This window comes from Pigmentiphaga sp. GD03639, assembly GCF_029845405.1.
Lineage (GTDB): Bacteria > Pseudomonadota > Gammaproteobacteria > Burkholderiales > Burkholderiaceae_B > Pigmentiphaga > Pigmentiphaga daeguensis.
Map to the genome: position 1 here is coordinate 335868 of NZ_JAOCLR010000001.1, position 56086 is coordinate 391953.

Here is a 56086-nt window from a genome sequence, read left to right on the forward strand (position 1 = left end):
AGCGAGCTGCAGCGCGTCATCGCCGCGATGGTCATGGCCATGGCGGTCTGCGGCATGCATTACACGGGCGTGGCCGCCGGCACCATCATCTGTTCCACCCCGCGCACCTTCGCCGGCTGGCAGCTGGACGGCAGCGTGCTGCCCTATGCGGTATTCCTGATTTCCGTCGTGACGCTGGTCGTCATGCGCATCGAGCTGCACCGCAGTTCCGAAGAGGTGCGGTCCAATGCCGCGCACCGGGTCGACCACGTCATTTACTCGCGCCAACGCCCGGAAAATCGCAAATAACCGGCCATGGAGATATTCGCTTTTCTGGCATTTTCTCAGGGGAGGTGTCATCGAAAATATAAGAATGCAGTCATGAATGAATCGGCTGTTAATGCCGATGTAAATGTTTCCTTTTTTTTCAGAGATGGAGATTAGAATGAATCAAGTGATGAAGTTCCTGAAGGAAGACGATGGCGCGACCGCCATTGAATATGGCCTGATCGCGGGATTGATTGCCGTGGTGATCATCGGTGTGCTGACCAACCTCGGTACAGGGCTCAAGGAAATGTTTGGAAAGGTGGTCGCGCAACTGCCGACCACCGAGGGCGGGAGTGACGGTCACTGATGTTGTCGAGCTAAAAAATCCCGGACCGATCCGGTCCGGGCCAGTAACCATGATTAATAGCAGCCAAACCCTCGCGTTTTTCTTTTTTTGTGCCTTGGTAATCGGCAGCGACCTGCTTTTCCGCCGGGTTTTCAACTGGCTGGTCCTGGCGGGATTGCTGGCCAAACTGGGGTGGCTGGCCCTGGGCGCAACGGCGCCGGAGGGTTTTACCGCCCAGTGGGCGAATGCCGGCATGGGCGTGCTGCTGGCGCTGGTCTTTCTCGTGCCGCTCTATGTGTTCAAGGCCATGGGCGCCGGGGATGTGAAGTTCTTTGCGGTACTGGGTTTCTGGCTGGAGCCGACGCCTTTGCTCGTTGCCTGGTTGCTGGGCAGCGGAATGGCGGGCATCCATGCCCTGGTTTCGGTGGTTCACCGGAATCATCCGCTGGGCAACTGGGCGGTCCTGCAGTTGGCCGGCGTGCAGGAAAGGATATGCAGTCCTGTCGCGGTGCAGCGGATGGCGTCGTGGGTGTCGGGTGTCCGGGCTGGACGCGTTGGCATTCCCTATGCAGCGTATCTCGCGCTGGGCGCGATATGGGCCGTTCATGCGGCATAGAAACTGGGCGGAAATCGAAGCAATGGTGGAACGCGCTGACATGAGCACGGTGGCGAAGAAGGTTCGACGGCATGGCGCCGCCTCGCAGCGGGGTGCCTATGCGACCGAATTCGCCTTGATCTTCCCCATTTTCTTCCTGGTCTTCTACGGCGTGCTGAGCTTCGGCCTGATCTTCACGACCCAGCAGTCGCTGACGCTGGCGGTCGAGGAGGGCGCGCGCGCCAGCCTGCGGTACTACATGCCTGCCACGGCGGGCGCCGGTTTCATGGCGCAGATGCAGGGGCGTCTGGAGCATGGCTGCGAAGTGGCGAAGCTGCGCGCGGCATGGCTGGGCGAGATTGGGGGCGGGGCGGTCACGCCGACGTGCACCGCCTCGATCAAGGGGCCTTGCCTGAAGGCGGACGGCACCATCGACACGGCATCGTCGTGCTCCGCGACGCTGGGGACGCCCGCCGCCGGATCATCGGTGGCCTGCGGCTACAGGCAGGAAGAAATGTGCTTCGCGACGCTGAACGTGAGCTATGCCTATAGCGCGAACCCCCTCGTGCCGTCGCTGCCGGGCACCTTTCTCGTCATTCCCGAGGTACTGAGCGCAACGGCCAGGGTGGCGCTGGATCCCGGCGCCTTGCAACTGGGTTCGTCCGGAGGTGGTGCATGAAATGCGCCCTGTTCGAATCCGTCCGGACGACCCGGTCGCAGCGAGGCATCGCCGCGCTGGAGTTTTCGCTGGTATGCGTGCTGTTCCTGGTGGTCCTGTTCGGGATCATCAGCTATGGCTGCATCTTCGTCGCCCAGCAATCGCTGTCGCGCGCGGCCGAAGAAGGGGCGCGCGTGGCCCTGCAGTCGAGGCTGGCGGGATTGCCGGAAGGGGCGTCGCTGCAGGCCGAGGCCTGCGGGGCCGTGGCGCAGTCGGTCGATTGGCTGACGCGGCGCCGCGCGGCGATGGGGCTGGCGCCCGTGTCCTGCGAGCTCAAGCCCTCGCAGGCATGTACCTACGCCGCGGGGCTGCGCTGCGCGTCGCTGGTCGTGACCTATGTCGACTACCGGAAATATCCGCTCATACCGGAACTGCTGCCGCTGGGCAATTGGCTGCAGTCGCTGTTCGGCGAGAACACGGCCTGGATCCCGCAGCATCTGTCGGCCGCGGCAACCGTGCAATTGGGAAGGAATACGTCGGGCTCGTGACCGGGGCCGACGCGTGAGGTTTTTTTCGAGTATCGAGGCGACAAGCAGATGAACAACGTAACCAAGATCGTCGCGGCCATGCTGGTGTTGTTGGCCGTGCTGCTGGGGGGCTATGCCTTCGTGTTGGCCACCAAGCCGGCACCGGTAGCCAAGCCGGCTGCTGCCCCCACGCCGCTGTCCGAAAAGCGGATTCCGGTGGTCGTGGCGGACAAGCTGCTGCCGGGCGGGGTGCCCATCGACACGGGCGCGCTCAAGGTCGTGGAGTTGCCTATCGATCCGGCCGGCGCCTACCGCGCGACCAGCGATCTGTCGGGCAAGATTCCCAAGTTCGACATCGGTCCCGGCACGCCCGTGACCGACAGCATCCTGGTCAAGGGCCTGACGCTGCTGCTGAACGACGGCGAACGCGCGGTGGCGGTGCCGGTCGACGAGGTCGTCGGCACGGGCAACCGTGTTTCGCCGGGCGATTTCGTGGACGTGTTCTTCACGCTCCGCCAGGGGCAGGATGTCTCGCGGACCCAGGCCAGGCTGCTGTTGTCGCGCTTGCGGGTGCTGACCTATGGCAGCGCGTCGGCCGCGGGCGATGCGCCATCGGACGACGGCGCGACGATGGTGCGCGCGAACAATCCGCCTCCACCGGCACGCACCGCGGTGCTTGCGGTGCCCACCGCCGATGTGAACCGCCTGCTGCTGGCAACGCAGAACGGCAAGCTGCAACTGGTGCTGCGCAATCCCACCGATGCCACCGCGCCCGACGCGAGCCTGTTTCCCGAGCCGCCTCCGGTGCTGGCCGGCAAGAGCGGCCTGACCAAGGAGCAGCGCGAGGCGCTCGAGCTGGCCGACAACCAGGCGTATGCCGGCCTGGAACTGACGGGCCTGTCGGGTGGGGCGACGAAGCGGCCGGCGCCGGTTGTGCAATACCGCCCGCGGCCACCCGCCCCCGCGCCCAAGGTCGAGAGCAATACGGTGGAAGTGGTGCGCGGCACCAAGCGTGAAGTCGTCGGGTTTTAACGGGTAGAACCTCAATGAAAATCAGCAAACAGGCTTTCGTGCGGCGTCTGGCGCCCCTGGCCATGGCATTGACGCTGTCCTTCGCCGTGCCGGCGCGCGCTGCCGACGAGAGCGGTCCGCGCCAGATCTCGGTGGCGGTGCGCGATCAATATCAACTGAACATTCCCGGCAACCTGGAGCGGGTGTCGGTGGTCGATCCCGACGTGGCCGACGTCGTGATCCAGAAGGGCAGCGGCGGCCGCAAGGGCGGGGTACTGGTCGTGGGCAAGAAGCCCGGCACCACCATGGTGTCGGTCTGGCAGCGCGGCTCGGCGGCGCCCCAGGCCTATCTCGTCCGCGTGACGGGCGATCTCGCCACGCTGCTGGGCGAAGGCGACGGTGCCAAGGCCCAGGTCTACGGAGATGCTGCCGTGCTGAGCGGACAGTCGCCGTCGATGCTGTCGCATCGCCGCACCGTTGCGGCGGCCAACGATGCCGTGGGCGGTGAAAACGTATTCGATGCTTCCACCATCGAGACCGGTGGCGTGGTCCAGGTGGAAGTGAAGGTCGTGGAATTCAGCAAGCAGGTATTGAAAGAGGCCGGCTTCAACTTTTCCGCCTCCAACCGGCGCGGCAGCTTCAGTTTCGGCCTGGCCAGCGACCTGGCGCCCACCGGCAAGGCTTTCGACCTGACCCTGGGGCTGACTCGAGGCAATTTCCTGCTCGACACCAATCTGCGGCTGCTGGAAACCAACGGCCTGGCGCGCGTGCTGGCCGAACCCACGCTGGTCGCGCTGTCCGGCCAGAGCGCCAAGTTCCTGGCGGGAGGCGAACTGCCCGTGCCGCAGGCCGGGGGCCTGGGCACCACCACGGTCATGTACAAGCCGTTCGGTATCGGCCTGACGCTCACCCCCACGGTGCTGGCCAAGGATCGGATCGCGCTGAAGGTGGCGCCCGAGGCCAGCGATCTGGACTGGACCAACGGCATCACCCTGAACAACATCCAGATCCCGGCCATCATCACCCGCCGGGCCGACACCACGGTCGAGCTCGGCGACGGCGAAAGCTTCGTGATCGGCGGACTGGTGTCGCGTTCCACCACCTCGAACCTGGACAAGCTGCCGTTCCTGGGCGACCTGCCCATCATCGGCACTTTCTTCCGGAACATGAAGTATTCGCAGAAGGAAAAGGAACTGCTGATCGTCGTGACGCCGCATCTGGTCAAGCCCCTGGCCAAGGGCGTCAAGCCGCCCATGCCCGGCGCGAACGAGAAGCGTGACTCGGCGGCCAATGCCTGGGGCCATTTTCTGCTGGGTGTCGCGAGCAATGATGAGTTGCCTGGTTTCTCGAAGTAGTCGCTTGGTGCCAGGTATCTGTAGGAGTCGTATATGAACGCCCCGAGCAAGGAGTTGGCGAGCTTGCTGGACACTCGCCGTTTCCTGTTCTTCACCGGCGACAGCTTGTCGGCACAGCGGCTGGCCGCGGTGCTGAGGCACGATGGCGTGGTCGTTCAGGAGGACGTGGTTCCCGATAGGCTGTCGGCGCGCCTGGCCGAACTCGGGCCGCAGATGGTGTTGCTGGATTTCGGCGCCGACGACAGCGAACCGGGCAAGCTGCTGCACGCCAGCGACCTGGCGCGGACGCTGGCGCGCGTGGCGCCCGCGCTGCCGGTCGTTGCGGTCGGCAGCATGATGCGGCCGCAGGGGGCCGTGGCTGCCCTGCGGGCGGGCGTGCGCGATTTCATCGACCCGGCCGACGAGGCCGAGGTGCGCGACGTCGTCCGGCGCGTGCTCCAGTCTCATGCGGGCAGCAGCGTGCCCGGTCGTGGCCAGATGGTCGTGCTGCTGGGTGTGCGCGCCGGGCTGGGCACGACCACGCTGGCGGCGCACCTGACCACGATGGCGCAACTGCACGGCGAAGCCGGGCAGGCCGCGGAAGGGCGGCCGGCCAGCAGCTTGCGTGGGCCCGCGGCACTGCTGGACCTGGGCCTGCCCGTCGCCGACGGCCAGCTCTACCTGAACGTTTCAGGCAGCTTTCATTTCGCCGAGGCGGTACGCAACCTGCGCCGCTTCGACGAAACCCTGGTCAACACCGCACTCACGCGCAGCGCCAGCGGCGTGGCCGTGATCTCGCTGCCGCGCGACCTGGCAGAGATGCGCACCGTGTCGCACGCGGATTCGCTGGGACTCCTGGACCGGCTGCGTCAGCACTTCGGCCTGCTGGTGGCTGACGTGGGCGGATTTTCCAACCCGGATTTCGTGGCCGGCATGGTGCGAGCCGCCGACCAGGCCTGGATCGTGACGGACCAGTCGGTGGGAGCCCTGGTGTCGCTGGCCGACGTCCTGCGCGACCTGGACGGACGCGACGTGGATCGCGCCAGGATGCGGCTGGTGGTGAACCGCTACGACGAGCGCTACGGCATGACCGCCAAGCAGATCGCCCAGCGGTTCGACGTACAGCTGCTGGGCACGCTGCCCGACCGCGCGCTGGCGTTGATGAACAGCACCAACCAGGGCCGGCTGCTGCACGAGGTGGCGGATCGCGATCCCTACGTGCGGGCCGTGCAGGGCCTGGTGGATTCGCTCGGGGCCTATGACCAGGCCTTGCCGCCGGGCACCAAATGGCTGTCGCGGTGGCTGCCCAACCTGCACAAGCACTTGGTGACGCGATGAAGAAAGATTCCGGTTTGAAGCGCGCGTATACGCGGCGGAGAGTGTGATCATGACGGCATCGATCGAGTTTGCCGACGATAGTCCGGCGTTTGCCAACACCCAGCGCTTCCAGGACGTCAAGGCCGCGGCGCACGAGCATCTGCTGTCGCGTATCGAGGAACTGGGCGCGGAGTTCGGCCGCTGGTCCCGGACCGCGATCCAGCAGTTCGTCGACCTGGAGGTCGACAGTTTCGTACGGCTGCGGCGGGTCCCCATCAACGAATCCGAGCTCCGGCAGGTGGCGGCCTCGTTGACGAAAGAACTGGCCGGGCTCGGCCCGCTGGAAGACCTGCTGGCGGATCCGGCGGTCGAGGACATCCTGATCAACGGCTACGACAACGTGTTCGTGTCGCGCCGTGGCGTGTTGCAGCGGGAAGTCCTGCGTTTCAGCGACAACTCGCACCTGCTGCGCATCGTGCGCCGCATCCTCGCGCCGCTGGGCCGGCGGCTGGACGAATCCAGCCCCATGGTGGATGCGCGCCTGCCGGATGGGGGCCGCCTGAACGTGGTCATCGAGCCGCTGGCGGTGGATGGCCCCATGGTGTCCATCCGGAAGTTCCGCCAGGATCCGCTCAAGCCCGCCGACCTGCTGGCGCTGGGTACCTTCAACGAAGAGATCCACCGCCTGCTGAGCCTGGCGGTGCGGGAACGCTGCAACATCCTGGTCTCGGGCGGGACCAGCTCAGGCAAGACCTCGCTGCTCAATGCGCTGGCGTTCTTCGTGCCCGAGACCGAGCGCGTGGTCACGGTCGAGGATACCGCGGAGCTGTCGCTGAACCATCCCCACGTGGTCAGGCTGGAAGCCCGCCAGGGCGGCTTCGACGGCGCGGGCCAGATCACCATCCGCGACCTGATACGCAACAGCCTGCGGATGCGGCCGGACCGCGTGGTCGTCGGCGAAGTCCGGGGGCCCGAGGTCATGGACATGCTGCAGGCCATGAATACCGGCCACGAAGGGTCGATGGCGACCATACACGCGAACTCCCCGCGCGAATGCCTGTACCGGATGGAGATGCTGGCGGGATTCGCGGGTTTCCAGGGCAGCGAGGACAGCCTGCGCCGGCAGATCGCCAGCGCGCTGGACTTCATCGTGCAGATCGCCCGCCTGTCCAACGGACGACGGCGCATCGTGTCGATCTCGGAAGTCACGGGCATGGGCGATAACGTGATTTCCACGCAGGAACTCTACCGCCACGAGAGTTTCGTCGGTCCCGACGGCGAAGAGAAGGATCGCTGGGTGTCGCTCGGCATCCATCCGCACACGCCCAAGCTGGCCAAGTACCGCGACCAGTTGCGGGTGACCATGGCGCCCGAACCGCCCCAGGGGGGCGGGGGCGGTTTCTGGTCCAGGGGACGATGATGTCCGCCCAGCTTCTTTCGGTGTTGTGCATCGCGCTGCTGCTGGTGGCGGCAGGGTTGTGGCTGTGGCAGAGCGCGAGCGAGCGGGGTCGCCGGCAGGCGACCAGCGCCTTCGTCGAGGAACAGCTCAATCGCTCCTTCGACCCTACGCGCGCGGTCGTCGCCACGGCCCAGCAACTGTATCCGCCGGTGCGCCCCCGGGGCGTGCGCGGGCGGTTCCAGAACATGTTGCTGCGCGCCGGCATCGAGCCCGGTCCGGCTTTCTACGGCCCGTGGCTCGTGGCGCTGGTGGCATTGCCCATCGTGGCGCTGTTGTTCGGCGGCGGTCTTGCCGCCGTGGTGACGTTGGCCCTGGTGGTGCTGGCCGTCCTGTTCCAGCTGTGGTGGCAGGCCGACAAGCGCCGGCGGAAGATGGTGCGTCAATTGCCGGGATTCATCGACGCGCTGGTGCGGCTCATCACCATCGGCAACAGCCTGGGATCGGCTTTCCAGACGGCGGTTTCGTCGGTCGATGCGCCATTGTTCGAAGTGCTGGAACGCGCCAACCAATTGAACCGGGCAGGCATGGAGCTGGATGCTTCGCTGGTGCATGCCGCGCGGCTCTATCGCTTCTATGAACTGGAGCTGGTCGCGGCGGTCATCGGCGTCGCATTGCGTTTCGGCGGTCGCAGCGACGTGGTGCTCGAACGCATGGCGGCCTTCATGCGCGACCTGCAGCAGGCGCGCGAGGAACTGCATGCGCTGTCGGCCGAAGTCAGGCTGTCGGCATGGATCCTGGCGCTGCTGCCGGTATTCGTCGCGGGGTTCATCGTCATCTTCAACAACGCCATGTTCGTGGGCATGTGGACCGACCCGGTCGGCCAGAAGATGCTGGTGGGCGCCTTCGCTTTGCAACTGGTCGGCTCTTTCTGGCTGTACCGCATGGCCAAATCGGTTTGAAGCTATGTCTACACAATTGTTGACCGCCGTCTCCCTGGTCCTGTTCGCCGCCGCCGCGCTGCTAGTGGGTGTGGCGATCCTGGTCCGCGGCTCGCGGCAGACCCGAAGCCGGCAGGTGGTGGACAGCGCCATCACTGCGCGGACCAATCCCGTGCTGGACGACGCCCTTGCCAGCGTGGCGTCGCCAGTCCGGCGCGGACGCGTGAGCGCGATGTTCGATGGCGCCGCGCAACTGGGCGAGAAGTGGGAACGAGGCAAGCTGGGCAACTATCTGCTCGAGGCCGAGGATCGGCAACTGATCGACCGATGCGGCTTTGGCGATCCGGCGCGCGCGCGTTCCCTGTTCATCTTCGCGCGGGTCGTGCTGGCTGTCGTCGTGCCGCTCCTGGCCTGGATGTTCGGCGGTGGCGGCGCGCTCGGAACGATGCTGTCCCTGTTCCTGGGGTTCGCCCTGGGCTACATGGTGCCGAAGTGGGCGCTGCGCCAGGTGGCGGCCTCGCGTACCCGCAAGGCCAAGGAAGAACTGCCGCTGTTGATCGACCTGCTGCGCCTGCTGCAAGGCGTGGGCCTGTCCATCGACCAGAGCTTGCATGTGATCGTGACCGAGTTCCGCACGGTGCTGCCCGTGCTGGCCGCGGAACTGGAGATCGCCGTCAACCAGCATGCCCGCGGGCTGTCGCGCGAACAGTCGCTGCAACGGCTGGCCACCGGTTTCGGCAACGAAGACCTGGCGGCGGTGGCGCGCCTGATCGTGCAGGTCGACCGGCATGGCGGAGCGGTCCAGGAACCCCTCAAGCAGTTTTCCGAACGCGTGCGCGAACAGCGGCGGATGGAGTTGAAGGAGCGCGTCGGCAAGCTGACGGTCAAGATGACGGGCGTCATGGTGCTGACCTTGTTGCCCGCGCTCATCATCGTCACGGGCGGTGCGGGATTCCTGGCTGTCTTCCGCGGCCTGGCGAGGATGGGAGGCTGAGATGACCGGGTCGATTCATTGCCCGGCGCGCATGGCCGGGTTGTTCGGGGTCTTGCTGCTGGCGGCGGGATGCAGCTCCACCGCGCCCTCGGGCTACGGCGTATCGGCGCCCAAGTTCAACGACGAGGCCATGATGCGCCAGCAGGTCGCGAACGACGAGCCGACGGCGGACAGTCGCGGCATGTATCTCTCGCTGATCCGGGAGATGCAAGGCAAGGGGCTCTATTTCGCGTCGCTGGCCCACATCGATGCGTTCGAGCAGCGTCATGGCGCGGCACCCGACGTGGAACTGCTGCGTGCCCATGCGCTGCGTGAGGCCGGGCAGTCCGAGGAAAGCGCCGTGGTCTATCGCCGCCTGCTCAAGACGGAAGTCGGCGCGGCGGCCGCACAGGGGCTGGGGCTGCTGGCGGGCGCGCGCGGCGATTATCCGGCCGCGGTGGTGTCGCTGCGCGAGGCGGCGCGCCTCGATCCCACCAATGCGCTGATCGTCAGCGACCTTGGCTACGCCTTGCTGCGCAATGGCGAAACGTCCGCTGCCAGACTGCCCCTGGCACAGGCCGCCGAACTCGCGCCGGAAAACTCCAGGATTCTCGCCAACCTGGCCTTGCTGCTGCTGGTATCGGGTGACGCCGGGCGGGCAGGGACCGTCATGGACAAGGCGGGCCTGTCGCCCGATGCGCGCGTGGCGGTGCGCAAGCTGGCCGACGATATCGCGCGCGGCGCTTCCCGGACATCCCGTCCGGCCGCGGTCGTGAAGGCGGATCCCGTCCCGGCCGCGGCGCCGGTGGCCAGTCCGTTCCCGGTCTCGTCCCTGGCACCCGAAATGTCCCGCGTACCCATGGCTCCTCCGCCCGAGCAGGCGCCGGCGGCACGCGGAGCGGCCGTGGTCAGGGCCGCAGCGCAGGAGTCCGCATCCATGGAGCCCGTGCGCGAGCCCCCGGTGCGGCCGGTTTCCGCGCCCATCCTGCAGCCGGTGCGCGCTCCCATGCAGTCCATGCTGGACCGGTTCAACTCGACCACCCCCTGATGCCGGCATGCCGAGGCGACCGGATCTTCTTCAACGATGACGAATACAAGTGGAATCAAGGCGATCATGAAATCTACCAGCCAATGCCCGCACGGACAGTCCGCTTCCCGGCATGTCAGCCGTTATCTGGTGCTGGCCGCGCTGCTGGCGGCCCCCCTGGCGCATGCGCAGAGCAACGCGCCGGTGACCGGTTCCATGCTGCAGGAGACGCCGGAGCAGCGGGCGCGCATGGAGCAGGCAGCGCGCCAGGCCCAGGCGGAAGAGCAGGCCCGGCGCGCGGCGGCCGCGCAACAACAAGCCGCGCAGGCACAACGCGAGGCGCAACTGCGCGCGGCCCCGCAGCAGGGGGCGGCGTCGACGCCGGCCGCGTCCCGGCCCGCTTCCTCGGTCGTGCGGCAGGTGCCGGGGCCGGGCCAGGCGCCGGCCGCCTCCGCCCAACCAGCGACCACGGCGCGCCCCCAGGCCGTGCAGTCTTCCGAGCAGCGCGTAACGACGGTGGTCACTCCGCAAGCGGCGGCGCCCGCCCAGCCTGTGGCAGCTGTCGCCGCGCCCGCTGCTGCTGCGCCCGCTGCCGTACCGCGATCGGAAGCAGCCGTGGCCACGGCATCCGCCGCGCCGCAGGGCAGGAGCCGGCCCAACGGCGATGTGACGAGCGAGGTGGTGCGCATGCAGGCCGAAGGACGCCAGGCAGGCCAGGCGCTGCCCATGCTGGGCGCGACCGCGTCGCCCAGCTGGAAGCGCTACATCGACAGCTTCTCGCATCCCATCCCCCAGTTCTACGAGACGACCTCGCAGCCGAAGCAATAGGCAGGTTTTCATGACACCGCATCGTCGTATCCCCTCGTCCGTTTTCCGGGCACCGCCGGCGCGCCAGCGGGGATCGGTGCTGATCGCGGCTGCGGCGGCGATGCTGGTATCGGTCACGCTGCTGGCTTCGGCGGACCTGGGCTATCTCTTCTACATGAAGCGGGAGCTCCAGAAGACCGCCGACCTGGCGGCTTTGGCCGGTGCCCAGCAACTGGAGCGGGACAGTTGCGTCGCCGCGAGCGCGGCCGCGCGCGGCAATGCCAACCTGAACCTGCAACGATTCGGGCTGTCGATGGGAACCTCGCCCGATCCGGTATGCGGGCGCTGGGATCCGAATCCGGATGCGGCCAAGAACACCGTGCAGGCCATGGAGCCTCCCTCCGAATCCTATAGCGGGACCGGCGGCAAGAAGTATTTCGGCACGCCCAAATCCTCGGTCGGCTTCAATGCGGTGAAGGTGGCCATTTCCCAGCAGGTCCCCCTGGTGTTGCCGTTCCTGGGCAATCGGTCGCTCTACGCCGAGGCCATCGCCGTCCAGGAAGCACCGATCGCATCCTTCTGGGTCGGCTCGAAACTCGCGACCACGAATTCCCAGACCGCCCCCTTGTGCGTGCTGCTCCGGGTCGTGGGCGCGAACCTTTGCGAAGACCTCAGCATCGGAACCTATGCCGGCCTGGCCGGCGTGAAGATCACGCCCAGCGGCTTGCTCAAGCAACTGGGCATCCCGGTGGGCGCGGACCTGAGCGTAGGCGAGTTGAACAGCCTGCTGGCCGCCCGCAAGGTCGAACTCGGGCAGTTGCTGAACGCCATCGTCAGCCTGGCGAACCAGAACAGCCTGCTGGGCCTGAACGCTTCGCTGCTGAACGCGTTGACCGCCAAGCTGGGCATCGATACGCTGCTGGTCCAGCTGGGTTCGAACAGCGTCACGAGCGGACTGTTCGCGCTGATCCAGGCGCCCAGCGCCGGTTCGGCGCTGAACGTGGACCTGGACGCGCTGGGGTTGTTGACCGCCGCGGTCGGCGTCGGCGTGTCCAATCATGCGGTAACCGTCAATCTGGGACTGCCGGCCGCCGTGAGTTCCGCCGTCGGACTCAAGACCAACGTGCGCGCCAGCATCATCGAACCGCCCTCGGTCGGCATAGGCGGCCTGGGTACCAAGGCCTACACGGCCCAGGTCCGCACCTTCGTCGACATCGCGACCGACGGCGGGCTGGTCGGCGGCCTGCTGGGGCTGCTCGGCACGCAGGTCAAGCTGCCCATCGTGCTGGACGTGGTCAGTTCGCAAGGCACGCTTACCGGCATGAGCTGCACGGCGCCGGCCAAGGCCACGATCAAGGTCGATTCGTCCATCGCCAAGCTGTGCATGGGCAAGATCAACGAATCCACGCTGTGGTCGACCCACGACGTCTGCGCGACCGGCCTGCAGGACGAGACCTTCGTCAAGCTGCTGGGCATCAACCTGCTGCACGGGCAGGTCAAGCCCGACATCCTGGCGCAGGATCCGGTCTACACCACCCTGGAAGTGGACCAGACCAAGACGGTGGGCCGGAACGAGCTGCCGCTGGGCGACACGGTGCAGGACCTGGTCAACCAGTTGCTGGCGCTGTTGCTGGCGCAGTCGTCCGCGGGCCAGGGCGCCCAGCTCGAAGCCTTCCCCGCCGACACGGCCACGCAGGTGGCGGACAAGTACCTGAACCAATACGGCTACACGCCCAGCGTGATCGAACAGAAGCTGCTCGGGGACGGCATCACCTGGCCCCGTCCGTGCGGCCTCCTGGGCCTGGGGACCTGCGCCATGCCGACGCTCTGGCGCCAGACCGTCACGCCGCTGCTGGGGTCCTGCAACCAGGCCTGCATGCGGACCGAACTGATCAAGGCCTTGCAGACGAGCGCCAGCAACGGCTTGCTGGGCGGGCTGCTCAATGCCGTGGGCGATCTGTTGGGCAGTCTGCTGGGCGGTGGAGGCAGCGGCCAATCGCAGAACCTGCTGCAGGCCATCCTGAGTCCGCTGGTCGGCTTGCTCAAACCCTTGCTGAACGAAGTGGGCAAGCTGCTGGCCAACCTGCTCGACGGGCTGGTCGGCATCAAGATCGGACAGACCGACGTGCATCTCATGTCATTGGAATGCGACAACGTTCGACTCGTCTATTGAGCGCGAACGACAACGATGGAGGGAACGGGCGTACCGCCATGAAGACACGACCTTCACAAGATGATCTCGACGTTTACGTCTGGGAAGGCAAATCGGATATTGCCGACCGTGTCGCACGGGCGCTGGCCAACTTCGACGTGGATGTGATACGGGCGGACAACATCGCCGTATCGCGCGACGTGACGAGTGTGCGCATGTCGGTCGCGATCATTTCGGTCACGGTCATCGACCGTCCGAGTTTCAGCGTCAGCGACTGGCAGGCCGGGCATGGCATGCCGGTGGTGTGGGTGGCGGCCGAGGCCCGGAACTCCGACCCGCGCGTCTATCCGCCCGAGTACTCCAATGTCCTGACGGCGGATTTCACCGCCGCCGAACTGCGCACGCTGGTCTTCAAGGTGGCTGGCGTGGTGCGGGAGCAGGGCGCCCGCGCCAAGGCGGCCGAGCCGCTCATCGCCACCTCCGCCTGCATGCGGGTCTTTCTGTCGGAGGTCGAGGCTTTCGCCGATTGTGATTCGACGGTGCTGATCCGGGGCGAGACCGGCGTGGGCAAGGAGCGCGTGGCGAGGCTGTTGCACGAGGGGCATCGCCGCTACGGGAAGGGCCCGTTCGTGGCGGTCAACTGCGGCGCGATTCCCGACGGCCTGTTCGAATCGCACTTCTTCGGCCACGCCAAGGGGGCTTTCACCGGGGCGACCTTCGCGCACAAGGGATATTTCGAGCAGGCCCATGAAGGCACGTTGTTCCTGGACGAGATCGGCGATCTGCCGCTGTATCAGCAGGTCAAGCTGCTGCGCGTCCTGGAGCAGAGCTGCGTGACCCGCCTGGGTTCGACTGCCGAGATTCCGGTGGATTTCCGTCTTGTGGCCGCGACCAACCGCGACCTGCGCGAACTGGTGCGCCAGGAGCTGTTCCGGGCCGACCTGTACTACCGGCTGGCGGTGATCGAATTGCAGGTGCCGAACCTGGAAGAGCGTGGCGCGGTGGACAAGATCGCCATCTTCAAGGCCCTGCTGGGACAGATCCTGCCCGAGCAGGAGGACGAGGTGCCCGACTGGCTGGCGGCGCTCGTCACGCGCACGCGCTTCCCGGGAAACGTGCGGGAATTGCGCAACGTGGCAGAGCGGGTGGGCGTGATGGTCAGGCAGTTCCGGGCCTGGGACCGGGAACGCATCGGCCGCATCTTCGCGTCGCTGTCCGAAGGCGTCATCCCGGCCAACGAGCGCAGCCCGCAGGAGCTGGCCGAGCGCAACCGGATCATCGGCGCGCTGGATGCCCATGGCTGGCGGCGCCAGGATACCGCCAATTTCCTGGGAATCAGCCGCAAGGTGCTGTGGGAGAAGATGCGCAAGTACCAGATCGTCGGCCAGGATGCGGAAGTGGCGGGCGAACTGGACTGACTGAAGCGGCTTGGCGCCAAAAAAGACTCAATAAAGAGCCCACGGCGCCGTACTTTCATTAAAATCGGACACGCTTTGTTACGGCCAGGCCGACGAACTCGATATGACCAAGGAAGCTGGAATGAAAATGAGGACATGCAGAATGTTCCGACAAGTGGGGATCGTACTGTCGCTTTCCATGGCATCCCTGGGCGTTTCCGCCCAGGTGGTCCAGAACACGACCGCCAAGCCAGGGACGCAGGCCGCGGCCCAGGCCGCGCCGGTCCGGCCCGTCGACGCGGCCCAGTCGGCTTCCAACAACAGCACGATGGCGGAACTGCAGCAGCTCATACAGAACCGTACGCTGAACGAACTGCGCACCACCTACAACGGCAACTACGGGGCCAGCCTGCTATTCAAGGCGGATGACCTGACCTATTACGTGGCGATGTTCCAGCAGAAGAACTTCTGGCGCGTGGTCAAGACCACGTCCGAGGCGCAGGCCGAGCAGACCTACAAGGCCTTTGTCGAGCAGACGGTGCAACTGGCCGACGTGGATATCCGCCGCATCAAGCTCGACGCCGAGCGCGCGGTGACCGAAAAGCTGATCAGTGCCAACGAGACGCGCCTGAACGCGCTGCAGAACGACCTGACCATGCAGCGCCAGCAGGAGCAGCAGGTGGCGGCCCGCCAGGAGCAGGCCCGCCAGGAAGCCGCCGCGCTGGCCAACGAGCGGCAGGCCGCGCGCGAACAGCTCAACACCCTCCAGCGCCAGATCCGCATGCTGGAAGAGCAGCAGACCAAGCTCGACAGCGCCAACAGCGTGACGAGCCAGGACGGCCGGCGCGGCCGCTGAGCCTCGATCGCCGCGCAGTGCCGGAACCGGGGCCCCAGGCCCCGGTTTTCATTTCGGAGCGCCAGGAACCAGCAAGGCTGCCAGCCCCAGCGCCGCGCCGGTCGCGCATATCGCCTGCCACTGGCCCAGGCTCCATGCCAGGCCGGCCAGTGCGGATCCGGCCGCGCCGCCAAGAAAGAACAGGCCGACGAACAGCGCGTTGATGCGGCTGCGCGCCGCGGGGTCGAGCAGGTTGACGGCGCGCCGTCCCAGTGTCTGGTCGCCGGTGACGCCGGCATCCAGGACGATGGCCGCCAGGCCCATCGCGATCCAGGACGCATGGCTGCCGTGCCCGGTGTTTCCGGCCCAGGCCGCCAGGGCAAAGGCGCCGATCATGCCGAGATGGGAGATCGCCGTTACCGGCCGCGTCCAGCCCCGGTCGCCGGCCCGGCCCACCCAGGGCGTGATGAAGGCGGCGGCCGCGCCCACCAGCGCGAACACGGCGATGCCGCGTTGTCCCACCGAGTAGGGCGGCTGCGCGAGGCGCAGCGCGACCGCGGTCCAGAACAGGCTGAAGGCCGCCATGCTGAGGGCAGCGCTGGCCGCGCGCCGGCGCAGGACCGGTTCGCGGCGCAGCAGCGATCCCAGCGACACGATCAGATCGAGGTAGCGCGGACCGGGCGGCGGCAGCCGGTCGGGAATGCCGCGCACCAGCGCCCGGCCGAGCGCCAGCGAGGCCATGGCGCTGGCGGCATAGAACGCGCGCCAGCCCAGCGTGTCGGCCAGCAGGCTGGCCAGCGGACGGGAAAGCAGGATGCCGACCATCAGGCCGCCCATGATGTCGCCGATCACCCGCCCCCTGATTTCGGGGCCCACCATGGCGGCGGCGATGGGCACCAGCACCTGGATGACGGAACTGGCCGCGCCCAGGACGAACAAGGCCGCCAGCAGCAGCGCGGCGAAGGGGCTGCACGCGGCGGTCGCCGCGGCCACTGCGGCGACCGCCAGCATCGCGAGCACCAGGCGGCGGTGCGGCGCCACGTCCGCCAAGGGCACGAGCAGGAATAGTCCGGCCGCATAACCCAGCAGCGTGGTCATGGCCATCAGGCCCGACGCCATCGGTGCCAGGCCCAGCGAGGCGCCCATGACGCCCACCAGTGTCTGCGGCGCGAAGAGATTGGTGACGAGGACGCCGGTGGCGGTGCCGAACAGCAGCACCGGGGGCCGGGTCGATAGAGACGCGCGAGGGGCCAGGGCCCCGGATTTGCCGCAGGTGGTCATGCAACGCTCCGTTTGATAAATTAATTGCATATCGAACGGAAACTTTATTTTTCTATCGCATGATCAAGCAATTCAATCCTTCGCATCATCATTATGCGCAGATGTCATGAATATCCATGACCTGGAAGCTTTCGTGGCGGTGGTGGAGACCGGTTCCATCGTCGGCGCATCGGCCCGCCTGCACCTGACGCAGCCGGGCGTCACCCGCCGCGTGCAGAATCTGGAGGAGCGCCTGGGCGCGACCCTGCTGGACAGGCAGTCCAAGCCCCTGAAGCCGACGGCGGCGGGCCGCGAGGCCTACGAGCACGGACGGCGGGTGCTGCGCTCGCTGGATGATCTGAAGGCCGGGGTGTCGCCCCACGGGGAAGTGCAGGGCGAATTCCGGCTCGGCATCATGCCCTATTTGTCCGAAGCCGCGCTGATGCAGCCCTTCGATCGGCTGCGCACCGATTTCCCGGCGCTGACCCTGCGCGTGACCTCGGGCTGGTCGCCGCGCCTGGTGGAGCAGGTCGCGCGCAGCGAGCTGGATGCCGCCGCGGTGTGCCTGGCCGACGGCGTGCCGCCGCCCGAGACCCTGGTGTGCGACGACCTGGGCGCCCAGCGGGTGCTGCTGGTTGCCGCGCGTTCGCTGAAGGTGCCGCGCCGTCCGGATCTGGAACAGCTGTCCCGCTTCCCCTGGGTCATGAACGAGAACGGTTGCGGCTTCCGGGCCTTCATCCGCCATCGCTTCGAGGCGGAGCGGCTGCCTTTCCAGGTAGCGGTCGAAGCGCTGAGCGTGGACCTGAGGATGTCGCTGGTGGCACGCGGCTTCGGCATCGGCATCGTGACGCCCGCCGCATTCGCGGGCGGCGCGTGGCGCGACGAGGTCCAGGTCATCGCGTCGCCCGATTTCCGTCCCTGCGTGCGCGCCTGGCTGTTGCACCGCGCGCCCGCGGGGCGGCTGGCGCGGCCCATCGCCGCGTTTCGGGAGGCGCTGGTCGATGTGTTGAGGGAGCCGGACTCGTTGCGCGAGCCTTGACCGCTGGTGGGTAGCCGGCCAGCGGTCAGGGCTCAGGTGGTGGACGTGGCACGGGCCGGAGCATGGCCGGCATCCGGGCGCCGGTCCACCCAGGCCAGCACGGCCAGCACCGCCAGCGCGGCCGCCGCTGGCGCGACCGCGGTCAGCACGATGTCCCGGGGGCTCCAGTTCAGCGCCAGCATCAGGCCACCCAGCGCCGGTCCGACGATGGAACCTATGCGGCCCGAGGCCGCGGCCCAGCCCACGCCGGTGGTACGGAGTTCCGGCGGATAGTAGGACACCGCCAGCGCGCTTTGTCCCACGCACCCGGTGATCAGGCCGGCGCCCATGCCGCCGATCACGGCCAGCACCTGCCCAGGCGCCAGCGCGACCTGGTTCACGACCAGTATCGAAGCGATCGCGATCAAGGTCGTGATCGCCAGGAGCCGCTTGACGCCCAGCTTCGCCACCAGCGCCATCATCGCCAGGCTGCCCAGCAGGCCGCCCATGCCGAAGGCGGCCGTCGCGGCCGGCGCCTGCGCGCGACCGAAGCCGAACTCGGCCAGCAGCGTGGGTATCCAGAAGGTCAGGGCATAGGCGTCCAGGAAGATCAGGAAGGCGAACAGCCAGAGCAGCCAGGTGCGCAGCCGCCACCGGCGGTCGAACAGCGCCGCCACGCTGCCGCCCTGGGCCGGCCGGGAGGCACGGGTTGCCGGGCCGCGGCCGGGAAGGACCTTCAGGAATAAGGGCAGCAGCACCAGCGGAAGGATGCCGCCTATCAAGAACACCGAGTGCCAACCGTACTGCCGCATCAAGGGCACGCCGGCCATGCCGCCGATGACGGCTCCCGCCGACAGTCCCGCCGCCACCAGCATCGCCGCCGTTTCCTTGTAGCGGGCCGGCGTCGCGCCGGCGGCAGCCGACACCGCCACGGGCAGCGCGCCGCCCAGACCCACGGCCGCGACGAAGCGCAGGGCTGCCAGCACGGGGACATCCGGCGACCAGGCGGACAGCAGCGTGCCCAGGCCGAATATCGCGACACTCAGGCCGCCCACCGTGCGTTGTCCCCAGCGGCCGGCCAGTGGACCGCATGCCAGATAGCCCACGACGGCGCCCACGCTGGTGGCGACGAAGGCCGGCGTGAACGCCGCGGGCGGCAGGCCCCATTCACGCGCCAATGCCGGCGCGACGAAGGCGATGGATGTGGTGTCCAGGCCGTCCAGCAGCACGACCAGGAAACAGATCGCCACGATACCGATGCGGGCAAGGCGCGAACGCGGAGCGTCGCCGGACGCGGCGGCCGATGCGGAGGAAGTGTCCATGGTGGTCCTTGCGAAGAAGGGATTCAACGCGGCGCGTGCCGGGCCTGGATGAGGCGGTCGATATGCAGAACGGCGCCATCCTGTCCATGGCTGGGCCACGGCGGCAACGTCGCGCGATTGGGATCGCCGGTGCTGGCAAACGCGGCGCAGATGTCCTGGAAACCGTGGCTGAGGTCGGCAAGCTCGGCGGAGTCGGCACCAGCCACCATGGGCGCGTCCCGCCAGGTGGCCAGGTTGCCGAACAGGAAGGGCAGATCGATGCAATGGCACGCGCCGATGCCCGGTGTAGGCGACTGCCAGTCGAACTGATAGACGAAAGGCGCGCGGCCCTTGGCGGCCAACGCGCGGGCATACGCCAGCGTAGGCTCGATGAAATCCAGGCGTGACCGCAGGTCCGTCAGCGCCGCGAGAGGCGTGCCCGGCGCCCGGCTGGCGCGCGCCTGCTCATACCGCTCGCCACCTGTCTGCCCGTAGTGGACGTGATATACCTCGCGCACCGTGTCCGCCGGCAGGCCGCCCATGACGGCGTCGCCCACATAGAACGCGGCATTTTCTTCGCGCGTGTAGCCGATGATGGTGTCGCACCAGGCGCCGGCCCCGGCGGCTGCCAGCGGTGGAGCGGCGATGACATCGCCGTCGACAGTCGGCATGAATGGCGGCGTGACCTCCCCGGTGCTGGCCGGGACGGTCTGCCGCAGTACCTGCAACTGGGCTTTCAGGATGGCGTCCACCGGCAGCCGCGACAGGTTGTCCGGCGTTGCGGTCTCGATTCCCGCGGCGCGGGTGAACATGTGCGCCACTTCGCGCTTCTGCGCCGGCGCCTGCAAGGCCACGCCCAGCGGCGTGCTCATCATGATGGCGCGGTCGAACCACTCGGGGCCGTCCGCGCGGGTCTGCAGCGCAGCGATCGAGTACGCGCCCGCCGACTGTCCCGCCACCGTGACGTTGGCAGGATCGCCGCCGAACGCGCCGATGGCGCGCCGTATCCACGACAGCGCGGCCATCTGGTCGCGCAGCCCCAGGTTGGCGGGTGCGATCCCGGGAATGGGCAAGAAGCCCAGCACGCCCAGGCGATAGGTCACGTTGACCACGATCATGCCGGTGCGCTCGGCCAGCACGGCGCCGTCGTAGCAGGGCAGCGAACCGCCGCCCGTCATGAAGGCGCCGCCGTGCAGGAACACGAACACCGGCGCGCGGGATGGGCGGTCGATAGGTACCCAGATGTCCAGGTGCAGGCAGTCCTCGTCCTGCCGGGCGGGATAGTCGCCCATGACCTTGGCCAGCCTCGACGGCAACTGCGGCGGGATGGCCGCGGGCGCCGTCGCGTCGAACCGGCCATCGCCTTCGGCCAGTGGCCGGGGCGGCGCGAAGCGGTGGCCGCCGGTGGGGGGGCAGGGCGTAGGGCACGCCCAGGAAACGGACCACCTTGCCCTCGCGGGCGCCCAGCAGGCGACCGTAGGGCATGTCCACGACGCTTGGATCGTTCGGGTTCATGGCATGGCTCCCCTTTGTGGTGAAGGAAGCGTAGCATCGCAAACTGCTCGAGTTCGTTCTGTTATTGGAACGTCAACGTACTGGAAAAGGAACGAATCCATGCGCGGCCTGGACGACATGTACGTGTTCAAGATGGTGGTCGACCATGGCGGCCTGTCGCCCGCCGGACGGCAGATGGGCGTGGCCAAGTCCACGCTGGCGCGCAGGCTGGCCGACCTGGAGCGCCGCCTGGGCGCGCCGCTCTTCCACCGTGGCCCCAGGCAGTTCGTGCTGACCAGCTTCGGACAGGAGTGCTACCGGCAATGCGCACGGGTGGCAGCCGAGGCCGACAGGCTGCTGGCACTGGCCGAACGCCTGCAAGCCGTGCCCACCGGATCCCTGCACGTCATCGCGCCGCCCTACCTGAGCGAGATCGCGGTCGAAGGACTGGCCACCGAGTTCGCGCTGGCTCACCCCCACGTACGGCTCCATTTCGAGGCCAGCGCGCTCATTTTCGATCCGCGCTTCGTTTCGGCCGACCTCGTCATCTATCCCGCGTTCGAAGCGCTGCCCGACGCCGACATCGTCGCGCGCAAACTGATCACCAGCCCCTTCGCCCTGATGGCCAGCCCGGACCTGCCCGGCCTGGACACCTTGGCGGACCCGTCCGGCCTGGCCGCCATGCCCTGCCTGGGCTTCGGGCGCAAGGCCACCGAGTGGCTATGGCGGCTTCGGCGCGGCCGCGAAACCAGCGTCGTGCGCTTCGAACCGCGCTTCACCACCTACCACCTGTCGGCGCTGTTGCAGGCGGCGCGCCAGGGCCTGGGCATCGCGGCGCTGCCCCTGGACCTGTGCGCGGACGAATTTCGCCGGGGCAGACTGGTGCGAGTCCTGGAGGACTGGCTGCCACCGCCGGTCAACATCTTTGCCGTCTATCCGGGGGGCAGGACCCTGACCACCGCGGCCCGGTCCTTCCTGGACATGCTGGTGCAGCGCCTGCCGGGCGCGGATTTCGACGTCTCGCAGACGTCACGGGGCAGGGCGCAGCAGGCTGGCAGAGCGGGGCGAAGCCGGGCGTCTGGCCGGGGTTGATGCGGGGTTTGCAGGTTTTGCAGCCCTCGATTTGCAAGCCGAAAAAAGTGTCGCTATAATTTCATTTCTTTGCAGCGCCCGTAGCTCAGTTGGATAGAGTACTTGGCTACGAACCAAGGGGTCGTGGGTTCGAATCCTGCCGGGCGCGCCAGAATTACCCTGTTAAATCAGGGATTTAAACGGCTTGAGGTCCACGACCCTCAAGCCGTTTTTCTTTGCCTGGGAGATTTGGGGGCGCCGCCTGCTTGGATGGCATCAATCTCGCGCAGGCGTGCGTGCGGTATCGGCTGACATCAGTGGGTGCGCATCCGGGCCGAGTTGCGCCCAGACAGCAAAGCCATCCCGAGGGGTGGTTTTTTCGTTGAGGCCAACTGGCCTGGCTTTCTTCCAGGAACGACAGTTGCTGCCCCGTCTCCTCCTTCCAGGAGGCCGACATGCTGACTATCAACGACGTTCAAGATGCGATGCGAGTCTGGGACGAGGCCCATGTCGCAGTCCACGACTATTTCGGAAACAACGACATCCTTGATCCGCACAGCTGGACGAGATGGCAGGATCTGGTCGAAACCGAAAATCTGGCGCGCACGCAGGCCTTGACGACCATCAACAGCTATCGAGGGTTGGAGCAGGCGAAGTAGGGGGTGCGATATATAGCTAGAAATTGAGCTGTTCCGGGCTGATGCCCAGCGCTGCCGCAATTTTTTCCCGAGTCGATTTGCGCAGACGGTCGCTGCTTTCCTGTTGAGCGTAGGCGGACTGGCTGATGCCCAGACGCTCGGCCACTTCAGCTTGCGTAAAGCCGAGATGCTCGCGCCACGCGCGAACGGGGGTGGCGCCGTCCACGGTTCGGCTGATTACGTCGTGAGGAATCAAATCCTTGCCGACGTTGCGCTGCGCCATGTATTCGCCGTAAGGGATCACCACGAAGGCGGGTTTGCCGTCCGCGCCGTTGATGACCTGGATATTAATACGTGCGTTCATCGCGCTTTTTTATCTCCTGGATTTCGATGATTCTGATCTCCCCGTCCCAATCGAAGAAGATCCGGTAGTTCCCGACTCGAAGGCGGTAACCATACTGTTGGTTGACCAGGGACTTGATGTTCTGACAATCCGGCATTGCCGACAGCGCGGAAATGCCATCACGAATCGATGCCTGATGAGGCCGATTGATCTTGCGCAATTGCTTGGCGGCCTTCAGGGTCCAGACGATCGAATTCATTAGTATTATAAGTTAATTATAAGTTTTATGCGTGATCTGTCCAAGTGCGCTTGACGAGGTCACCCGCCGAGCCGACGGCGCATCATTAACCACGATGAACATGGCCGACAACGTGGCAAAGGACATCTTGGTCCAGTTTCACGTGACCGCCGCCATGCCGAGCAAGTCCCCATGCGACGATCGGTCGCGTCCCATCCCCCGCGTTTCTCCACCAACCCCGGGTACACTGGCTGTGTCGAAACGCTGCCCAGGGGTGCGGTTTCACGCCGTTGCCCCACTGACCCATGCCATTCGTCAACTACAAATACAAAATCCTGGGGGGACTTGCCGCGATGGCCCTGTCGGCGCCGTTGTCGGCCCAGCAGCCCGAGAAGCTCGAGCCGGGCACCATGGCGGGACGCATGGCGGCCTGTACGGCCTGTCATGGCGAGCAGGGCCGCGCCGGGCCAGATGGCTACTACCCCCGTATCGCCGGCAAGCCGGCCGACTACCTGTACAACCAGCTCGTCTATTTCCGCGCCGGCCAGCGTCAGTACCGGCCCATGCAGCATTTGCTCGAGAACATGTCGGACGAGTACCTGAAGCAGATCGCGGTGTGGTTCTCGGACCAGCATCCTCCTTATCCCGATCCCAAGCCATCGCGCCTGCCCGCCGCCACGCTGGAGCATGGCCGGCAGCTCGTGATGGAAGGCGATCGTGCGCGCGGGGTGCCCGCATGCGTGTCCTGCCATGGGCAGGCGCTGTCCGGTGTGTTGCCGGCGGTGCCGGCGCTGCTGGGCCTGCCGCATGACTACCTGAGCTCGCAGTTCGGCGCGTGGACCAACGGCCTGCGCAAGGCGATCGCGCCCGATTGCATGGCGGACATCGCGCGTCGCCTGACGCCCGAGGACGTCAGCGCGGTGGCGGGATGGCTGTCTTCGCAACCGGTGCGCGAAGTGGTGCCGGCCGCCAGCCTGCCCGAGCCGATGCCGATGGAGTGCGGCAGCCAGGTGCATGTGGGGAGCCGGCCATGAACAAGCGCGGATTCCTGCTGGGTGTGCTGGCGGTGGCCGTCGTGGCGGTGGGGACGGTGTTCTGGATGGGGCATCGGGAGTACGACACGCCTGCGCGGACCATGGCCGCGGAGGATGGCGGGCAGCAGATCGAGCGCGGGCGTTATCTGGCTCGCCTGGGCAATTGCGTGGGGTGCCACACCGCGCCCGGCGGCGAGGCCTTCGCCGGCGGCCGTGCGCTGGCGACGCCGTTCGGCACGTTCTATGGCCCGAACCTGACGCCCGATCCGGAGCACGGACTGGGCAGGTGGAGCGCCGATGATTTCTGGCGCGCGTTGCACCAGGGCAAGGCGCCGGATGGCAGCCTGCTGTATCCGGCCTTTCCGTATCCCAGCTATCGCCACGTCTCGCGCACGGACGCGGACGCGTTGTTCGCCTATCTGCGTTCGCTGCCGCCGGCGGCGCGGGTGAACCGGCCGCACGAGCTAGAGTTCCCCTATGACCAGCGCTGGCTGGTGGCGGTGTGGCGGGCCTTCTATTTCCGGCCGACGTCGGACGAGCCGGCACCGGCGGAGCCGTCCGAGGCCTGGCTGCGCGGACGCTATCTGGTCCAGGGCCTGGCCCATTGCGCGGAGTGCCACACGCCGCGCAATCGCCTGGGCGCGATGGCGCTGGATGCCGGGCTGGCCGGTTCGCTGATCGGCGGGCAATCCTGGTATGCGCCGCCGCTGACGGGCGACCGCGTGACCGGCCTGGGAGACTGGACCCGGCAGGATGTCGTCGATCTGCTCAAGACCGGCATCTCGCCACGTTCGCACGCGGCGGGGCCGATGGCCGAGGCGGTCCATCAAGGGTTCCAGTACGCGAACGACGCCGACCTGGATGCGATGGCGGTCTATCTGAAGTCGCTGCCGGCGGTCGGCACCGATACGGCCTCGGTGTCCGCGGCCGCGGCGCCGGCGTTGATGGAGATCGGCGGCAAGCTGTACGAACAGCACTGTGCCCAGTGCCACGGCGCCGATGGCAAGGGGCGCCCGCCCGCCTGGCCGCCGCTGGCGGGCAATATCTCGGTGGTGGCCGCGTCGTCGGACAATGCGGTGCACATGGTGCTGTCGGGCGGTTTCGCGCCGGCCACGGCGGGCAATCCGCAGCCGCACGGCATGCCGCCGTTCGGCCAGTTGCTGGGCGACCAGGACGTGGCGGCCGTGGTGTCGTTCATCCGGCAGAGCTGGGGCAACCAGGCCAGCGCCGTCAGTCTGCCCGAGGTGCGCCGGGTGCGCGAGGCCGTGCGATAGGGCCCGGTCCGGCGTTCAGCGCGCCGGGCCGGCCTCGAACCGGCGCGTGAGCGTCTGGCTGTCGAATTTCCATCCTTGCGCGGTGTGCACGAGTCCGGCCGTGCCGGCCAGCAGCATGGCGGGGCCGGCCATGGGCGCCGCCGCGTCGTCCGCGATCTCGCCCGCGTGGCGATACACCGTCAGGTAGTAGGTCGCACTGGCCGTCGAGGCCGTGGCCGGCTCCACGCGCAGGTTGGTCACGACGTGGGCGACCCGCTGGTTGCGCGGGCGGCGTTCCAGTTCCTCCAGGATGCGGGCATGGCCGCGCAGCGCGGCGCCGGCGCGGTGCCAGACGCCATCGGGCGTATACAGGTCCAGCATGCGCCCATAGCGCCAGTGGTCGTAGTGGTGGAAGAAGTCGTGCACCACGCGGCTGCACGCCCACGCGGTCTCGAGTTCGGAGGTCGCCATGGCGGTCGGGTCCTTGGAAGGTTGGGTGGGCATCAGTTCACCGCGAGCACGATCTTGCCGGTGTGGGCGCTGCTTTCCATGCGTTCGTGCGCACGTGCCGCGTCGGTCCATGGAATGACGCTGTCGATGGCGGGCGTGCCTTGTCCGGCCGCCAGCCGGGGCCACCAATGGCGTTCCAGTTCGCGGGCGATGGCGGCCTTCAGGGCGACCGAGCGGGGCCGCAGCGTGGAGCCGGTCAGCGTGGCGCGCTTGCGCAGCAGGGCGGGGATGGGCAGCATCGCCTCGGGACCGCCCATGAAGGCGATCAGCGCGATGCGGCCGTCCAGCGCCAGGGCCTCGAGGTCGCGGGCGACATAGGGGCCGCCCACCATGTCCAGCACGACGTCGACGCCGCGTTCCTGGGTGAAGGCCAGCGCCTGTCGTACGAAGTCCTCGTTCCGGTAGTCGATCGCCAGGTCGGCGCCCAGCATCCGGCAGAAGGCGGCCTTCTCCGGCGTGCCCACGGTGGCCAGCACACGGGCGCCGAAGGCCTTGGCCATCTGGATCGCGGTAACGCCTATGCCGCTCGAACCGCCGTGGACCAGCAGGTTCTCGCCGGGCTGCAGGCGTGCCCGCGAAAACAGGTTGTCCCAGACGGTGAAGCAGGTTTCGGGCAGGGCCGCGGCCTGTTCCAGCGAGAAGCCGGCCGGCACCGGCAGGCAGTGTTCGGCCGGGGCGAGGCAATGGCTGGCGTAGCCGCCGCCCGGCGTCAAGGCGCAGACCATGTCGCCCGCGCGCCAGCGTTCGACGCCGGGGCCGACGGCGGCGACGCGGCCCGAGACTTCCAGGCCCAGGATGGGCGAGGCGCCCGGAGGCGGCGGATAGCGGCCGACGCGCTGGGCGCAATCGGGCCGGTTGACGCCGGCGAAGGCCACTTCGATCAGTACCTCGCCCGGACCGGGGGCGGGCACGGTGCCTTCGGCCATGCGCAGGACGCCGGGCGGTCCGCCTTTGCCGTGGTCGATGTAGCGCAGCGTGCTCATGGCCGGGTCCTCCTGTTCCGCTGTTCGCCCACGAGTTCGCGCGCGGCCTGGGCGATGCGGCCGGCGTCGGGGATGAGCGCGGCCTGCAGGTGCGGCGCCGCGGGGATGCGGCAGTCGGCCACGCCCAGGCGCCGCACGGGCGCGTGCAGGCAGCCGAACAGCTCGTCCTGCACGCGGGCCGCGATCTCGGCGCCGAAGCCGCCGGTCACGTTGGCCTCGTGCACGACCAGCAGGCGGCCGGTACGGCCGGCGCTGGCCAGCAGGGCGGGCCAGTCGAAAGGGGCGATCCAGCGTGCGTTGATCACTTCGGCCTCGATGCCTTCGCGCGCCAATTGCGCGGCAGCCTCCAGCGCCGGGAACAGCATGGCGCCCCAGGCCACCAGGGTGAGGTCGCGGCCGGGCCGTGCCACGCGGGCTCCCCGGGCATCCTCGATGGGCCCTCCCAGGCTGACGGGCTGCGGGTCGCCGTGATACATGGCGCGGTTCTCGATGACCAGGGTCGGGTCGTCGCAGCGGATGGCGGCCAGCAGCATGTCGTAGGCATCCTGCGCGGTGGCCGGAATGCCCACGCGCAGCCCCGGTATGTGGGCGTACAGCGCCTCCAGGTTCTGCGAGTGCTGGGCGCACGAACCGGGCGTGGCGCCCTGCTGGGTGCGCACGGTCAGCGGCGCGGCCAGCCGGCCGGCCGAGACGTAGCGCACGTTGGCGGCCTGGTTCACGAGCTGGTCCATGGCGACCAGGCTGAAATCTATCCACATGATCTCGACCACGGGCCGCAGGCCGCTCATGGCCGCGCCCACCGCCACGCCCAGCATGGCGGTCTCGCTGATGGGGGTATCGAACACGCGCGCGGCGCCGGCCTGTCGCTGCAGGTCCTTGGTCACGCCGAAGACGCCGCCGGGCTTGCCGACGTCCTCGCCATACACGACCACCTCGGGCATCTCCTCCAGCGCGCGGGCCAGCGCGGCGTTCACCGCCTTGCCGAAACTGAGCTGGGCGACTCCCGTGGAACAAGAAGCTTCAGGCATACAGGTGCTCCATGACGGTGGCGGGATCGGCCAGGGGCGCGGCCAGCGCCGCGTCGGCCGCGCGTGCGATGTCGGCCGCGGCGGCCGCTTCCAGCGCGGCCAGGGCATCGGCCGCCACGCCGTCCGCCGCAAGGCGCTGCCGCAGGCGCGCGATGGGTTCGCGCTGCCGGGCCTCGGCCAGTTCGCCGCGCGGCCGGTAGCCCTGCAGGTCGCCGTAGTAGTGGCCGACCAGCCGCTGGGTCATCATCTCGATCAGCGCCGGGCCTTGCCCCGCGCGGGCGCGCGCCGCGTGATGGGCCACGCAGTCGCGCACCGCGGCCACGTCGTTGCCGTCCACCCGTTCCCCGGGCATGCCGTAGGCGGCGGCCCGCTTGTGCAGTTCGGCATCGCGCACGGTCTCGGCCACCGGCGTCAGTTCCGCATAGGTGTTGTTCTCGCAGATGAACAGCACCGGCAGGTTGCGGTAGGCGGCGAAGTTCATCGCCTCGTGGATGGCGCCCTGATTCATGGCGCCGTCGCCGAACGCGGTCAGTGCCACGCGTTCCTCGCCGCGCAGCGCCGAGGCCAGCGCGGCGCCGCAGGCGATCGGGGCACCGGCGCCGACGATGGAGTTCTCGCCGTAGAAACCGTGGTCGGCGGCGCTGAACATGGCCGATCCGCCGCGCCCCCGGCATACGCCGGTTTCGCGGCCCAGCAGCTCGGCCAGTATCCCTTGCGCCGGCACGCCGCGCGCCAGCGCCCACCCGTGGCCGCGATAGGTGGAGAACACCGGGTCGTCCGCCCGCAGCGCCTGGCACGAGCCCGCGTAGATGGCTTCCTGGCCGATGCACAGGTGGACCGAGCCCTGGATGGATTGCGCCTTGCGCAGCTCGGTGATCTTTTCCTCGAGCAGGCGGATGCGCAGCATGGTCTCCAGGGACGCGAGTTCGCGCGCGAACGGCCCGTCGCCGGATGTCGCCTGGAGGCTCATCGGGCGGCCTGCACGTGCTTGGCAGCCAGGGCGTCGGCCGTGCGCACCAGCAGCGACAGGTCAGAGCCGACGATGACCACCGTGGCGCCTGCCGCGACGTAGCGTTCGCATTCCGGGGAACCCGCCAGCACGCCGGCCGGCATGCCCAGGGCCACCGCGCGCCGTATCCCTTGCTCGATGGCTTCGACCACCTCGGGATGGTTGGGCTGCCCCATGTGCCCCATGTCGGCCGACAGGTCGGTCGGCCCGAAGAACACCATGTCCACGCCTTCCACGCGGCAGATCGCGTCCAGGTTGGCCATGGCCTCGCGCGTCTCGATCTGCGCCAGCAGGCAGGTCTCCTGCGCGGCGCGCGCGTAGTATTCCTTGTCCCGGCCATAGCGCGTGGCGCGCATGGTGCCGCCCAGGCCGCGCACGCCGCCCGCCGGCGGGTAGCGGGTGTAGCGCACGGCCGCGCGGGCTTCGTCGGCGTTCGAGATGTTGGGCACCATCAGCGCCTGCGCGCCCAGGTCCAGGTATTGCTTGAACGAGGCGGGCTCCAGGATGGGGACGCGTACCGTGGCCGCCGTGTGGCCAGCCGCCAGCGCCGCGAACTGGGCATGCAGGTGGGGCATGCTCTGGGGCGAATGCTCCAGGTCGAACATGATGAAGTCGAAACCGCTGTCCGCCAGCGCCTCCACGGTCTGCAAGGCGTTGGAGACACAGAACAGTCCATACTGGGGGTGCCCGGACTGGATCAGGCGCTTGAAGCGGTTTTGCACGGGGGATGAAGTCATGTCTTACTCCGGTGAAATGCCTGCCTTGCGTTGGACCTCCTGCCAGATCGGCAGGTCGGCCTTCATTTGCGCCATCATCTCGGCAGGGGTGCTGCCGGTCAGCTCGACGCCGCTGCTGCGGAATTTCTCGCGCAGCGCGGGTTGGCGCAGGATGGCGCGCAGCTCGGTCGACAGTTTGTCGACGATGGGTTGGGGGACGCCGGCCGGCGCGACGATGCCGAACCAGAACGAGGCGTCGAAGCCGGGCACGGTGTCGGCGATGGGCGGGATGTCGGGCGTGCCGCTGGCGCGCGTCTTGCTGGTGACGCCCAGCACCCGCAGCCGTCCGCCGTGCACCAGGGGCAGGGCCGAGGTGCCGACGTCGAACACCAGCTGGATCTGGCCGCCGACGAGGTCGCTCAGCGCCGGCATGCTGCCCTTGTACGGAATGTGGACCATGTCCGTGCCGGTCATGGACTTGAACATTTCCGCGGTCAGGTGCAGCGAGCTGCCCGCGCCTATCGAACCGAAGCTCAGCTTGCCGGGATTGCCGCGGGCATAGGCGATGAGGTCGGCCACCGACTTCACCGGCAGGGAAGGATTGACCACCAGGTACAGCGGGGTGGTGAAAGCCAGCGATACCGGCGCGAAATCCTTGAAGGGATCGTAGGGCAGGTTCTTCTGGGCCGCGATGTTCAGCACGAGGCTGGACAGGCTGCCCAGGAACAGCGTGTAGCCGTCGGGCGGCGACTTGGCCACGAACTCCGCGCCTATCATCTGGCTGGCGCCTGGCTTGTTCTCGACGATGACCGGCTGCCCCAGGCGCTGCGCGAGATTCAGCGCGATGTCGCGCGCGGCGGTATCGCCAATGCCGCTGGGCGGGTAGGGCACCACCAGCTTGATGGGTTTGACCGGGTAGTTCTGGGCGTGCGCGCCCGGTGTTGCCAGAGCGCAGGACAGCACTGCGCTCGTTGCCGCGAGCAGCTTGAGTAGTCTCATCATCGTCTCCGGTATGGCGGCGCTGTGTCCGCGCCGCTTCAAGCTTGAGGGAAATCAGCGGGTCATCGCTCCTGCCCGACGTAGCCGTGGGGGTTGCCGAAGCGCTCGGTCATGACTTCGCCCAGCGCCTTGGATTTGTGCGCGACCCAGCCGCCGGACAACACGGCGTACTCGTCCGGGTGGGACAGCGCCTGGGGCGTCCTGCCCGCCATCTCGTCGCGGATCAGGCCCAGCAGCAGGCGGCGCATGCGCACGATGCCCAGGTCGGTGGGACCGAGGTGTTCCCGCGTGCGGTCGGCGATCGGTCCTTGGCTGTCCTGGATGGCGGCGTCCTGCTCGGACACGCCCTGGATGCCGGTGAAGCTGTTGTGCTTCTGGTCCTCGCGATCGATCAGGTAGTCGTTGCGCAGGTTCCGGTAGGGCACGTAGTGCTCGTCCACCTGGGCGTGGATGGTGTGTCCCTGGCGCGCCGCCTCCCGCTCTTCCTCGGTCAGCGGCCGGTCCGGGTTCCAGGTGTAGGTGTAGATCCAGCACGAGGTGTCGTTCACGGGCACGAAGGTCTGCCCATGGTAGTTCTCGCCGGGAAACGCGCTGGGCGCCAGCGCATGGTTGGGGACCAGGTAGTGGGCGATGCGCCAGTACAGGTCGTCGCCGTCGGCCTTGCGCGCCCCGCCCACCACCAGGCCGGCGGGGAACTCGTCCACCGAGAAGGCCGGCATGGGATCGTCGCGCACCCATTTGAAGCGGTCGTTGCGCACGGCCTGCGCGCCCAGCGCGGCGTGCTTGATCCGTTCCATCACCGCTTCGGCCGTCCCGGCTTCTTCCGTACCCAACAGCATGTGCAGGAACGAGAAATGGGTCGTGTCCAGCGCGCCCTCGACGCATTGCAGCCAGTTGCAGTCCTGCCACTTCTTGCTGACGTAGCGGTGCGAGGGCGGCACCAGCGCGAAGGCCAGCTTCGGCAGCGGGGGCGGTTCGGCGGCCGGCCCCATGTAGGCCCAGACGCATTCGCCCCACTCCCGCGCGGGATAGGCCTTCAGGCGGATGCGATCGCGGTAGGGCGAATCGGCCGGCATGGTGGGCATGTCCAGGCAGCGTCCGTCCACGTCGAACTTCCAGCCATGGAACACGCAGCGCAGCCCCGCGTGTTCGTTGCGGCCGTAGTAGAGATTGGCGCCGCGGTGCGGACAGACCGGATCGACCACGCCGACGCGTCCGCTGCTGTCGCGAAAGGCCAGCAAGTCCTCGCCCAATACCTTGATGCGCTTGGGCGGACAGTCCGGCTCCGGCAGTTCCTCGGACAGCAGGACCGGCACCCAGAACTGGCGCAACAGGCGGCCGGCGGGGGTGCCGGGACCGGAACGGGTGATCAGTTCGTTGTCTTCCGCGCTCAGCATGATGTGGCCGTCTCCTTGGTGTTCGTGCAGGAAGTGTCGTGCCGTGCGGGAAATCGCTGGTAGGGAAGTTCGGATATTTTGAATAGCATTCTGCAATGCCGAATACGCCCTGGAACGCCATGCCGCGCAATCCCTACCAGATCGACGAGGAGCCCAGCGACATCGAGTTCGACGCCTACGAGGCGCACGAGGGCGACCGGCTGTTCGCCTCCACCCTGGCCAGGGGGATGCAGATCCTGCGCTGCTTCACGCCGCTCGAGCCGGCGCTGGGCAACAAGGAGCTGGCGCGGCGCACCGGCCTGTCGCCGCCGACCATCTCGCGCTTCACCTACACCCTGGTGAAGCTGGGCTACCTGCGGCCCGACACGCTGTCGGGCAAGTACCGCCTGGCGCCGGGCGTGGTGTCGCTGGGCTACCCGCTGCTGGCCTCGATCACCTTGCGCCAGTTGGCCCGCCCGCTGATGAACGTGCTGGCCGAGTCGATGAACTGCTCGGTGTCGATGGGCATACGCGACCGACTCAGCATCGTCTATGTGGAGACGAGCCGCATCACGAGTTCTTTCGCGCCGCAGCTCTCGGACATCGGCCTGCGCTTTCCCATCGTCTCGACCGCTATCGGCCATGCCTTCATCTCGGGGTGCGAGCCGGTCGAACGGCAGAAGCTGCTGAACGAGATCCGGGTCAAGACGCCGCGCATGTGGGCCGAGCACCAGGATCATGCGGCGCGCTCGGTCGAGGCCTTCGCCAAGAAGGGGTTTTGCAGCGTCTACGGCGAGCAGCACCCCGACCACTATGCGGTGGGCGTGCCCATGGGCCGGCTGCGCGACGGCGAGCTGATCGTGTTCAACGCGGTCATTCCGCGCTTTCGCGCCTCGCGGCAAAGCGTGGAGGAAGGGCTGGCGCCCAGGCTGGTGGAAATGGTGGCGCAGGTGCGCCGCAGCAGCTACGCGGTCTGACGCGGCCGCCGCCGCAGGGTATCGTCGAATGCCGCCGCGTTGCGCACGCCCTGGTCCTCGAAGTTGGTGTTGAACAGCACGTGGACATTGGCCGCGGCCTGGGTGAGCCGGCGCACCAGCTCGGCGATGCGCTCCAGTTCCTCGGGCGTGTATTCGTAGACGAAGCGGCCCGACGAGGCGGCAAGGCCCCGGCGGTTCCAGGCCTGGCTGTTGCGCCCGTGCAGGCGCACCACCGCCAGGTCGGGGCGCGTGGCGGCCCAGACGGCGGGTACGCTGTTCACGTACTGGTCCGGGCTGTCGACCACGGTGTGGGCCGCGCCCAGTTCGCGCAGCAATGCCAGCGTGCCGGGCCGGCCCGCCGGGTCCAGCCAGCCGCGATGGCGGAATTCCACCGCGTGCACCTGGTCCTCCATGCGGCGCGCGCCATCGCGGACCAGGGCGCGGCCGGCGGCGTTGTTGCGCACCCGGGGCGCGTACTGGAAATGGACCGCCGCCAGCTGGCCGCTCTGGCGCAGCGGCTCCAGGCCTTGCAGGAAGCGGCTCCACAATTCGTCGCGCAGTTCGCCCGGCAGGGTGGCATGGTCGACGACGCGGGCGCCGGACGGGAGTTCGGCGGCGATGTCGGCCGGCAGCGCCGCGACCGGGGTCAGGTGTCCGGTGAACAGGCGAAAGGCCTTCAGGTGGAAGACGAAGTCCGGCGGCGTGCGCCGGGTCCACAGATACGCCGTGCGCGCGGCGGGCAGGCGGTAGTAGCTGCTGTCCACCTCGACCAGCGGGAAGCGCGAGGCATAGAAGCGCAGCCGGTCCTCGGCCGTGCGGGCGGAGGCGGGATAGAAGCGGCCGCAGGCCAGCAGGGTGGGATCGGTCCAGGACGAAGTGCCGACACGCACGGCCATGGCGGGAAATCCGAAAGAGGGGAGGGGCGTTTATACTGGATGAATATACAGTTTTCCTGCGTCCCATGTCACATGTCCCCGACACGCCGGCCCACGATCCCTGGGCCGACCTGAACCCCCGCCAGCGCGAGGCCGTCGAGTACGGCACGGGCGCCGACGCCGACCGTTGCGGACCGCTGCTGGTCATCGCCGGCGCAGGCTCGGGCAAGACCAGCACGCTGGCCCACCGGGTGGCCAACCTGGTCCTGAAGGGGGCCGATCCGCACCGGATCCTGCTGCTGACGTTCTCGCGCCGCGCCGCCATCGAAATGGAGCGCCGCGCGGGCCGCGTGATGCAGGCCGTGCTGGGCATGGGCGGGCAGCCGCCGTCGCTGCCCTGGGCCGGCACCTTCCACGCCGTGGGCGCGCGGCTGCTGCGCGACTACGCCTCGCGCATCGGCCTGTCCGACGCCTTCACCATCCACGACCGCGGCGACGCCGAGGACCTGATGGGCTTCGCGCGGCACGAGCTGGGGTTCTCGGGTACCAAGTCCCGCTTTCCCCTGAAGGGCACCTGCCTGGCCATCTATTCGCGCGCGGTCAACAGCCAGGCGCCGCTGCACGGCGTGCTGGCCCGGCACTTTCCCTGGTGCGCCCAATGGGAGGAGCAACTGAAGACGCTATTCGGCGCCTACGTGCAGGCCAAGCAGGACCAGCACGTGCTGGACTACGACGACCTGCTGCTTTATTGGGCCGAGATGACGAAGGAGCCCGCCATCGCCGCCGAGCTGGGCGCGACCTTCGACCACGTGCTGGTCGACGAATACCAGGACACCAACCGCCTGCAGGCGGAGATCCTGCTGGCCATGAAGCCGGACGGCCGCGGCCTGACGGTGGTGGGGGACGACGCCCAGTCCATCTATTCGTTCCGCGCCGCCACCGTGCGCAACATCCTGGATTTCCCCTCGCAGTTCTCGCGCCCCGCGCACGTCGTCACGCTGGACCGCAACTACCGTTCGACCCAGCCCATCCTGGATGCCTCCAACGCGGTCATCGCCGCGGCGCCCGAGCGCCACGCCAAGCAGCTCTGGACCGACCGCGCCTCGTCGCAGCGGCCGCAACTGGTCTACGTCAGCGACGAGCCGGGGCAGGCGCGATGGGTGGCGGACCAGATCCTGGCGCGGCGCGAGACCGGCGTGCGGCTGATGTCGCAGGCGGTGCTGTTCCGCTCGGCCAGCCACAGCGCCGGGCTGGAACTCGAACTCACCCGCCGCAACATCCCCTTCGTCAAGTTCGGCGGCCTGAAATTCCTCGAAGCCGCGCACGTGAAGGACGTGCTGGCCCTGCTGCGCTGGGCGGCCAATCCGCTGGGCCGGCTGTCCGGCTTCCGGGTGGCGCAGCTCATGCCCGGCATCGGCCCGGCCAACGCCGCTCGACTGCTCGATGCCATGGCCGGGGCCGGGTCCGCGGTGCAGGCGCTGGCCGATTTTTCCCCGCCGGCCGCCGCCGCGGAAGACTGGAAATCCTTCGCCGAGACCTTCGTGGCGCTCAGCGACCCCGGCCTGGCCTGGCCCGCGCACCTGGACCTCGCGCTGCGGTGGTACGGCCCGCATCTGCAGCGGCTGTACGACGACGCTGTCGTGCGCCAGGCCGACCTGGAGCAGCTGGCACGCATCGCCGGCACCTACGGATCGCGCGAACAGTTCCTGACCGAACTGACGCTGGATCCGCCCGACGCCACCAGCGCGCAGTCGGGGCAGCCGCTGCTGGACGAGGACTATCTCATCCTGTCCACCATCCATTCGGCCAAGGGGCAGGAATGGAAGGCCGTCTACGTGCTGAACGTGGTCGATGGCTGCATACCGTCGGACATGAGCACCGGCGATGCCGACGAGATCGAAGAAGAGCGGCGGCTGCTGTACGTGGCCATGACCCGCGCCAAGGAAGACCTGCAACTGGTCGTACCCCAGCGCTTCTACGTGCACCAGCAGAGCGGAATGGGCGACCGCCACGTCTATGGCACGCGCAGCCGCTTCATCCCGGAGCGCATGCTGCCGCTGTTCGAGATCCTCCCCAAGGCCAGGCAGGGCATGCCGGCAGCCGCGCCGGCGGCCCAGCCGGCGGTCCGGATCGACATCGCCAGCCGCATGCGCAACGCCTGGCGCTAGGCGCCAAATGCTTGACGCAAAAATATTTTAAGTATGAAATAATAGCCACCAGACAGGCGGATACGCGTGTTCCGCCGCCATTTTTCCAGCCGTCGAGCCGGCCAGCGGAGGACTCATGAATATCGCGTGCATCGGAGGAGGGCCCGCCGGGCTGTATTTCGCGCTCTTGATGAAGAAGCGTGATCCATCATCGCGCATCGTCGTCATCGAGCGCAACCGTCCTTACGATACCTTCGGCTGGGGCGTGGTGTTCTCGGACCAGACGCTGGGCAACCTGGTGCAGGCCGACGAGCCCACCGCGCGCCGCATCCTCCAGTCCTTCAACCATTGGGACGACATCGACGTCCATTTCAAGGGACGTACCATCACGTCGGGCGGCCATGGCTTCTGCGGCATCGGCCGCAAGCGCCTGCTGAACATCCTGCAGGACCGTTGCCAGGAGCTGGGCGTCGAGCTGGTGTTCGAGACCGAAGTGGACGACGACCAGGAAGTCGCCCGCCGCTACGGGGCCGACCTGGTCATCGCCTGCGACGGGCTGAACAGCAAGGTCCGCAAGCGTTACGAGGACGTCTTCAAGCCCGACATCGAGACCCGCGCCTGCCGTTTCGTCTGGCTGGGCACCAAGAAGCTGTTCCCGGCCTTCACCTTCGCGTTCGAGGAAACCGAGCACGGCTGGTTCCAGGCGCATGCCTACCAGTATGACGGCGATACCTCGACCTTCATCATCGAGACGCCCGACGAGGTCTGGCAGCGCGCCGGCATCGACAAGATGAGCCAGCCCGAGGCCATCGCCTTCTGCGAAAAACTCTTCGCCAAGTACCTGGACGGCCAGCCGCTGCTGAGCAATTCGCCCCACCTGCGCGGGTCGGCGAACTGGATCCGTTTCCCGCGCATCGTCTGCGGCAGCTGGGTCCACTGGAACGACATCGACGGCAAGCGCGTGCCGGTCGTGCTGATGGGTGACGCGGCCCACTCCGCGCATTTCTCCATCGGTTCCGGCACCAAGCTGGCGCTCGAGGACGCGATCGAGCTGGCGCGCTGCTTCGATACCTACCAGGGACAGGATCTCGAGGGCGTCATGGCCGGCTACGAGGCGGTGCGGGCCATCGAGGTGCTGAAGATCCAGAGCTCGGCGCGCAATTCCATGGAGTGGTTCGAGAACGTCGACCGCTACGTCGACCTCGAACCCGAGCAGTTCGCCTATTCCATGCTGACGCGCAGCCAGCGCCTGTCGCACGAGAACCTGCGGCTGCGCGACGCGTCCTATGTGGAAGGCTACGAGCGCTGGTTCGCGCGCAAGGCGTTCGCGGCGGCCGGCCTGGCCGAGCCCCCCGAGCCGCGCGGCAAGCCCATTCCCCCCATGCTGACGCCGTTGCGCGTGCGCGACCTGGTCCTGAAGAACCGCATCGTCATGTCGCCCATGGCCCAGTATTCGGCGGTGGGCGGCACGGTGGGCGATTTCCACATGGTGCACCTGGGCAGCCGCGCGATGGGCGGGGCCGCCATGGTCGTCGCCGAGATGACCTGCGTGTCGGCCGACGCGCGCATCACGCCGGGGTGTCCCGGGCTCTACCGCCCCGAGCATACCGAGGCCTGGAAGCGCATCGTCGATTTCGTGCACGAGCATACCGATGCCCGGATCGCCGTGCAGATCGGGCACGCCGGCCCCAAGGGGTCGACCAAGCTGGCCTGGGAAGGCACGGACATGCCGCTGGAGTCCGGCAACTGGCCGCTCATCGCCGCGTCCGAGGAACAGTATCTGCCGGGCGTGTCGCAGGTGGCTCGCGCGGCCACGCATGACGACATGCGGCGCATCCTGGGCGATTTCGTACGGGCCACCCTCGAGGCCGAGAAGGCCGGCTTCGACTGGCTGGAGCTGCACTGCGCCCACGGCTACCTGCTGTCCACCTTCATTTCCCCGCTGACCAACCGCCGCACGGACGAGTATGGCGGCAGCCTGGAGAACCGCTGCCGCTATCCGCTCGAGGTCTTCGCCGCGATGCGCGAGGTCTGGCCCGCGCACAAGCCCATGAGCGTGCGCATCTCGGCGCACGATTGGGTCGAGGGGGGGATCACGCCGGACGACGCGGTAGCGATCGCCCGCCTGTTCAAGGCCGCGGGCGCGGACATGATCGATTGTTCGTCGGGCCAGGTCAGCAAGCGCGAGCAGCCGGTGTACGGGCGCATGTTCCAGACGCCGTTCGCCGACCGCGTCCGCAACGAGGCCGGGATCCCGACCATCGCGGTGGGCGCCATTTTCGAGGCCGACCATGTCAACGGCATCATCGCGGCCGGGCGCGCCGACCTGTGCGCGCTGGCCCGGCCGCACCTCGCCAATCCGGCGTGGACGCTGCTGGAATCGGCGAAGATGGGATGGGACGTGACGTGGCCCAAGCAATACTATGCGGGCCGCCTGCAACTGGAACGCAACCTGGAACGCGAACGCCAGATGGCCGCCGCGACCCAGGGCATGTCGCCGCGCGAAATCGCCGCGCGCCTGTTGGAGTAAGGAAGGGACCACCCCCTACGCCCTTCGGGCGCCCCCTCAAGGGGGCGGCACTGGCGGACCGGCAAAGCCGGATCCGCGGTGCCCTGGGTCTGGGCATGAGTCATACGATGGAGTGGTGACATAGCTCATGGATCAATTGAACGGAAAGCATGCGCTGGTGACCGGCGGCGCGCGGGGCATAGGCCTGGCCATCGCTCGCGAACTGCTGCGCCAGGGGGCCGCGGTCACGCTGACGGGCCGGGACCTGGCCGCGCTGGATGGCGCGGTGGCGGCGCTGGCGCCGCTGGGCGCCGCGCACCGGGTGCGGATGGACGTGGCCGAACCGGCGTCGGTCGAGCAGGGCATGGCCGACGCGGTGCGCGCGGCGGGCCGCATCGACATCCTGGTCAACAACGCCGGCCAGGCGGAATCGGCGTCCGTGGGCAAGACCGACGACGCCCTGTGGGCCCGCATGCTGGCGGTCAACCTGAGCGGCACCTTTTATTGTTCGCGCGCGGTCCTGCCCGGCATGCTGGAAGCCGGCTGGGGGCGCATCGTCAACGTGGCCAGCACCGCCGGCCTGATCGGCTATACCTACACGGCGGCCTATTGCGCCTCCAAGCACGGCGTCGTCGGGCTGACGCGCGCGATGGCGCTGGAAGTCGCCACCAAGGGCGTCACGGTCAACGCCGTGTGCCCCGGCTTTACCGAAACCGACCTGGGCCGCGAGGCCATCGCCAACATATCCGCCCGCACCGGCCGCAGCCAGGCCGAGGCCACGGCGGCGCTGGCCGCGTTCAACCCGCAGAAGCGGCTGGTGCAGCCCGACGAAGTGGCCAATGCCGCCGTCTGGCTGTGCCTGCCCGCCTCGGCCGCGATGAACGGCCAGGCCATCGCGGTCGCGGGCGGCGAAGTCACTTGAAGGAGTAAAGATGGCTCGCAAGCCCGTCGACGAGACCGCAACCGGCGCGGGGCGCGAACCCGCGCCGGTGCTCGACCTGGAAGCCAGGTTGACCGAGGACCACCACCAGTCGCTGGTGCTGTGGCTGCGCATGCTGTCCTGCACGGTGCGCATCGAGACCGAGATCCGGTCCAGGCTGCGTGCCGAATTCGACATCACCCTGCCGCGCTTCGATCTCATGGCCCAGCTCGAGCGGCATCCCGAGGGATTGCGCATGGGCGAGCTGTCGCAGCGCATGATGGTGACCGGCGGCAACGTCACCGGCATCACCGACCAGCTCGAGCAAGAAAAATTGGTGGTGCGCGAGCCCTCGCCCGAAGACCGGCGCGCCTTCGTGGTCAAGCTCACGCCCTCCGGACGCAAGGCCTTCGCCAAGATGGCGGCCGTGCACGAGCAATGGATCGTCGAGCTGTTCTCGACCCTGCCCGCGGCTTCCAAGGACACGCTGATCGAACTGCTGTCGCAATTGAAACAGGGGCTGACCGACCGGTTGCCCACCACCGAACGCAAATAGAACAGGGGATGACGACCATGCGCTATGTTCATGGGGAAAAACAGATGCTGCACGGCGGCCGTACCGCCATGGCCGACTACGCGGCCCGGCATTTCTCGCTGCAGGTGCGCGACGCGGTCGCCATCGTCACGCTGGACCGGCCCGAGCGCAAGAATCCGCTTACCTTCGACTCGTATGCCGAGCTGCGCGATTTCTTCCGCGCGCTGGCGTATGCCGACGACATCCGCACGGTGGTGGTGCAGGGCGCCGGCGGCAATTTCTGTTCCGGCGGCGACGTGCACGACATCATCGGTCCGCTCACCCGCCTGGACATGCCGTCGCTGCTGGCCTTCACGCGGATGACGGGCGACCTGGTGAAGGCCATGCGCGCCTGCCCGCAACCCATCGTGGCGGCGGTGGACGGCGTGTGCGCGGGCGCGGGGGCCATCCTGGCGATGGCGTCGGATATGCGCCTGGGCACCGCGCGCAGCAAGACTGCCTTCCTGTTCACCCGCGTCGGCCTGGCCGGCTGCGACATGGGCGCGTGCGCGCTGCTGCCGCGCGTGATCGGACAGGGCAGGGCGTCCGAACTGCTGTACACCGGTCGCTCGATGGGCGGCGACGAGGGCGAGCGCTGGGGGTTCTTCAACCGCCTGTGCGAACCGGAAACCTTGTCCGACCAGGCCTACGAACTGGCGTCCAGCTTGGCGCAGGGGCCGATGTTCGCCCACGCGATGACCAAGCGCATGCTGCACCAGGAATGGAACATGGGTATCGAGCAGGCCATCGAGTCCGAGGCGCAGGCCCAGGCCATCTGCATGGCCACCAATGATTTCCACCGCGCCTATCACGCCTTCGTTGCGAAACAACGGCCCGTCTTCGAAGGGGACTGAAGGGGAGGCCCCCCCTTCGCGCTGACGCGCGCCCCCCAGGGGGCGGCGCTGGCTGACTGGCAAAGCCAGATCCGCGGCGCCCTGGAAAGTAATTCAGTGGAGTTGAGATGAGTGAGACATCGAATTTGAGCAGGGGGCAGCACCTGGCCTGGCCGTTCTTCGAGCTGCGGCACCAGGAACTGGTGGCGGAGCTCGACCCCTGGGCGGCGCGGCGGGTGGCGCATGCCCATGGCGGGGATACCGACGCCACTTGCCGCGGGCTGGTGCGCGCGCTGGGCGAGGACGGCTGGCTGCGCTATGCCGTGGCCGGGCTGGAGCACGGCGGGTTGACCGACACCATCGACACCCGTGCCGTCTGCCTGATCCGCGAGACGCTGGCCTATCACGACGGCCTGGCGGATTTTTCCTTCGCCATGCAGGGCCTGGGGTCGGGCGCGATCAGCCTGTTCGGCACCGGCGAGCAGCGCGCGCGCTATCTGCCGCGCGTGGCCGCCGGCCAGGCCATCGCCGCCTTCGCGCTGTCCGAACCCGAGGCGGGCTCGGACGTGGCCGCGATGGCCTGCGCGGCCACGGAGGACGGTTCGCACTACGTGCTGAACGGCAGCAAGACCTGGATCTCGAACGGCGGCATCGCCGACTTCTACGTGGTGTTCGTGCGGACCGGCGAGGCGCCGGGCGCGCGCGGCATCACCGCCCTGGTGGTCGATGCCGATACCCCCGGGCTGGAGATCGCCGAGCGCATCGACGTGATCGCGCCGCACCCGCTGGCGCGGCTGCGTTTCGACGGCTGCTGCGTGCCGGTGTCCCAGCGGCTGGGCGAGCCGGGGCAGGGCTTCAAGGTCGCGATGGCCACGCTGGACGTCTTCCGCACCTCGGTGGCCGCGGCGGCGCTGGGCTTCGCCCGCCGCGCCCTGGACGAGGCGCTGGCGCGCGCGACCTCGCGCCGCATGTTCGGCCAGACGCTGGCCGATTTCCAGCTGACACAGGCCAAGCTGGCCGAAATGGCCACCGGCGTCGATGCCGCGGCGCTCCTGACCTACCGGGCGGCCTGGATGCGAGACGGCGGGGCGCGCATCACCAAGGAAGCGGCCATGGCCAAGATGACCGCCACCGAGACCGCGCAGCGCGTGATCGACGCGGCGGTGCAGATGTTCGGCGGGCAGGGCGTGGTCAGCGGCGAGACGGTCGAACGGCTGTATCGCGAGATCCGCGCGCTGCGCATCTACGAAGGCGCCACCGAGGTCCAGCAACTGATCATCGCCCGCGAACTGCTGCGCGCGGCGGGCGCGGCCTGAAGAACGAAGAAAGGAGAACCCATGGCATCGAACATCGAGATCCTGCAGCCGGCGGGATGGCCCCGCCCCCGCGGCTACAGCAATGGAATGGCCGCTCGCGGCAAGCAGGTCTTCATCAGCGGGATGATAGGCTGGGAGCCCGACGGCGTGTTCCGGGCCAAGGACTTCGCCGGCCAGGTCCGGCAGGCGCTGGCCAACATCGTCGAGGTGCTGGCCGAGGCCGGCGCGGGGCCCGAGCACATCGTGCGCATGACCTGGTACGTGCTGGACAAGCGGGTCTACGTCGCGTCCTACGAGGACATCGGCAAGGCCTATCGCGAGATCGTCGGCCGCCATTTTCCCGCGATGACGGCGGTGCAGGTGGCCGGCCTGGTCGAGGACGAGGCCCAGGTCGAGATCGAGGTGACGGCGGTCGTCCCCGACTGACCGCATCCGGGTCGCGCGGCGCGGGGGGGATGGGTATCATTTCACGTATGGACGCTTGCACACACGGAGAGCCATCGTGAAAGACACCCCCCACAGCCTCAAGCCCGGGTACTACTGGTATTTCATCGACACCGACCCGCCGTCCGTCATCCACATCCACGACACGGGCGCGGCCAGCCTGATGGGCACCGACTACGAGGTGCCGCCCGAGGACGTGGCGGAAATGATCCAGCGCGGCGAAACCTTCGTCTGGATCGATCCGCCGCTGGTGCCCTAGAAGGCGGGCGCGCGGTTCAGTGCCATTCGCCGGCCTCGACGAAGATGTGCCGGCTGGCTTCCAACAGCTCGGCGCGGGGCGCGCCCAGCTTGATGGCTTCGCCCACCTGCAGCGGCACGTACTTGGTGGCCGACACCAGCACCGGCTGTCCGGCCGGCTGGCCCGGCCAGCTCAGGGCCAGGCAATGCTGGTGGTGCGGTTTCTCGCCTTCGTACTTGGCCACCACGACGCCGCTGCGCAGCTCGATGGCGGTGCCCGCATGATGGTCGATCTCGAACTGCGGCAGACTGCCCAGGAATCTGATGTAGGGATGCAGCGCGGCCATCGTCGTCTCCCCCGCGTACCGGGTGAAGCTATCCTACTTCAACGGGGGATTTCGTCCAATGCCTGCGCGATACTGCGCTTGCCCTTGCCGAAGGTATCGGCGTATTGCCGCGTGAAGGCGGCGCCGAAGAAGAATATCTGCGCCGAATAGTAGATCCACAGGATCAGCGCGATGACCGAACCGGCCACGCCGTAGGACGACGCCACGCTGCCGTGACCCAGGTACAGGCCGATGACGCCCTTGCCGATCAGGAACAGCACGGCCGTCATCAGCGCGCCCGGAACGACCTCCCGCCAGGGGATATGGATACTGGGCAGCAGCTTGAACACCACCGCGAACAGCGCCGTGACCACGGCGAACGAAAACAGGTTGGACACCAGCAGCGCCGCCGTCGAGAACACCGATTCGGCCCAGTACGCGTGCCAGTATTCCTGCAGGGCGGCCAGCGCGGCGTTGATGGCCAGGGAGATCAGCAGGAACAGGGCCAGTACCAGCACCAACCCGAACGACAGCAGCCGGCCGCGGACCAGGGCCCAGATGCCGGACGTCCTGGACGATGGCACGTCCCACAGCTCGTCCAGACTCTCTTTCAGTTCCGAGAAGGCCGTGGTCGCGCTGAACATCAGCAGCACGGTCGAGATCAGGGCGGCGGCCCAGCCCTTGTCCGATTGCTGGGCGCTGGCCAGGACGGTCTGGATGGCCTCGGCCCCCTGGCGCCCCGTCAGCGAGCCGATCTGGCTGACGAGCTGGTTGCGCACGGCATCCTCGCCGAAGAAGGCGCCGGCGATGGCGATGACCAGCAGCAGGATGGGCGCCAGCGAGAACACCATGTACAGGGCCAGCGCCGCGCCCTTGCTGGCGGCGCGGTGATCGGACCACCGGCGCGCGGTGTCCCACAGCAGCGCGACGATGAGCACGCGGCGCAGACGGTCCAGGTAAGGGCCCAGGGGCATGGCGGCGGCGTCTCCGAAGGAACGGCATGGCTCCATTCTGGGCGTGGGGCGGCGCAGCGTCAGTATCCGAACACAAACCGACGCAAATGTAGATTTTGCTAACGCGTTACCGATGTGCGACCATCGGCCGGTTAAATGTGCATCGCGGCGCGACCTGGAACATTCGGAAAGGACATTCATGAGGCATCGAATCCTGCTGGCCATGCTGGGGACCCTATGCGCCACGGCGGTCCACGCGCAAGGCGCCGGATCCAACGTTTTCGGCGTGGGCTGGATGCATCTCGCCCCCCAGGATTCGAGCAAGCCGTTGACCATCGTCGCGCCCGGCGCGGTGGCGGGGCCCGTACCCGATACCGGATCGTCCCTGGAAAGCGCGGATACCCTGGGACTGACCTATACGCGTTTCCTGACCGACCACGTCGCGGCCGAACTGGTCCTGGGCGTGCCGCCCCGGTTCAAGCTGAATGGCGAACAGGCATTGGCGCCGGTGGGGCTGCTGGGCTCCGCCCGCCAGTGGAGTCCGGCCGTGGTGTTCAAGTATTTCTTCGGCCCGGCCGACAGCGCTTTCCGGCCTTTCGTCGGAGCCGGGCTGAGCTACATCTGGTATTCGGACGTGCGCCTGACCGATGGCTTCCAGCGCGCGGTGTCGGCCACCGTCACCCGGAACACCAATCCCGGCTTGAAGACCGATGCCGAGGTCGACAGCAAATGGGCGCCGGTGCTCAATGCCGGCGCCGCCTATCAGATCGGCAGGAACTGGGGGGCGCTGCTGTCGGTGTCCTACCTGCCAGTCAAGACCCGTGCCCGCCTGCGTACCCATGGCACGCCGGTGGGTACGATCGAAAGCCAGGCGGACCTGAAGATCAACCCCATCGTGGGCATGCTGGCCGTCACCTACCGTTTTTGAACGGCGCCGGCGTCAGTCCTGCGCGCTGAAGCCGGTCTGGGCCACGATGTTGCGCCAGCGCGCGATTTCGCTGCGCGTGTAGGCGGCCAGCGCGTCGTGCCCGGCGTAGGCCGGATTCACGCCTTGCTCGATCAGCTTGCGCTGGACGTCGGCGTCCTTCATCACCTGGCCCACGGCCTCGTCCAGCTTGTTCACCACGGCGGCGGGCGTGCCCTGGGGGGCATACAGCCCGTACCAGCCGGTGGCGTTCACGTCGGGGTAGCCGGCTTCGGTCATGGTCGGGACGCCGGGGGCGGCGGGTTGCCTGCGCTCTCCGGTCACGGCCAGGATCTTCAGCTTGCCGCCCTGGGCCAGCTGCTGCGCGACCTGCAGGACCACGAAACCGAACTGCACCTGGCCGCCCACGAGATCGGTCACCAGGGGCGCCGAGCCCTTGTAGGGGACGTGCTGCATGTCCAGCTGCGCCTTGCGGTTGAACATGTCGCCGGCGAACTGCGACGGCGAGGCGGCGCCGAACGATCCATACGAGTACTTGCCGCGCCCGGCCCGCAGCCAGGACACCAGCTCGCCCAGCGAGGCCGCCGGCACGCTGGCCGGAGTGGCCAGGGCCAGCTCGAAATCCACCAGCCGCGCCACGGCGGTGAAGTCCTTGACGGGGTCGTAGGGCAGTTTCTTGAAGGTGACGGGATTGACCGCCATGGTTTGGGCAAAGCCCATCAGCAGCGTGTAGCCGTCGGCCGGAGCCTTGGCGGCGGCGGCCGAGCCGATGAAGCCGTTGGCGCCGGCCTTGTTCTCGACGATGACGGGCTGCCCCAGGCGGGTGCGCAGCTTGTCGGCGACCATGCGGGCGACGACGTCGGGCGTGCCGCCCGCCGGGCCCGGCACCACCAGGGTGATGGGGCGCGAAGGATAGGTGTCGGCCTGCGCGGCGGTGGCCGCGAGCAGGCAGGAGATCGTCAGGATGGCGTGGCGGAACATGATTTCCCTCTTTGCTGCGAACCCCCCATCCTAAGGGCGGGATCGCCGCGCCGGGTAATGAAAATCCCCGCCCGGGATATGCCGGTTGCCTATATCGACATGCCTGGCACGGGAAGTTTCGGGGTATTCCTTAACGAAACCGGTGTGGGCAACGGTACGGTTTTTGCTATTCTCGAGAGGACGCTACTCCGGGGAGGTGGTCGATGCGCCTGACGTGCGCTGCGGGTTTGAGACAGGGCGCACAGGGCGCGCGCGGTTGGGCCGGAACGTTCCTCCTGGCGATGGCGGCGGTCGTCGCGGCCGGGTGCTCGCCCGGCGGCCCCGACGGCGGCACGCCGCTGAACAGCCCCTACGCGGCCGGCGCCGAGCGCGAGAACGTGATGTACACGGCGTTCACGCAGCGCTCGCCCAAGTACCTCGACCCGGCCAGTTCCTATTCGGTCGACGAGACCCCCTACACCTACCAGATCTACGAACCGCTGTACGGCTACGACTACCTGAAGCGGCCCTACCAGCTCGTGCCCCGCGCCGCCGTGCGGGTGGTCGACCCGGTCTACCTGGACGCGCAGGGCAACCGCCTGCCGGACGACGTGCCGGGCGAACAGGTGGTGCAAAGCGTCTACGACATCCCCATCAAGCCCGGCATCCGGTTCCAGCCGCACCCCGCCTTCGCGGTGGACGAGGCCGGCAGGGACCTGTACCGGCACCTGGCGCCGGCCGACCTGGAAGGCAAGTACGCCATCCCGGACTTTCCCCGCACCGGTTCGCGCGAGCTGACCGCCGACGACTACGTCTACGGCATCCGCCGCCTGGCCACCACCCGCGTGGTGTCGCCCATCTACGCGCACATGACCGACTACATCGTCGGCTTCAAGGAGTACGGCGACCGCATCCGCGCCGCCGACGCCGAATTGCGCAAGGGCCTGGCCCCGACCACGCGCGACCTGCCGTGGCTGGACTTCCGCAAGTACGGCTTCGAGGGCGTGGAGGCGCTGGATCCCCATACGCTGCGCATACGGATCAAGGGCAAGTACCCCCAGTTCAAGTACTGGCTGGCCATGACCTTCTTCTCGCCCATCCCCTGGGAGGCCGACCAGTTCTACAGCCAGGCCGGCATGGCCGAGCGCAACCTGACCCTGAACTACTGGCCGGTGGGGACCGGGCCGTACATGCTGACGGAGTACCGCGAGAACCGCCGCCACGTGCTGTCGCGCAATCCCAATTTCCGCGGCGAACCCTATCCCTGCGAAGGCACGGACGAAGACCGCGCCGCCGGCCTGCTGGAGGACTGCGGCAAGCCCACCCCCTTCATCGACCGCATCGTCTTCAACATCGAGAAGGAAAGCGTGCCGCTGCAGGGCAAGTTCCTGCAGGGCTACTACGACGTGCCGCAGGCCGAGCGGGGCGAATACGGCGTCGCCTACCTGGTGGCGGCCGGTGATTCCAAGGAGAAGGCGGCCTTGTACGCCGAGCGCGGGCTCAAGCTGCCGACCACGGTCGAGACCCAGAATTGGTACATGGGTTTCAACTGGCTGGATCCGGTCGTCGGCAAGGGCGACAACCCCGCCCAGGAGGAGCGTAACCGCAAGCTGCGCCAGGCCATCAGCATCGCGGTGGACTGGGAGGAATACGTCACCATCTTCGAGAACAGCCAGGCGCAGGTCGCACATGGGCCGCTGCCGCCGGGCCTCCTGGGCTATCGCGATCCGCCCGCCGGCGCCAATCCGGTGGTCTACGACATAGACGGCGACAAGGTCACCCGCAAGCCGCTGGCCGAGGCCAAGAGGCTGCTGGCCGAAGCGGGCTACCCCGATGGCCGCAACGCGCAGACCGGCCAGCCCCTGGTCCTGAACTACGACGCGATGGGCGGCGTCTCGCCCGGCGCCCGCTCGCAGTTCGACTGGCTGCAGCGCCAGTTCGGCAAGCTGGGCATCCAGCTCGAGATCCGCTCCACCGACTACAACCGCTTCCAGGACAAGATGCGGCGCGGCGTGGCGCAGATCTTCCTGTGGGGCTGGAACGCCGACTATCCCGATGCCGAGAACTTCCTGTTCCTGCTCTACGGCCCGAACGGCAAGGCGAAGGAGGGGGGCGAGAACGCCTCGAACTACGTCAATCCCGAGTTCGACAAGCTGTTCGAGCGGATGAAATACCTGGACGACGGGCCCGAGAAGGAAGCCCTGATCGCCCGCATGGTCGCCATCGTGCAGACCGATGCCGCGTGGATGTTCGGCTACTTCCCCAAGTCGGGCGGCGCCTACCAGCAATGGGTGGGCAACGGCAAGCCGACCCAGATGATACGCAACAACCTCCAGTTCATGAAGATCGATTCCGCCCTGCGGGCCCGCAAGATCGCCGAATGGAACCAGCCGGTCTGGTGGCCGGTGGCGCTGGCGGTGGTGCTGCTGGTCCTTCTGGCCGTGCCCGCATGGCGCATGGTCCGGCGCCGCGACCGCGCCGTGGCCGTCCATACCGACCGTCCCACGGGAGATGCGGCATGACCGCCTACATCGTGCGCCGGATCCTGTACGGGGTCCTGATCCTGATCGGCGTCAACCTGTTCACCTTCATGCTGTTCTTCGCGGTCAACACGCCCGATGACATGGCGCGCCTGTCCATAGGCGGGCGTCGGGTCACCGCCGACGCCATCGAGAAATGGAAGGTCGAGCGCGGCTACGACAAGCCGCTGCTGATCAATACCCAGGCCGAGGGCGCGCGGCGCTATACCGATACCATCTTCTTCGACCGTTCCGCCCGGCTGTTCGTGTTCGACTTCGGCGCCTCGGACGCCGGCCGGGACATCGGCTACGAGATCCGGCAGCGGGTGGGGCCCAGCCTGGCGCTGGCGGTGCCGACCTTCCTGCTGGGCCTGTTCGCCAGCGTGGCGTTCGCGCTGCTCCTGGTGTTCTTCCGGGGAACCTACCTGGACTTCTGGGGCGTGGTGCTGTGCGTGGCCATGCTATCCATCTCGGCGCTGTTCTACATCATTGCCGGACAATATCTCTTCTCCAAGACCCTGCGGCTCGTCCCCTTGTCCGGCTTCGCCGGCGGACTGGATGCCGTGCGTTTCCTGGTGCTGCCCGTGCTGGTGGCCATCATCGCCAAGCTGGGGCCCGAGGCGCGGTTCTATCGCGCGCTGTTCCTGGAGGAGATCGGCAAGGACTACGTCCGCACCGCCCGCTCCAAGGGCCTGTCCGAGCGCCTGGTCCTGTTCCGCCACGTGCTGCGCAACGCCATGCTGCCCATCCTGACCAGCACCATCTCGGCCATCCCGCTGCTGTTCATGGGCAGCCTGATCGCCGAATCCTTCTTCGGCATCCCCGGCCTGGGCAGCTACACCATGGACGCCATCAACGCCCAGGATTTCGCCATCGTGCGCGCCATGGTGTTCATCGGCTCGGTGCTCTACATCATCGGCCTGATCCTGGCCGACATCTCCTACACGATCGCGGATCCGCGCGTGCGTTTCGAGTAAGAACATGCCCAAGATCGTCTTTCTGTGGACCGACGTCGCGCTGTTCCTGCTGGTGCTGGGAGTGGCCTGCTATGCCTGGCACGCCCGCCGCACGCCCAATCTGCGGGCCACCTGGGCCAGGGTGGCGCGGGATACGCCGGCCATGTGCGCCGTGGTGGTGCTGGGCGTATTCGTGGCGATCGGCTTGCTCGATTCCATGCACTACCGGCCCCTGCTGGAATCGGTGGAGGTCAATGGGGGGAAGGGCGCGCGCGCCTACTCCCCGGTCACCCGCTCGGTGCTCGACGCCTTGCTGGAAAAACCCATGGCCGGGCGCGAGAAGACCTACTCGGCCCCGCTGGCCGTGCGCCAGTTCACCAAGGAATCCATGCTGGTCGACGGCAAACCGGTGCGGGACTATCCACGCCTGCGCCACGGCGGCGCGCACCTGGCCGACCCCGACAGCCAGTGGCTGGGAGACGTGCTGCGGCGGACCGCGGTAGGCGTCGTGGCCGGCGGCCTGCTGGCCGGCGTCGTGGCCCTGCTGGTGGCGGGGGCCCTGGCGCAGCGCGGCGGGCAGACTTTTCCCGGGGCGTGGCGCGACATTGTCCAGCGGCGCACCGCCGTGCCGCTGGCGCCCATGCTGCTGACCTTCGGCATCATCGCCATCCTGGCGGGGGCGGCCGTGTCGCTGTCCACCGGCTATCACGTCATGGGTACCGACAGCACCGGCAATGACGTCCTGATACAGACGGTCAAGAGCTTCCGCACGGCCCTGGTCATCGGCAGCCTGACCACGCTGGCGACCCTGCCGCTGGCCCTGGCGCTGGGCATCATGGCGGGCTACTTCAAGGGCTGGGTCGACGACATCATCCAGTACGTCTACACCACGCTGACCTCCATCCCGGGCGTGCTGCTGATCGCCGCCTGCGTGCTCATGGTGCAGGTCTTCATCGACAACAACCCCGACCTGTTCGAGACCGGCGCCGAGCGCGCCGACCTGCGCCTGTTCCTGCTATGCATCATCCTGGGCGTGACCGGCTGGGCGGGGCTGTGCCGCCTGCTGCGGGCCGAGACGCTCAAGCTGCGCGAGCTGGACTACGTGCTGGCCGCGCGCGCCTTCGGCGCCTCGCCCGTGCGCATCATGACCCGCCACCTGCTGCCCAACGTCATGCACATCGTGCTGATCACCGTGGTGCTGGATTTCTCGACCCTGGTGCTGTACGAGGCCGTGCTGTCCTACCTGGGCGTGGGCGTCGATCCGTCCATGAACTCGTTCGGATCCATGATCAACCTGGCGCGGCTGGAGATGTCGCGCGACCCCATGATCTGGTGGAGCCTGCTGTCGGCCTTCGCCTTCATGCTGGCCCTGGTGCTGTCCGCCAACCTGTTCGCCGACGCCGTGCGCGAGGCCTTCGATCCGCGCGCCCGGGCCTACCGGCCGGCGTGGGCCAGGGCCCGTTCGGCCAAGATGCTGGAGGACCGCTGATGAACGCCCCCGCGGAAACCGCCATGCTGGACGTGCGCCGCCTGGACGTCCGGCTCGACAGCGACCACGGCGTCGTCCATGCCGTGGATGCGCTCGACCTGGCCATCGCGCGCGGCCAGACCTTCGCGCTGGTGGGCGAATCCGGCTGCGGCAAGAGCATGACCGCGCTGGCGCTGCTGCGGCTCCTGCCCGACGCCGGGCGGATCGAGCGCGGCCAGACCTTGCTCGAAGGCGTGGACCTGAACCGCCTGCCCGAGCGCGACATGCGCACCGTGCGGGGCCGCAAGATCAGCATCATCTTCCAGGAACCCGCCACCAGCCTGAACCCGGTCATGCGGGTGGGCGACCAGATCGTCGAGACCATCGCCACCCATACCTCGCTGCGCGGGGCGGCCGCGCGCGCCAAGGCCGTCGAGTGGCTGCGGCGGGTCGGCATACCCGAGCCCGAGCGGCGGGTGGACGACTATCCCTTCCAGTTGTCGGGCGGCCAGAAACAGCGCGTCATGATCGCGATCGCGCTGGCGGCCGAACCGGAACTGCTGATCGCCGACGAGCCTACCACGGCGCTGGACGTCACCATTCAGGCGCAGATCCTGGAACTGCTGCGCGCCCTGCAGGCCCAGCTCGGCATGGCGATGATGCTCATCACCCACGACCTGGGCATCGTGCGCAGCATGGCCCACCACGTGGCGCTGATGTACGCCGGCCAGATCGTGGAGTCGGCTCCGGCCGAGGAATTCTTCCGCCATCCCCGCCATCCCTATGCGCGGCTGCTGTTCGGCGCGCTGCCCAGCATGGGCCGCCGCGGCGAGCACCTGGCCGCCATTCCGGGCACCGTGCCGGCCCTGAACCAGGCGTTCGGCGGCTGCCGTTTCGCCCGGCGTTGCCCGGCCCACGCGGCCGAATGCGACGCCGCGCCGCCGCCCCTGGCCCAGGAAGCGCCCGGCCACGCGGTGCGCTGCGTGCGGCTGACCCAGATCGACGCCGCCCGCGCGGCGGGCAAGGGCGAGCCGCTGCCCGAGGTGCACGTCGTGGAATCACCCGAATCCGCCATGGCGGCTCCCGCGCCGGCGGCCGCTGCCGGCGAGCCCGGATCCACCCTGTTGAGCGTGACCGACCTGAAGGTCCATTTCCCCATTCGCAAGGGCGTGCTGCGCCGCACGGCCGGCTGGGTCAAGGCCGTGGATGGCGTGAGCCTGTCGCTGGACACCGGCAGGACGCTCGCGCTGGTCGGCGAATCCGGCTGCGGCAAGACCACCACCGGCAAGGCCCTGCTGCGCCTGCTGGACGGCGTGGCCACCATTTCCGGCCAGGCCAGCCTCCACGGGCAGGCCCTGCTGCGCGCCGGCGGCCGCTCGCTCAAGCGCCTGCGGCGCGATATCCAGATCATCTTCCAGGATCCCTATGCCTCGCTGAACCCCCGCATGCGCGTGGGCGAGATCCTGGACGAGGGACTGGCCTCGCTGCGGCCCGACATGGACGCGGCCAGCCGCCAGGCCGCCTTGCTTCGCCTGCTGGACCAGGTCGGACTGCGCGCCGATGCCCGCGACCGCTACCCGCACGAGTTCTCGGGCGGCCAGCGCCAGCGCATCGCCATCGCCCGCGCGCTGGCGGTCGAACCCAAGCTCATGGTGTGCGACGAACCGACCTCGGCGCTGGACGTCTCGGTGCAGGCGCAGATCCTCAACCTGCTGCACGCCCTGCAGCGGGACATGGGCATTGCCTACCTGTTCATCACCCACAACTTCGGCGTGGTCGAATACCTGGCTGACGACATCGCCGTCATGCAGGGCGGCCGCATCGTCGAGACCGGCCCGGCCGAACGCGTGCTGACCCGGCCGGACCACGCCTATACCCGGCAATTGCTGGATGCCGTGCCGCGCTTCGACGTCGAGGCGGCCTGAACGGACAAGGAGACCAAGCATGTCGTACGAAGGGAGTTGCCATTGCGGGGCCGTCGCGTTCGAGGTCGACGCCCCCGTGCCCACGCAGGCCATGAGCTGCAATTGCTCTCATTGCCGCCGCAAGGGTTTCCTGCTGAGCTTCGTGCCTGAAGGCCAGTTCAGGCTGAAGCAGGGCCAGGAACAGTTGCGGTCCTATTTTTTCCACGCCCACAAGATCGAACACATGTTCTGCGCGACCTGCGGCACGCAATCCTTCGCCCGGGGCGCCATGCCCGACGGGACGCCCATGCGGGCGGTGAACCTGCGCTGCGTGCCGTCCATCGACCTGGACGCCCTGCAGATCAAGCGGGTGGATGGGGCCAGCTTCTAGGCGGGCCGGCAGGGGCGGGAGGGCTAAAATGGATTATCATTCCGCTCCTGGCGCCGCATAGGGAAGCGTGGCAGAGTGGTCGATTGCACCGGTCTTGAAAACCGGCAACGGGCAACCGTTCGTGAGTTCGAATCTCACCGCTTCCGCCAGAGAACGTGAAAGCCCCTTGATTCAGTTGAGGATCAAGGGGTTTTTCTTGCCGCCGGGCCGCCCCAAGGCAAAATGGCTTCAAAATGTTCGCGGACCCGCCCGCCATCCCCGACTGGCGTAATCTTCCCAGACGTCTTCCCGATGCAGGAGAACCCGCCATGACCATCGCCAAGAACACGATCTGCCTGTGGTACGACAAGGACGCCGAGGAGGCGGCCCGCTTCTACGCCAAGACTTTTCCCGACAGCGCGGTGCACGCCGTCCACCGTGCTCCCGGCGACTATCCATCCGGCAAGACCGGCGACGTGCTGACGGTCCAGTTCACGGTGGCCGGCATTCCCTGTCTGGGCTTGAACGGCGGGCCGGCCTTCAGGCACAACGAGGCGTTCTCGTTCCAGATCGCCACCGATGATCAGGAAGAAACCGATCGCTACTGGAACGCCATCGTCGGCAACGGCGGCCAGGAAAGCGCATGCGGCTGGTGCAAGGATAAATGGGGTATTTCCTGGCAGATCACGCCGCGCGTGCTGACCGAGGCCCTGGCTGCCGGCGGCGGGGAAGCCAAGCGCGCGTTCGCGGCGATGATGGAGATGAAGAAAATCGACGTCGCCGCGATCGTGGCCGCGCGGCGGGGCTGACGCGCGATATCCGGCTCAGGCCGGCGCGCAGCCGGCCAGCAGGTCGATGACCGCCCGCGCCGCGCGTGTCTGCACCCGGCCCCTCCGGCAGCACAGCACGGTGGCCGTCCGCGCCGCCGAGGCGCCTTCCAGTTCGATCATCACAAGCTCCCCGGCCGCCGCGTCGGTGGTCACGGCATAGTCCGGCAGCACCGTGGTAAGTTCCCCGCCACGCACGGCGCGCTTGATGCTCTCGATGTGGTCCAGGTTGAGGACGGCCGTGAGCGGCAGTTGCCGGCGCGTCGCGGCCTGGTTGAGCCAGCGCCGGGTCTCGAAGTTCGCATCGAGCAGGGCCAGCGGCTGCGCGAGCAGCGTCTTCAGGTCGACGCGGCGGCGCCGGGCCAGCGCATGGTCCGGCGCGACGGCTACGACGTAGCGCGTGACGAAGCGGTGGACGATCTCCAGGTCGGGGTCGTGTTCGTCCGGCGCCAGCGCAATGCCGAGGTCCACCGTGCCGTCGTGGACCAGGCGCAGGACCTGTTCCGAGCCGGCGACCCGGGCATCGAAGGTGATGCCCGGGTGCGAGGCGCGGAACCGGGAGATGGCGGGCAGCAGCCAGCCGGTCATGACGCCTTCGATCGAGGCGAGGCCGACGTTGCCCCGCACCAGCCCGTGTAGTTCATCGATGCGCGCCCGCGCAAGCTCCATGTCGCGCAGGCTGTTGCGCATCTGCGCGGCCACGATGCGGCCTTCTTCGGTCAATATCATGCCGGTCTGGTTCCGCTCGAACAGGGGGGAGCGAAACGCGTGTTCGAGCAGTTGGACCTGGCGGCTGATGGCCGACGGGCTCAGATGCATCAGCTCGGCGGCACGCCGGATCGACCCGGTTTCGGCGACGGCGAGGAAGTAGCGGTAGGCGGGGATCTGCATGGGAGTCTTGTGTCCTGGTGTGCAGTTTATTAGAACATGATGTTCGATACGTTCGGATGGACGGGACACCAGGCTGTCACGAGAATGGAGGCCCACTGAAAATGTCGCCTCGGGAGTATGTGGATGTTCAAGGCTGCTGTCGTCCAAGCATCGTCGGTCCCCTTCGAGCCGCAGAAGACGGCGGAGAAGGCTGCCGGCCTGATCCGTACCGCCGCGGGGGAAGGGGCGTCGCTGATCGTGTTTCCGGAAGCCTTTCTTGGGGGATATCCCAAGGGTTCCGCGTTCGGGACCGTGGTCGGCCGCCGCACGGATATCGGACGGGCGCATTTCCGGCGCTACATGGAGGGTGCCGTTACCCTGGATGGTCCAGAGCTGGCGTTGCTGGGCCAGGTCTGTGCCGAGACGGGTGTCCACGTCGTGATGGGGGTGATCGAGCGGATGGGGCGCACGCTGTACTGCACCAGCGTCACGCTTGCCCCTGGAGCCGGCCTGGCCGGCTTTCACCGCAAGCTGATGCCGACCGGCCAGGAACGCATCATCTGGGGTTTTGGCGACGGCTCGACGATCGCTCCGGTGGATTCCCCGCTGGGCCGCATCGGTTCGGTCATCTGCTGGGAGAACTACATGCCGGCATTCCGGCAGGCGATGTACGCGCAGGGGACGGAAATCTACTGCGCCCCGACCGCCGATGACCGTGCCAGCTGGGCGCCCACGATGATCCACGTCGCCCTGGAAGGGCGGGTGCACGTGCTGAGCGCGTGCCAGGCCATCAGGCTGGGCGAGTATCCGCCGTTCTATCGCGAGGATTTCGGCATGCAGGCGGCGGACGAAGACTATCTCATGCGTGGCGGCAGCATGATCGTGAGTCCCCTGGGCGAGGTCCTGGCGGGGCCGGTGTTCGATACCGAGACGATCCTGTACGCGGACATCGATACCGGGATAGGCAGGGCCAGCAACGTGGATTTCGACGTCTGCGGCCATTATTCCCGCCCGGACATTTTCAGTCTGACCGTGAACACCACGCCCATGCAGCCAGTCACTTTCGTGGCCGACTGAGCGCGTCGATAGTCGTTGGGGAACTGGGAGAAATCATGTCGGCACAAACATCAACGATCAAGCATTCCAAGAAACACGAACGTCTCGTCATCGTCGGGTCCACGCTGGGCACGCTGTTCGAGTGGTACGACTTTTTCCTGTTTGGCGCGGTGGCGTCGGTGTTCTCGAAGCTGTTCTTCGCGCCGTTGTCGCCGTCCAGCGCGTATCTGTTCGCGCTGATCGCCTTCGGCGTCGGCTTTGCCGTGCGTCCGCTGGGGGCGCTGCTGT

Annotated in this window: 56 protein-coding genes and 2 tRNA genes (2 of these 58 only partly in view); 41 read left to right on the forward strand and 17 right to left on the reverse strand. The window is 67.8% G+C overall.

Going from position 1 to position 56086, the window contains the following annotated elements; translation table 11 throughout:
* The 16 genes from N5K27_RS01565 to N5K27_RS01640 all read left to right on the forward strand — a co-directional run.
* Positions 1-288, forward strand: the 3' portion of a protein-coding gene (locus tag N5K27_RS01565; RefSeq protein ID WP_279814093.1) for an MHYT domain-containing protein. The gene continues 468 nt to the left of window position 1, outside the view; the window shows 288 of its 756 coding nt (coding positions 469-756); its start codon lies beyond the left edge, outside the window; it ends in the stop codon at positions 286-288.
* Positions 289-424: 136 nt separating this feature from the next.
* Complete coding sequence (locus N5K27_RS01570; RefSeq protein WP_279814095.1) at positions 425-613, forward strand: Flp family type IVb pilin; 189 nt, start codon at positions 425-427, stop codon at positions 611-613.
* Positions 614-662: 49 nt separating this feature from the next.
* Complete coding sequence (locus tag N5K27_RS01575; RefSeq protein WP_279814098.1) at positions 663-1208, forward strand: prepilin peptidase; 546 nt, start codon at positions 663-665, stop codon at positions 1206-1208.
* Between the two features lie 22 nt (positions 1209-1230).
* Positions 1231-1866 (forward strand): TadE/TadG family type IV pilus assembly protein, encoded by a 636-nt coding sequence (locus N5K27_RS01580; protein ID WP_087839324.1) that lies wholly within the window; start codon positions 1231-1233, stop codon positions 1864-1866.
* The gene (locus N5K27_RS01585; RefSeq protein ID WP_087839325.1) at positions 1863-2393 is read left to right on the forward strand and encodes a TadE/TadG family type IV pilus assembly protein; all 531 of its coding nucleotides are present in this window, start codon (positions 1863-1865) and stop codon (positions 2391-2393) included. Before N5K27_RS01580 ends, N5K27_RS01585 begins: the two co-directional genes overlap by 4 nt.
* Before the next feature lie 48 nt (positions 2394-2441).
* Positions 2442-3404 (forward strand): Flp pilus assembly protein CpaB, encoded by a 963-nt coding sequence (gene cpaB, locus N5K27_RS01590; RefSeq protein WP_087839326.1) that lies wholly within the window; start codon positions 2442-2444, stop codon positions 3402-3404.
* 14 nt (positions 3405-3418) lie between these two features.
* Positions 3419-4738, forward strand: coding sequence for a type II and III secretion system protein family protein (locus tag N5K27_RS01595; RefSeq protein ID WP_279814104.1), 1320 nt, complete (start codon positions 3419-3421; stop codon positions 4736-4738).
* Between the two features lie 33 nt (positions 4739-4771).
* Positions 4772-6055, forward strand: a complete 1284-nt coding sequence (locus N5K27_RS01600) for a MinD/ParA family protein (protein ID WP_132979978.1) — start codon at positions 4772-4774, stop codon at positions 6053-6055.
* A gap of 49 nt (positions 6056-6104) precedes the next feature.
* Positions 6105-7454, forward strand: coding sequence for a CpaF family protein (locus N5K27_RS01605; protein WP_132979979.1), 1350 nt, complete (start codon positions 6105-6107; stop codon positions 7452-7454).
* Positions 7454-8392, forward strand: a complete 939-nt coding sequence (locus N5K27_RS01610) for a type II secretion system F family protein (RefSeq protein WP_165963197.1) — start codon at positions 7454-7456, stop codon at positions 8390-8392. Before N5K27_RS01605 ends, N5K27_RS01610 begins: the two co-directional genes overlap by 1 nt.
* Positions 8393-8396: 4 nt before the next feature.
* On the forward strand, positions 8397-9365 hold the full coding sequence (locus N5K27_RS01615; protein WP_087839331.1) for a type II secretion system F family protein: 969 nt from the start codon (positions 8397-8399) through the stop codon (positions 9363-9365).
* Between the two features lies 1 nt (position 9366).
* Entirely contained in the window at positions 9367-10392 is a 1026-nt protein-coding gene (locus N5K27_RS01620; protein ID WP_087839332.1) for a tetratricopeptide repeat protein, read from the forward strand.
* Positions 10393-10458: 66 nt separating this feature from the next.
* Positions 10459-11199, forward strand: a complete 741-nt coding sequence (locus N5K27_RS01625) for a DUF3613 domain-containing protein (RefSeq protein ID WP_176400763.1) — start codon at positions 10459-10461, stop codon at positions 11197-11199.
* 10 nt (positions 11200-11209) lie between these two features.
* Entirely contained in the window at positions 11210-13351 is a 2142-nt protein-coding gene (locus N5K27_RS01630) for a TadG family pilus assembly protein (protein WP_087839334.1), read from the forward strand.
* 38 nt (positions 13352-13389) lie between these two features.
* Positions 13390-14748: a sigma-54 dependent transcriptional regulator gene (locus N5K27_RS01635; protein ID WP_087839335.1), complete on the forward strand. Its 1359-nt coding sequence runs from the start codon at positions 13390-13392 to the stop codon at positions 14746-14748.
* Positions 14749-14890: 142 nt separating this feature from the next.
* Positions 14891-15583 (forward strand): DUF2968 domain-containing protein, encoded by a 693-nt coding sequence (locus tag N5K27_RS01640; protein WP_243724554.1) that lies wholly within the window; start codon positions 14891-14893, stop codon positions 15581-15583.
* 48 nt (positions 15584-15631) lie between these two features.
* On the opposite strand, the gene N5K27_RS01645 is transcribed toward N5K27_RS01640, so the two are convergent.
* The gene (locus N5K27_RS01645) at positions 15632-16843 is read right to left on the reverse strand and encodes an MFS transporter (RefSeq protein WP_087839336.1); all 1212 of its coding nucleotides are present in this window, start codon (positions 16841-16843) and stop codon (positions 15632-15634) included.
* A 106-nt stretch (positions 16844-16949) separates the two neighbouring features.
* Here N5K27_RS01645 and N5K27_RS01650 point away from each other — a divergent pair, with 106 nt between their 5' ends.
* Positions 16950-17861 carry a LysR family transcriptional regulator gene (locus N5K27_RS01650; protein ID WP_087839337.1) on the forward strand — a complete coding sequence of 304 codons (912 nt, stop codon included), beginning with the start codon at positions 16950-16952 and terminating at the stop codon, positions 17859-17861.
* Between the two features lie 32 nt (positions 17862-17893).
* Here N5K27_RS01650 and N5K27_RS01655 read toward each other — a convergent pair whose 3' ends face one another.
* Both N5K27_RS01655 and N5K27_RS01660 read right to left on the reverse strand, forming a co-directional pair.
* The gene (locus N5K27_RS01655; RefSeq protein ID WP_217896316.1) at positions 17894-19162 is read right to left on the reverse strand and encodes an MFS transporter; all 1269 of its coding nucleotides are present in this window, start codon (positions 19160-19162) and stop codon (positions 17894-17896) included.
* 23 nt (positions 19163-19185) lie between these two features.
* Positions 19186-20643, reverse strand: a complete 1458-nt coding sequence (locus N5K27_RS01660) for a carboxylesterase family protein (RefSeq protein WP_279814249.1) — start codon at positions 20641-20643, stop codon at positions 19186-19188.
* Between the two features lie 112 nt (positions 20644-20755).
* On the opposite strand from N5K27_RS01660, the gene N5K27_RS01665 reads away from it, so the two are divergent.
* The 3 genes from N5K27_RS01665 (at position 20756) to N5K27_RS01675 (ending at position 22365) form a co-directional block, all read left to right on the forward strand.
* Complete coding sequence (locus tag N5K27_RS01665; RefSeq protein WP_087839339.1) at positions 20756-21727, forward strand: LysR substrate-binding domain-containing protein; 972 nt, start codon at positions 20756-20758, stop codon at positions 21725-21727.
* A gap of 74 nt (positions 21728-21801) precedes the next feature.
* Positions 21802-21878, forward strand: a tRNA-Arg gene (locus N5K27_RS01670).
* Positions 21879-22161: 283 nt separating this feature from the next.
* On the forward strand, positions 22162-22365 hold the full coding sequence (locus tag N5K27_RS01675) for a hypothetical protein (RefSeq protein ID WP_087839340.1): 204 nt from the start codon (positions 22162-22164) through the stop codon (positions 22363-22365).
* A gap of 16 nt (positions 22366-22381) precedes the next feature.
* On the opposite strand, the gene N5K27_RS01680 is transcribed toward N5K27_RS01675, so the two are convergent.
* Positions 22382-22708 (reverse strand): helix-turn-helix transcriptional regulator, encoded by a 327-nt coding sequence (locus N5K27_RS01680; protein WP_087839341.1) that lies wholly within the window; start codon positions 22706-22708, stop codon positions 22382-22384.
* Positions 22692-22946 (reverse strand): type II toxin-antitoxin system RelE/ParE family toxin, encoded by a 255-nt coding sequence (locus N5K27_RS01685; protein ID WP_087839342.1) that lies wholly within the window; start codon positions 22944-22946, stop codon positions 22692-22694. Before N5K27_RS01685 ends, N5K27_RS01680 begins: the two co-directional genes overlap by 17 nt.
* A gap of 332 nt (positions 22947-23278) precedes the next feature.
* Between N5K27_RS01685 and N5K27_RS01690 the strand changes: the two genes are divergently transcribed.
* Positions 23279-23959, forward strand: a complete 681-nt coding sequence (locus tag N5K27_RS01690) for a c-type cytochrome (protein ID WP_243724572.1) — start codon at positions 23279-23281, stop codon at positions 23957-23959.
* Positions 23956-25233, forward strand: coding sequence for a cytochrome c (locus tag N5K27_RS01695; protein ID WP_087839344.1), 1278 nt, complete (start codon positions 23956-23958; stop codon positions 25231-25233). Before N5K27_RS01690 ends, N5K27_RS01695 begins: the two co-directional genes overlap by 4 nt.
* Positions 25234-25248: 15 nt before the next feature.
* Here the strand turns inward: N5K27_RS01695 and N5K27_RS01700 are convergent, their stop codons facing one another.
* The 7 genes from N5K27_RS01700 to N5K27_RS01730 form a co-directional block, all read right to left on the reverse strand.
* Positions 25249-25716, reverse strand: coding sequence for a nuclear transport factor 2 family protein (locus tag N5K27_RS01700; protein WP_165963198.1), 468 nt, complete (start codon positions 25714-25716; stop codon positions 25249-25251).
* A complete protein-coding gene (locus N5K27_RS01705; RefSeq protein WP_279814132.1) occupies positions 25716-26705 on the reverse strand; it encodes an NAD(P)H-quinone oxidoreductase in 990 nt (329 codons plus the stop codon). Before N5K27_RS01705 ends, N5K27_RS01700 begins: the two co-directional genes overlap by 1 nt.
* Positions 26702-27733 (reverse strand): transketolase C-terminal domain-containing protein, encoded by a 1032-nt coding sequence (locus N5K27_RS01710; RefSeq protein ID WP_279814135.1) that lies wholly within the window; start codon positions 27731-27733, stop codon positions 26702-26704. Before N5K27_RS01710 ends, N5K27_RS01705 begins: the two co-directional genes overlap by 4 nt.
* Positions 27726-28703: a thiamine pyrophosphate-dependent dehydrogenase E1 component subunit alpha gene (locus N5K27_RS01715; RefSeq protein ID WP_132979984.1), complete on the reverse strand. Its 978-nt coding sequence runs from the start codon at positions 28701-28703 to the stop codon at positions 27726-27728. The genes N5K27_RS01710 and N5K27_RS01715 overlap by 8 nt, the downstream gene beginning before the upstream one ends.
* The gene (locus N5K27_RS01720; protein ID WP_087839349.1) at positions 28700-29479 is read right to left on the reverse strand and encodes an aldolase/citrate lyase family protein; all 780 of its coding nucleotides are present in this window, start codon (positions 29477-29479) and stop codon (positions 28700-28702) included. Before N5K27_RS01720 ends, N5K27_RS01715 begins: the two co-directional genes overlap by 4 nt.
* Positions 29480-29482: 3 nt before the next feature.
* Positions 29483-30457 (reverse strand): tripartite tricarboxylate transporter substrate binding protein, encoded by a 975-nt coding sequence (locus tag N5K27_RS01725; protein WP_165963199.1) that lies wholly within the window; start codon positions 30455-30457, stop codon positions 29483-29485.
* 62 nt (positions 30458-30519) lie between these two features.
* Positions 30520-31854 carry a Rieske 2Fe-2S domain-containing protein gene (locus tag N5K27_RS01730; protein WP_132979985.1) on the reverse strand — a complete coding sequence of 445 codons (1335 nt, stop codon included), beginning with the start codon at positions 31852-31854 and terminating at the stop codon, positions 30520-30522.
* A 95-nt stretch (positions 31855-31949) separates the two neighbouring features.
* Here N5K27_RS01730 and N5K27_RS01735 point away from each other — a divergent pair, with 95 nt between their 5' ends.
* Positions 31950-32810: an IclR family transcriptional regulator gene (locus tag N5K27_RS01735; RefSeq protein WP_243724555.1), complete on the forward strand. Its 861-nt coding sequence runs from the start codon at positions 31950-31952 to the stop codon at positions 32808-32810.
* Here the strand turns inward: N5K27_RS01735 and N5K27_RS01740 are convergent.
* Positions 32798-33706 carry a DUF72 domain-containing protein gene (locus tag N5K27_RS01740; protein WP_132979986.1) on the reverse strand — a complete coding sequence of 303 codons (909 nt, stop codon included), beginning with the start codon at positions 33704-33706 and terminating at the stop codon, positions 32798-32800. The two genes, N5K27_RS01735 and N5K27_RS01740, sit on opposite strands and share 13 nt — an antisense overlap.
* 65 nt (positions 33707-33771) lie before the next feature.
* On the opposite strand from N5K27_RS01740, the gene N5K27_RS01745 reads away from it, so the two are divergent.
* From N5K27_RS01745 to N5K27_RS01780, 8 genes are all read left to right on the forward strand, one after another.
* A complete protein-coding gene (locus tag N5K27_RS01745) occupies positions 33772-35853 on the forward strand; it encodes an ATP-dependent helicase (RefSeq protein WP_279814148.1) in 2082 nt (693 codons plus the stop codon).
* 115 nt (positions 35854-35968) lie between these two features.
* Positions 35969-38362 carry a bifunctional salicylyl-CoA 5-hydroxylase/oxidoreductase gene (locus N5K27_RS01750; RefSeq protein WP_087839355.1) on the forward strand — a complete coding sequence of 798 codons (2394 nt, stop codon included), beginning with the start codon at positions 35969-35971 and terminating at the stop codon, positions 38360-38362.
* 127 nt (positions 38363-38489) lie between these two features.
* Positions 38490-39263: an SDR family NAD(P)-dependent oxidoreductase gene (locus N5K27_RS01755; protein WP_279814152.1), complete on the forward strand. Its 774-nt coding sequence runs from the start codon at positions 38490-38492 to the stop codon at positions 39261-39263.
* Positions 39264-39273: 10 nt separating this feature from the next.
* Entirely contained in the window at positions 39274-39816 is a 543-nt protein-coding gene (locus tag N5K27_RS01760; protein ID WP_087839357.1) for a MarR family transcriptional regulator, read from the forward strand.
* A gap of 17 nt (positions 39817-39833) precedes the next feature.
* Positions 39834-40688 carry an enoyl-CoA hydratase family protein gene (locus N5K27_RS01765; RefSeq protein WP_087839531.1) on the forward strand — a complete coding sequence of 285 codons (855 nt, stop codon included), beginning with the start codon at positions 39834-39836 and terminating at the stop codon, positions 40686-40688.
* Between the two features lie 125 nt (positions 40689-40813).
* Positions 40814-41983, forward strand: coding sequence for an acyl-CoA dehydrogenase family protein (locus tag N5K27_RS01770; protein WP_279814253.1), 1170 nt, complete (start codon positions 40814-40816; stop codon positions 41981-41983).
* A 33-nt stretch (positions 41984-42016) separates the two neighbouring features.
* Complete coding sequence (locus N5K27_RS01775; RefSeq protein WP_279814256.1) at positions 42017-42409, forward strand: RidA family protein; 393 nt, start codon at positions 42017-42019, stop codon at positions 42407-42409.
* Positions 42410-42485: 76 nt separating this feature from the next.
* Positions 42486-42686, forward strand: a complete 201-nt coding sequence (locus N5K27_RS01780; RefSeq protein ID WP_279814156.1) for a hypothetical protein — start codon at positions 42486-42488, stop codon at positions 42684-42686.
* A gap of 16 nt (positions 42687-42702) precedes the next feature.
* Here N5K27_RS01780 and N5K27_RS01785 read toward each other — a convergent pair whose 3' ends face one another.
* Entirely contained in the window at positions 42703-43011 is a 309-nt protein-coding gene (locus tag N5K27_RS01785) for a hypothetical protein (protein ID WP_279814159.1), read from the reverse strand.
* 38 nt (positions 43012-43049) lie between these two features.
* Positions 43050-43964 (reverse strand): YihY/virulence factor BrkB family protein, encoded by a 915-nt coding sequence (locus N5K27_RS01790; protein WP_087839534.1) that lies wholly within the window; start codon positions 43962-43964, stop codon positions 43050-43052.
* A gap of 178 nt (positions 43965-44142) precedes the next feature.
* Here N5K27_RS01790 and N5K27_RS01795 point away from each other — a divergent pair, with 178 nt between their 5' ends.
* Complete coding sequence (locus N5K27_RS01795) at positions 44143-44871, forward strand: OmpW family outer membrane protein (RefSeq protein ID WP_087839360.1); 729 nt, start codon at positions 44143-44145, stop codon at positions 44869-44871.
* Positions 44872-44883: 12 nt separating this feature from the next.
* Here the strand turns inward: N5K27_RS01795 and N5K27_RS01800 are convergent, their stop codons facing one another.
* A complete protein-coding gene (locus tag N5K27_RS01800) occupies positions 44884-45849 on the reverse strand; it encodes a tripartite tricarboxylate transporter substrate binding protein (protein WP_279814166.1) in 966 nt (321 codons plus the stop codon).
* A 281-nt stretch (positions 45850-46130) separates the two neighbouring features.
* On the opposite strand from N5K27_RS01800, the gene N5K27_RS01805 reads away from it, so the two are divergent.
* From N5K27_RS01805 to N5K27_RS01835, 7 genes are all read left to right on the forward strand, one after another.
* Positions 46131-48350 (forward strand): ABC transporter substrate-binding protein, encoded by a 2220-nt coding sequence (locus N5K27_RS01805; RefSeq protein ID WP_279814170.1) that lies wholly within the window; start codon positions 46131-46133, stop codon positions 48348-48350.
* Positions 48347-49324, forward strand: a complete 978-nt coding sequence (locus N5K27_RS01810) for an ABC transporter permease (RefSeq protein WP_279814174.1) — start codon at positions 48347-48349, stop codon at positions 49322-49324. The genes N5K27_RS01805 and N5K27_RS01810 overlap by 4 nt, the downstream gene beginning before the upstream one ends.
* 4 nt (positions 49325-49328) lie before the next feature.
* Positions 49329-50792 (forward strand): ABC transporter permease, encoded by a 1464-nt coding sequence (locus N5K27_RS01815; protein ID WP_279814177.1) that lies wholly within the window; start codon positions 49329-49331, stop codon positions 50790-50792.
* The gene (locus N5K27_RS01820; RefSeq protein ID WP_279814180.1) at positions 50792-52696 is read left to right on the forward strand and encodes a dipeptide ABC transporter ATP-binding protein; all 1905 of its coding nucleotides are present in this window, start codon (positions 50792-50794) and stop codon (positions 52694-52696) included. The genes N5K27_RS01815 and N5K27_RS01820 overlap by 1 nt, the downstream gene beginning before the upstream one ends.
* A 19-nt stretch (positions 52697-52715) precedes the next feature.
* A complete protein-coding gene (locus N5K27_RS01825) occupies positions 52716-53066 on the forward strand; it encodes a GFA family protein (protein WP_130359474.1) in 351 nt (116 codons plus the stop codon).
* 61 nt (positions 53067-53127) lie between these two features.
* Positions 53128-53215, forward strand: a tRNA-Ser gene (locus N5K27_RS01830).
* Positions 53216-53374: 159 nt separating this feature from the next.
* Complete coding sequence (locus tag N5K27_RS01835; RefSeq protein ID WP_087839366.1) at positions 53375-53854, forward strand: VOC family protein; 480 nt, start codon at positions 53375-53377, stop codon at positions 53852-53854.
* A gap of 15 nt (positions 53855-53869) precedes the next feature.
* Here N5K27_RS01835 and N5K27_RS01840 read toward each other — a convergent pair whose 3' ends face one another.
* Complete coding sequence (locus tag N5K27_RS01840; RefSeq protein ID WP_279814188.1) at positions 53870-54763, reverse strand: LysR family transcriptional regulator; 894 nt, start codon at positions 54761-54763, stop codon at positions 53870-53872.
* A 117-nt stretch (positions 54764-54880) separates the two neighbouring features.
* On the opposite strand from N5K27_RS01840, the gene N5K27_RS01845 reads away from it, so the two are divergent.
* Together N5K27_RS01845 and N5K27_RS01850 are read left to right on the forward strand one after the other, a co-directional pair.
* On the forward strand, positions 54881-55819 hold the full coding sequence (locus N5K27_RS01845; protein WP_279814190.1) for a carbon-nitrogen hydrolase family protein: 939 nt from the start codon (positions 54881-54883) through the stop codon (positions 55817-55819).
* Positions 55820-55854: 35 nt separating this feature from the next.
* A protein-coding gene (locus N5K27_RS01850; RefSeq protein WP_279814193.1) for an MFS transporter crosses the window boundary here: on the forward strand, positions 55855-56086 show its 5' end (the start). Its footprint extends 1400 nt past the window's final position; the window shows 232 of its 1632 coding nt (coding positions 1-232); its start codon is at positions 55855-55857; its stop codon lies beyond the right edge, outside the window.

Coding starts and splice junctions, on each gene's coding strand:
- N5K27_RS01570 (WP_279814095.1), top strand. CDS start 425: ATGAATCAAGTGATGAAGTTCCTGAAGGAAGACGATGGCGCGACCGCC.
- N5K27_RS01575 (WP_279814098.1), top strand. CDS start 663: ATGATTAATAGCAGCCAAACCCTCGCGTTTTTCTTTTTTTGTGCCTTG.
- N5K27_RS01580 (WP_087839324.1), top strand. CDS start 1,231: ATGGTGGAACGCGCTGACATGAGCACGGTGGCGAAGAAGGTTCGACGG.
- N5K27_RS01585 (WP_087839325.1), top strand. CDS start 1,863: ATGAAATGCGCCCTGTTCGAATCCGTCCGGACGACCCGGTCGCAGCGA.
- cpaB (WP_087839326.1), top strand. CDS start 2,442: ATGAACAACGTAACCAAGATCGTCGCGGCCATGCTGGTGTTGTTGGCC.
- N5K27_RS01595 (WP_279814104.1), top strand. CDS start 3,419: ATGAAAATCAGCAAACAGGCTTTCGTGCGGCGTCTGGCGCCCCTGGCC.
- N5K27_RS01600 (WP_132979978.1), top strand. CDS start 4,772: ATGAACGCCCCGAGCAAGGAGTTGGCGAGCTTGCTGGACACTCGCCGT.
- N5K27_RS01605 (WP_132979979.1), top strand. CDS start 6,105: ATGACGGCATCGATCGAGTTTGCCGACGATAGTCCGGCGTTTGCCAAC.
- N5K27_RS01610 (WP_165963197.1), top strand. CDS start 7,454: ATGTCCGCCCAGCTTCTTTCGGTGTTGTGCATCGCGCTGCTGCTGGTG.
- N5K27_RS01615 (WP_087839331.1), top strand. CDS start 8,397: ATGTCTACACAATTGTTGACCGCCGTCTCCCTGGTCCTGTTCGCCGCC.
- N5K27_RS01620 (WP_087839332.1), top strand. CDS start 9,367: ATGACCGGGTCGATTCATTGCCCGGCGCGCATGGCCGGGTTGTTCGGG.
- N5K27_RS01625 (WP_176400763.1), top strand. CDS start 10,459: ATGAAATCTACCAGCCAATGCCCGCACGGACAGTCCGCTTCCCGGCAT.
- N5K27_RS01630 (WP_087839334.1), top strand. CDS start 11,210: ATGACACCGCATCGTCGTATCCCCTCGTCCGTTTTCCGGGCACCGCCG.
- N5K27_RS01635 (WP_087839335.1), top strand. CDS start 13,390: ATGAAGACACGACCTTCACAAGATGATCTCGACGTTTACGTCTGGGAA.
- N5K27_RS01640 (WP_243724554.1), top strand. CDS start 14,891: ATGTTCCGACAAGTGGGGATCGTACTGTCGCTTTCCATGGCATCCCTG.
- N5K27_RS01645 (WP_087839336.1), bottom strand. CDS start 16,843: ATGACCACCTGCGGCAAATCCGGGGCCCTGGCCCCTCGCGCGTCTCTA.
- N5K27_RS01650 (WP_087839337.1), top strand. CDS start 16,950: ATGAATATCCATGACCTGGAAGCTTTCGTGGCGGTGGTGGAGACCGGT.
- N5K27_RS01655 (WP_217896316.1), bottom strand. CDS start 19,162: ATGGACACTTCCTCCGCATCGGCCGCCGCGTCCGGCGACGCTCCGCGT.
- N5K27_RS01665 (WP_087839339.1), top strand. CDS start 20,756: ATGCGCGGCCTGGACGACATGTACGTGTTCAAGATGGTGGTCGACCAT.
- N5K27_RS01675 (WP_087839340.1), top strand. CDS start 22,162: ATGCTGACTATCAACGACGTTCAAGATGCGATGCGAGTCTGGGACGAG.
- N5K27_RS01680 (WP_087839341.1), bottom strand. CDS start 22,708: ATGAACGCACGTATTAATATCCAGGTCATCAACGGCGCGGACGGCAAA.
- N5K27_RS01685 (WP_087839342.1), bottom strand. CDS start 22,946: ATGAATTCGATCGTCTGGACCCTGAAGGCCGCCAAGCAATTGCGCAAG.
- N5K27_RS01690 (WP_243724572.1), top strand. CDS start 23,279: ATGGCCCTGTCGGCGCCGTTGTCGGCCCAGCAGCCCGAGAAGCTCGAG.
- N5K27_RS01695 (WP_087839344.1), top strand. CDS start 23,956: ATGAACAAGCGCGGATTCCTGCTGGGTGTGCTGGCGGTGGCCGTCGTG.
- N5K27_RS01700 (WP_165963198.1), bottom strand. CDS start 25,716: ATGCCCACCCAACCTTCCAAGGACCCGACCGCCATGGCGACCTCCGAA.
- N5K27_RS01705 (WP_279814132.1), bottom strand. CDS start 26,705: ATGAGCACGCTGCGCTACATCGACCACGGCAAAGGCGGACCGCCCGGC.
- N5K27_RS01710 (WP_279814135.1), bottom strand. CDS start 27,733: ATGCCTGAAGCTTCTTGTTCCACGGGAGTCGCCCAGCTCAGTTTCGGC.
- N5K27_RS01715 (WP_132979984.1), bottom strand. CDS start 28,703: ATGAGCCTCCAGGCGACATCCGGCGACGGGCCGTTCGCGCGCGAACTC.
- N5K27_RS01720 (WP_087839349.1), bottom strand. CDS start 29,479: ATGACTTCATCCCCCGTGCAAAACCGCTTCAAGCGCCTGATCCAGTCC.
- N5K27_RS01725 (WP_165963199.1), bottom strand. CDS start 30,457: ATGAGACTACTCAAGCTGCTCGCGGCAACGAGCGCAGTGCTGTCCTGC.
- N5K27_RS01730 (WP_132979985.1), bottom strand. CDS start 31,854: ATGCTGAGCGCGGAAGACAACGAACTGATCACCCGTTCCGGTCCCGGC.
- N5K27_RS01735 (WP_243724555.1), top strand. CDS start 31,950: ATGCCGAATACGCCCTGGAACGCCATGCCGCGCAATCCCTACCAGATC.
- N5K27_RS01740 (WP_132979986.1), bottom strand. CDS start 33,706: ATGGCCGTGCGTGTCGGCACTTCGTCCTGGACCGATCCCACCCTGCTG.
- N5K27_RS01745 (WP_279814148.1), top strand. CDS start 33,772: ATGTCACATGTCCCCGACACGCCGGCCCACGATCCCTGGGCCGACCTG.
- N5K27_RS01750 (WP_087839355.1), top strand. CDS start 35,969: ATGAATATCGCGTGCATCGGAGGAGGGCCCGCCGGGCTGTATTTCGCG.
- N5K27_RS01755 (WP_279814152.1), top strand. CDS start 38,490: ATGGATCAATTGAACGGAAAGCATGCGCTGGTGACCGGCGGCGCGCGG.
- N5K27_RS01760 (WP_087839357.1), top strand. CDS start 39,274: ATGGCTCGCAAGCCCGTCGACGAGACCGCAACCGGCGCGGGGCGCGAA.
- N5K27_RS01765 (WP_087839531.1), top strand. CDS start 39,834: ATGCGCTATGTTCATGGGGAAAAACAGATGCTGCACGGCGGCCGTACC.
- N5K27_RS01785 (WP_279814159.1), bottom strand. CDS start 43,011: ATGGCCGCGCTGCATCCCTACATCAGATTCCTGGGCAGTCTGCCGCAG.
- N5K27_RS01790 (WP_087839534.1), bottom strand. CDS start 43,964: ATGCCCCTGGGCCCTTACCTGGACCGTCTGCGCCGCGTGCTCATCGTC.
- N5K27_RS01795 (WP_087839360.1), top strand. CDS start 44,143: ATGAGGCATCGAATCCTGCTGGCCATGCTGGGGACCCTATGCGCCACG.
- N5K27_RS01800 (WP_279814166.1), bottom strand. CDS start 45,849: ATGTTCCGCCACGCCATCCTGACGATCTCCTGCCTGCTCGCGGCCACC.
- N5K27_RS01805 (WP_279814170.1), top strand. CDS start 46,131: ATGGCGGCGGTCGTCGCGGCCGGGTGCTCGCCCGGCGGCCCCGACGGC.
- N5K27_RS01810 (WP_279814174.1), top strand. CDS start 48,347: ATGACCGCCTACATCGTGCGCCGGATCCTGTACGGGGTCCTGATCCTG.
- N5K27_RS01815 (WP_279814177.1), top strand. CDS start 49,329: ATGCCCAAGATCGTCTTTCTGTGGACCGACGTCGCGCTGTTCCTGCTG.
- N5K27_RS01820 (WP_279814180.1), top strand. CDS start 50,792: ATGAACGCCCCCGCGGAAACCGCCATGCTGGACGTGCGCCGCCTGGAC.
- N5K27_RS01825 (WP_130359474.1), top strand. CDS start 52,716: ATGTCGTACGAAGGGAGTTGCCATTGCGGGGCCGTCGCGTTCGAGGTC.
- N5K27_RS01835 (WP_087839366.1), top strand. CDS start 53,375: ATGACCATCGCCAAGAACACGATCTGCCTGTGGTACGACAAGGACGCC.
- N5K27_RS01840 (WP_279814188.1), bottom strand. CDS start 54,763: ATGCAGATCCCCGCCTACCGCTACTTCCTCGCCGTCGCCGAAACCGGG.
- N5K27_RS01845 (WP_279814190.1), top strand. CDS start 54,881: ATGTGGATGTTCAAGGCTGCTGTCGTCCAAGCATCGTCGGTCCCCTTC.